This is a genomic window from Bacteroides sp. 1_1_14 (genome assembly GCF_000162515.1).
In the GTDB taxonomy this organism is placed as follows: domain Bacteria; phylum Bacteroidota; class Bacteroidia; order Bacteroidales; family Bacteroidaceae; genus Bacteroides; species Bacteroides thetaiotaomicron.
This window is the reverse complement of record NZ_GG774705.1, coordinates 579,325-636,995: the sequence shown is the minus strand read 5'-3', so window position 1 is coordinate 636,995 and position 57,671 is coordinate 579,325. Positions and strand designations below refer to the sequence as shown.

At 42.4% G+C, this 57,671-nt stretch carries 27 protein-coding genes and 6 pseudogenes (1 of these 33 running past the window's edge); 27 read left to right on the top strand and 6 right to left on the bottom strand.

Going from position 1 to position 57,671, the window contains the following annotated elements:
* From HMPREF9007_RS12510 to HMPREF9007_RS12570, 13 genes and pseudogenes are all read left to right on the top strand, one after another.
* Nucleotides 1-869: the final stretch of a TonB-dependent receptor gene (locus HMPREF9007_RS12510; protein ID WP_008761668.1), read on the top strand. 2,440 nt of this gene lie to the left of the window's left edge; only the last 869 of its 3,309 coding nucleotides appear in the window; its start codon lies beyond the left edge, outside the window; its stop codon occupies nt 867-869.
* A 14-nt stretch (nt 870-883) separates the two neighbouring features.
* Complete coding sequence (locus HMPREF9007_RS12515; protein WP_008765815.1) at nt 884-3,097, top strand: RagB/SusD family nutrient uptake outer membrane protein; 2,214 nt, start codon at nt 884-886, stop codon at nt 3,095-3,097.
* Nucleotides 3,098-3,600: 503 nt separating this feature from the next.
* Complete coding sequence (locus HMPREF9007_RS12520) at nt 3,601-5,046, top strand: DUF4992 family lipoprotein (protein ID WP_008761666.1); 1,446 nt, start codon at nt 3,601-3,603, stop codon at nt 5,044-5,046.
* A gap of 32 nt (nt 5,047-5,078) precedes the next feature.
* The gene (locus tag HMPREF9007_RS12525; RefSeq protein ID WP_008761665.1) at nt 5,079-8,387 is read left to right on the top strand and encodes a TonB-dependent receptor; all 3,309 of its coding nucleotides are present in this window, start codon (nt 5,079-5,081) and stop codon (nt 8,385-8,387) included.
* A 16-nt stretch (nt 8,388-8,403) separates the two neighbouring features.
* On the top strand, nt 8,404-10,671 hold the full coding sequence (locus tag HMPREF9007_RS12530) for a RagB/SusD family nutrient uptake outer membrane protein (RefSeq protein WP_008761664.1): 2,268 nt from the start codon (nt 8,404-8,406) through the stop codon (nt 10,669-10,671).
* Between the two features lie 225 nt (nt 10,672-10,896).
* Nucleotides 10,897-12,636, top strand: a complete 1,740-nt coding sequence (locus tag HMPREF9007_RS12535; protein WP_008761663.1) for a thrombospondin type 3 repeat-containing protein — start codon at nt 10,897-10,899, stop codon at nt 12,634-12,636.
* Nucleotides 12,637-12,709: 73 nt separating this feature from the next.
* Complete coding sequence (locus HMPREF9007_RS12540) at nt 12,710-13,378, top strand: DUF3826 domain-containing protein (RefSeq protein WP_008761662.1); 669 nt, start codon at nt 12,710-12,712, stop codon at nt 13,376-13,378.
* A gap of 245 nt (nt 13,379-13,623) precedes the next feature.
* A complete protein-coding gene (locus HMPREF9007_RS12545; protein ID WP_008761661.1) occupies nt 13,624-14,553 on the top strand; it encodes a glycoside hydrolase family 43 protein in 930 nt (309 codons plus the stop codon).
* 51 nt (nt 14,554-14,604) lie between these two features.
* On the top strand, nt 14,605-17,934 hold the full coding sequence (locus HMPREF9007_RS12550) for a glycosyl hydrolase family 65 protein (RefSeq protein WP_008761660.1): 3,330 nt from the start codon (nt 14,605-14,607) through the stop codon (nt 17,932-17,934).
* Between the two features lie 32 nt (nt 17,935-17,966).
* A pseudogene (locus HMPREF9007_RS12555) lies at nt 17,967-20,829 on the top strand (glycoside hydrolase family 78 protein).
* Between the two features lie 36 nt (nt 20,830-20,865).
* Nucleotides 20,866-22,203, top strand: coding sequence for a glycoside hydrolase family 28 protein (locus HMPREF9007_RS12560; RefSeq protein WP_008761659.1), 1,338 nt, complete (start codon nt 20,866-20,868; stop codon nt 22,201-22,203).
* Between the two features lie 37 nt (nt 22,204-22,240).
* Nucleotides 22,241-24,202 (top strand): DUF3826 domain-containing protein, encoded by a 1,962-nt coding sequence (locus HMPREF9007_RS12565; RefSeq protein WP_008761658.1) that lies wholly within the window; start codon nt 22,241-22,243, stop codon nt 24,200-24,202.
* Between the two features lie 170 nt (nt 24,203-24,372).
* Nucleotides 24,373-25,155, top strand: coding sequence for a patatin-like phospholipase family protein (locus tag HMPREF9007_RS12570; protein WP_008761657.1), 783 nt, complete (start codon nt 24,373-24,375; stop codon nt 25,153-25,155).
* On the opposite strand, the gene HMPREF9007_RS12575 is transcribed toward HMPREF9007_RS12570, so the two are convergent.
* The 5 genes and pseudogenes from HMPREF9007_RS12575 to HMPREF9007_RS12595 all read right to left on the bottom strand — a co-directional run bounded on the left by HMPREF9007_RS12575 (nt 25,143) and on the right by HMPREF9007_RS12595 (nt 35,290).
* Complete coding sequence (locus tag HMPREF9007_RS12575) at nt 25,143-26,030, bottom strand: SDR family oxidoreductase (RefSeq protein ID WP_008761656.1); 888 nt, start codon at nt 26,028-26,030, stop codon at nt 25,143-25,145. The genes HMPREF9007_RS12570 and HMPREF9007_RS12575 overlap by 13 nt on opposite strands.
* Nucleotides 26,031-26,205: 175 nt before the next feature.
* Nucleotides 26,206-30,077 (bottom strand): annotated as a pseudogene (locus tag HMPREF9007_RS12580) (family 78 glycoside hydrolase catalytic domain).
* 29 nt (nt 30,078-30,106) lie between these two features.
* Nucleotides 30,107-31,569, bottom strand: a pseudogene (locus HMPREF9007_RS12585) (glycoside hydrolase family 140 protein).
* 36 nt (nt 31,570-31,605) lie between these two features.
* Nucleotides 31,606-32,808 (bottom strand): glycoside hydrolase family 88 protein, encoded by a 1,203-nt coding sequence (locus HMPREF9007_RS12590; RefSeq protein ID WP_008761655.1) that lies wholly within the window; start codon nt 32,806-32,808, stop codon nt 31,606-31,608.
* Between the two features lie 13 nt (nt 32,809-32,821).
* Nucleotides 32,822-35,290 carry a glycoside hydrolase family 95 protein gene (locus tag HMPREF9007_RS12595; protein ID WP_165000523.1) on the bottom strand — a complete coding sequence of 823 codons (2,469 nt, stop codon included), beginning with the start codon at nt 35,288-35,290 and terminating at the stop codon, nt 32,822-32,824.
* A gap of 227 nt (nt 35,291-35,517) precedes the next feature.
* Between HMPREF9007_RS12595 and HMPREF9007_RS12600 the strand changes: the two genes are divergently transcribed.
* From HMPREF9007_RS12600 to HMPREF9007_RS27700, 11 genes and pseudogenes are all read left to right on the top strand, one after another.
* Complete coding sequence (locus HMPREF9007_RS12600; RefSeq protein ID WP_008761653.1) at nt 35,518-36,516, top strand: quinone-dependent dihydroorotate dehydrogenase; 999 nt, start codon at nt 35,518-35,520, stop codon at nt 36,514-36,516.
* Nucleotides 36,517-36,521: 5 nt separating this feature from the next.
* Nucleotides 36,522-37,310 carry an alpha/beta hydrolase gene (locus HMPREF9007_RS12605; RefSeq protein WP_032850377.1) on the top strand — a complete coding sequence of 263 codons (789 nt, stop codon included), beginning with the start codon at nt 36,522-36,524 and terminating at the stop codon, nt 37,308-37,310.
* Nucleotides 37,311-37,376: 66 nt separating this feature from the next.
* A complete protein-coding gene (locus HMPREF9007_RS12610; RefSeq protein ID WP_008761651.1) occupies nt 37,377-38,168 on the top strand; it encodes a head GIN domain-containing protein in 792 nt (263 codons plus the stop codon).
* Between the two features lie 234 nt (nt 38,169-38,402).
* Nucleotides 38,403-39,131 (top strand): nitroreductase family protein, encoded by a 729-nt coding sequence (locus HMPREF9007_RS12615; protein WP_008761650.1) that lies wholly within the window; start codon nt 38,403-38,405, stop codon nt 39,129-39,131.
* 7 nt (nt 39,132-39,138) lie between these two features.
* Nucleotides 39,139-39,310, top strand: a pseudogene (locus tag HMPREF9007_RS27150) (PD-(D/E)XK nuclease domain-containing protein); the annotation flags it as partial.
* 539 nt (nt 39,311-39,849) lie between these two features.
* Nucleotides 39,850-40,584 (top strand): DUF5131 family protein, encoded by a 735-nt coding sequence (locus HMPREF9007_RS12620; RefSeq protein ID WP_022470302.1) that lies wholly within the window; start codon nt 39,850-39,852, stop codon nt 40,582-40,584.
* Between the two features lie 135 nt (nt 40,585-40,719).
* Nucleotides 40,720-42,816 (top strand): glycoside hydrolase family 127 protein, encoded by a 2,097-nt coding sequence (locus tag HMPREF9007_RS12625; protein WP_008761648.1) that lies wholly within the window; start codon nt 40,720-40,722, stop codon nt 42,814-42,816.
* 19 nt (nt 42,817-42,835) lie between these two features.
* Nucleotides 42,836-44,694 (top strand): annotated as a pseudogene (locus HMPREF9007_RS12630) (right-handed parallel beta-helix repeat-containing protein).
* A gap of 6 nt (nt 44,695-44,700) precedes the next feature.
* Complete coding sequence (locus HMPREF9007_RS12635) at nt 44,701-46,905, top strand: alpha-L-rhamnosidase C-terminal domain-containing protein (RefSeq protein WP_008761647.1); 2,205 nt, start codon at nt 44,701-44,703, stop codon at nt 46,903-46,905.
* A gap of 205 nt (nt 46,906-47,110) precedes the next feature.
* The gene (locus tag HMPREF9007_RS27705; RefSeq protein ID WP_277754664.1) at nt 47,111-47,998 is read left to right on the top strand and encodes an ABC transporter permease; all 888 of its coding nucleotides are present in this window, start codon (nt 47,111-47,113) and stop codon (nt 47,996-47,998) included.
* Complete coding sequence (locus tag HMPREF9007_RS27700; protein WP_277754663.1) at nt 47,992-49,518, top strand: FtsX-like permease family protein; 1,527 nt, start codon at nt 47,992-47,994, stop codon at nt 49,516-49,518. The genes HMPREF9007_RS27705 and HMPREF9007_RS27700 overlap by 7 nt, the downstream gene beginning before the upstream one ends.
* Nucleotides 49,519-49,999: 481 nt before the next feature.
* On the opposite strand, the gene HMPREF9007_RS12645 is transcribed toward HMPREF9007_RS27700, so the two are convergent.
* The gene (locus HMPREF9007_RS12645) at nt 50,000-50,545 is read right to left on the bottom strand and encodes a GNAT family N-acetyltransferase (RefSeq protein WP_008761646.1); all 546 of its coding nucleotides are present in this window, start codon (nt 50,543-50,545) and stop codon (nt 50,000-50,002) included.
* Nucleotides 50,546-50,692: 147 nt separating this feature from the next.
* On the opposite strand from HMPREF9007_RS12645, the gene HMPREF9007_RS12650 reads away from it, so the two are divergent.
* The 3 genes and pseudogenes from HMPREF9007_RS12650 to HMPREF9007_RS12660 all read left to right on the top strand — a co-directional run.
* Complete coding sequence (locus HMPREF9007_RS12650) at nt 50,693-51,475, top strand: CDGSH iron-sulfur domain-containing protein (protein ID WP_032850398.1); 783 nt, start codon at nt 50,693-50,695, stop codon at nt 51,473-51,475.
* A gap of 136 nt (nt 51,476-51,611) precedes the next feature.
* Nucleotides 51,612-54,311 (top strand): hypothetical protein, encoded by a 2,700-nt coding sequence (locus tag HMPREF9007_RS12655; RefSeq protein WP_032850376.1) that lies wholly within the window; start codon nt 51,612-51,614, stop codon nt 54,309-54,311.
* Between the two features lie 152 nt (nt 54,312-54,463).
* A pseudogene (locus HMPREF9007_RS12660) lies at nt 54,464-57,671 on the top strand (glycoside hydrolase family 2 TIM barrel-domain containing protein); the annotation flags it as partial.

Genomic DNA, 57,671 nt, shown 5'->3' with positions numbered 1-57,671 from the left:
GTAAAGATTTTTCTTATTGGGTAAAAATGACTACCGGTTACAGTGATAACAAGATTAAAGAAGCCGGATTCCAGGCTACTCCCGGTTTTGATGACATTGTTCGGGGTGAACGTTCCGACCGTGGTGTGTGGGGATACGAATGTATTGGCATGTTCCGCACCTATCAGGATATCGAAGAGTATTTCGCAGTGAATAAGATCACTTCTTATCTTGGGAATACGAAAGATAACATTCATCCGGGTATGTTGATCTATCGTGATGTACGTGGTCAGCGTAATGCCGATGGTACTTATGGTGAAGCAGATGGCGTGATTGATCAGAATGACTATGTGAAGATTTCCAATCGTGCCAATAATCCTTATGGATTGACTTTTAATTTTGGTGCTTCGTATAAGAACTTCTCATTCAGTGCTCAATTTGGTGCAAGCTGGGGTACTTATGCTCTTGTACAGACAGACTTACGTCAGGAAAAATACGATGATCTGGAATATAAAAATGTATCTGCCATGTGGAAAGATATGTATGTGTATGAAGATGTATTGGATGCCGGTGGTAATGTAGTGGCGCCAATGAACCGGAGTGCTAAATATCCAAACTTAAGATATAGTGCCATAAACGGTCAGGCTTCTACATTTTGGAAAGTTAGCGCAGCCAGCGTTCGATTACGTAATTTGACAGTTGCTTATAGCCTTCCGAAGGAATGGACAAATCGGATCGGCATCAGCAGTTGCCGTCTGAATTTGACTGCTCAGAACCTTTTAAACTTTTACAATCCTTATCCTGATGGTGTTTGGAGTACATGGGGAGGCACTTATGGAAGATATCCTAATTTGCGTAAAGTAACTTTAGGTGTTAATGTCTCATTCTAATATCAAAGAAGATTATGAAAGAAAAGATAAATAAAATATGTTTGACAGCATCGATGGTGACAGGACTAATCTGTTTTACTGGATGCAGCGATGATTTTCTGAAAGACAAGAAAGTATATGGAAGCTATGACGCTTCGGTTGTGTACGAAAATTATGAAACAGCCAAAAGTCGTGTGGACTTTTTATATCAGTCTTTATTGCCTAGTTCTACCGGAGGTTCCAATGCTTTGACCGATATAACCAGTGCGGGTATTGATGACGATTTTTCCAAATGTACGGAGGAATATGGAGACTACTCTATTTTCAATGATCCTACGGCATCTCTTACTATTCAGACTGTTCCCGATTATTTTTATGTAATCAACAGTGAAAGAAGTCCTTGGGGACGTATCCGCGAATGTAATAATGTGATTGAAGGTGTGACGGGAAGTGCGACTCTTTCGCAGACAGAGAAAGAACAATTACTCGGACAAGCTTACTTTTTTCGTGCATGGCGTTATTATCTGTTGGTGAAAATGTATGGTGGTGTTCCCATTGTAGACCACGTCCAGAATCCGGTGATAGGTGATGGTAATGGTGAGAATCTGGTCATTCCTCGTTCCTCGACTAAGGCTTGTATAGACTTTATATGCGATGACTTGGAACTGGCAGCCAGCTATCTTCCTGCACGTTGGCAGAATGAAGGGCAGGATTACGGACGCATAACCGCCGGTGCAGCACTTGCTCTAAAAGGTCGTACATTGTTGCTTTATGCTAGTCCACTTTTTAACCGTGCCGATGACGCATCTCGTTGGAAAGATGCTTACGACGCCAATTTTGCTGCCATCACTAAACTGAATGAAGGTAACTTCGGACTTGCTTATGAAGGCAATGGCGGAGAAGACAATGCCAAGAATTGGGCCAGAATGTTCGCCACTTATACAGGTGGAAGCGAAGCCGTATTTGTTACTTTATATAATAATGTGTCTCCTATTGCTTCACAAAACATCAACCGATACAACTTGTGGGAGCAGGGAATCCGACCAGGAAATATAAACGGAGGCGGAGGAAAGACTCCTACAGCGGAAATAATAGACATCTTCCCGATGATTGACGGTAAGAAACCGATGGAATCAGGAGTTCATTATGACCCTAAAAAGTTCTTTCTAAATCGTGACCCGCGTTTCTACCGTACATTTGCATTTCCGGGGGTAGAGTGGAAATTCAATAGTGGCAATGTCGATTTTTCAGGAGCAACGATGTCTGGTTTATGCCCAACCCGTTATACCAGTGGTGCGAACTATGAACTTTGGAATTATTGTTGGTATACTACGGCTGATGAGCGTAATAATCCGAGTAGAAGCGGTTTTGCAGCCGATATGCTGGGCACTAAGAATAGAGGAGTCTATGTTCGTAAACGTTCGGATGATTTTGATTTGGGCACTAGTCTTTATGTGTTTACTGATAACAGCAGTGGTGATCAGCAGGGATTCAGACGATCGGCAGCTCCTTACATGGAGATACGGTATGCGGAAGTATTGCTGAATCTGGCAGAATCAGCTTGTGGTGCGGGCGGCACTTATCATGCGGAAGGGGTCAAGGCGCTGAAAGCCGTACGTGGCAGAGTAGGCTATACGAGTGCAAATAATTATGGCCTGGATGCGGCGATTGAAACTGACCGTGCTAAATTGTTTGAAGCTATATTGTATGAACGTCAGGTAGAGTTGGCTTTTGAAGGTAAACGTGCGTATGATATGCGTCGTTGGATGCTATTTGACGGAGGTGTAGGACAAGGTGCTTTGAATGCAAGTTGGGCATTGAGTGGCTTTGGAGGTAATACTTGTACTTATTTGGGTGTGACTCCGATGAATGAACGTGGTAAGAGATATCGCATAGAAATCAATGTTGAAGGTACCGGGTCTGCAAATAATGACAGTGATCCGATTAAAAACGTAGAGCGACCAGCAGCACTGACATTGAATGAGAAGATTGCTACGGAAGCAGACGGAGAAACGATTCTTGATCCGGCTGTGTCAAGTATATGTACATTCTATGATACCTATTTCTCACGTAAAGATATCAGTCTTGATGGTAATGTGCTGGACATTAATCCTTATTTCCAACCCAGATATTATTTCTTTGGATTGCGTCAAAGTGCACAGCAAACTAATGCGACATTGTATCAGACCATTGGTTGGGAAGATTATGCTCACGGTGGTATGGGTACTTTCGACCCATTGGCAGAATAAAAGATTTTTCTGATTCCCGGAAAAAAGTAATTTAATATAAAAAGGTGGCCTCAAGGCACTTTCCTTTTAATAGGAAAAGTGTCTTGAGGCCTTTTTTTGCATATAATTTCCAATTAACTTCATTTTTGTTCTTTTTATGTGATTACATATCTTTAAATCATACGTCCTTTTTATGTATGAAGAAAAAGAAGAGTGGTATATGTATTTTATGATTATTTAAGTAGTTTACTAACATGTCTTCATTCAAGAGTTCATGGGAAGCTTCTTATAATTTTTATTGAGATGGAAAGCAATTCACAAGATTAACTGACTGTCAAAGTAGGGAACTGAATAATAGGAATCAAACCGAACAAAGAAATAAATCGAAGACTGTAGAAAGAAGCCATTAGTTTTGCAGCCATTACTGCATAAATGTGAATGAAATGTTTAACGGACTATTGTATATAATATTCAACTTAAATATTGATAACATAAGAACGTATTGTTTAATTTAAATTTAATGTATGAAAAGTAATCGTTTATTTTTACGAAGAAGAACACGTGGACTGTTATTCGCTACGTTATTATTTCTTTTAAGTAGCTGTACCATAGGGTATCACGAAGACGAATCTTTTGAGTCGGATGTGAAAAATGCTACACTGGAATCTCCCCAATTGGAGAATGTAAAAGTGGAACTTGATGCCACAGGAGAAAATGCAACTATTGAATGGCCTGTAGTGCATGGAGCAGAAGGTTATGAGTTTTCTTGGTATGTAGTTGATGATCCTGAAAATCCGATAGCTGTAGTTGAAGGAGAGTTTATCGATGGTTGTAGCGTTGAATTGGAAGTAGAAGAAGATACAAAATATAAATTCTTAATTAAAACCATTGGAAATAAACAGTTTAATAACAAAGATGCAGAAAAAGCCTGTGAAATAAGTTTTTCAACTTTACTTGAAACATATGCATCCATTCCTAGTGGAGTAGATTTGACTCAATGGTTTATTGATAATCCGCTTCCAGAGACTGATATGGAACCTAATGAAGATGGCACTTTAAAAGAGTTGGCATATGAATTAGAGGCTAACGGTGAATATACTATATCAGGTCCAATAGATTTTGGAGCACGTAAAGTTACAATTCGTGGAAATAAAATTAATCATTCGAAAATTACATTTGGTCAAAGTGGTAGAATATTAACACAGAATGGTTTGAAGATAAAGTTTATGGATTTCTATTGTAATGCAATGGAGAAAGGTTCTTCTGATGCTTCATTAATTGGATTAAGTAAGACTCCAAATGAACAATTAAAAGTATCTTCTGGAGAATACGTTATTAAAGATCCCATCGTTATTCAGTCTTGTAATGTATATGACCTTAATAGGCATTTATTATATGATTCAGGGAAAAAATATTGTGTAGAAAACTTTACAGTAAAAGCTTCTTTTATTAGATGTAATCAGTCTAATACGATTGTGTATTTTAATAAAGGTAGTTTTATTAATATAACATTTAAAGAGAGTACTCTTTGTAGTACTGTACAGAATGGAAGTTATTTTGCACAGGTAAATGGTAACAGACCTAACAAGATTACTGGATATTCAAATGGAACTTTTAATTTTTATAATTGTACAGTATACAATCTTGCTTATAGCAAAGACTTTACTAATTGGAATAGCTATAGAGGACAAGCATGCTTAACACTAAATTTCTCCAGAACTATTTTTGTAGATTGTGGTAAAGGAGATATGACGAATAAAATAATGGGTAATGCAAATATGTCTAGAAATTTTGAATATAATACTTATTGGTATAATGGTAGTCAAAGTAATGACAAATATGATACAAATACTCTTGATACAGATCCTGGCTTCATTAATGCTGTAAATGGTGATTTTACTGTAACTGGAGCAAGCCAGCTTGAAAAGAGAACCGGTGATCCACGATGGCTTCCACTTGTTGAAGAGTAAGTAAAGTAGTATGATAATAAAAATTAAATACAATGAATAAGAAAAATATTATTCTCAGTTTATTCATCGGTACACTGTTGACTTTTGTTATGCCATTGTGTGCCCAGAATCAGACAGTAACTGGACTTGTTGTAGATGTAAGTGGTGAACCGATAATAGGTGCTACTGTCATGGTGGTAAATGGGACAGTAGGTACAGTGACAGATATTGATGGGAAATTTAATATTAAGGTTGCTCCAAAAAGCAAATTGAAAGTTTCCTTTGTTGGATATACTTCACAAATTATATCTGATTTAAAAAATCCTAGGATTGTACTTTTAGAAGATCAACTGAAATTAGATGAAGTTGTAGTACTTGGTGATTATGGTTCTCAGAAATTACGTAATGCAACAGGTGCCATTGAAACGATTTCCACAGAAGAATTGAAAGATTTGTCAGTGGGTAGTTTGGGTGACGCGTTAGCTGGTAAAATAAATGGTTTACATGTATCACTTAGTGGTGGGCGTCCAGGTAGTACACCAAGCTTACAGATTCGTCAAAGTTCAGTGAATACTACCATTACTCCAAGTTCTGATTTAGGAGGTAATGCAAGCCCTACTCCACTATATGTTATTGATGGCTTTATTGCAGATGAAGGTGCTTTCAATAATTTAGATATAAATGAAGTAGAAAATGTGACTGTTTTAAAGGATGCTGCAGCGGCTGTATATGGAGCACGTGCTGCGTATGGTGTTGTGCTGGTTAAGACTAAACAAGGAAAAGTAGGTGCTCCCAAAATTTCTTATTCAGGACAGTTTGGTTATACAGATGCATTGATGTTACCGAAGATGCTAAATGCCTATGATTACGGTCGTATATACAATGCTGCTCGTGCTGCTAATACTGCTACTAAGGATCAAGAATCCGATGACTTGAGGGTACAACTTTTTCAATCTGATGAGTTGGAGGCAATGAAGGGTATGAATTATAATTTATTAGATAAAGAATGGAGTGCGGCTTTGACGCAGCGTCATAGTGTCAACATTAGCGGGGGAACAGAAAAAGCAACTTATTTCGGTGGTGTTTCGTATTATCAGCAAGAAGGTAATATAGGGCGCTTGGACTATAATCGTTGGAACTATCGTGCTGGTGTAAATGCTAATATTTCAAAATGGATGAAAGCTTCTTTGCAGGTATCTGGTAATTATGGAGAGACAAATAAACCTAAAAATGTAAAAGGTGGTGGCTCTGATGGTGATTTTGAATCTTTAATGTTACATGTACCTTATGTGCCTGATCAAGTAAATGGATATTATATTTTTCATTCAGGTATGGAAAATATAACTAATCCAAGTGATCAGCAGAAGTATAATTTTGCAGCAGTACAGAATGCGTCAGATAATGTTGAGAATCAGAATCAGAATTTTTCTCTTAACGGTTCATTAGAGTATGATTTTGGTTGGAGTAAATACTTACGTGGTTTAAAGGTAAAAGCTTCTTATTCAAAAAATATAAGTACAGGAAAAACAAATACTATCGGTACAAAAATCGATGTATATCGCCTTATATCCCGTGGTGGCAGCGGTGGTCACCTTTATGTTGGTGACGAGATTGAATACAATGCTAATACATTGGGATTGTATGAGTTGAATAATGGCAACTCTTTGGGGCGTAGTATGAATCGCTCAGATAGTTATCAAATGAACTTAACAGTAAGCTATGCACGTCAGTTTGGTAAGCATTATGTCAGTGGTTTGTTCTCTATTGAAAAAGCAGAATCAGAATGGGAAGATTTGAATGGTAGTCTTACAGATCCATTACCTTTTACAGATGGCCAATCTAGTTCTGTGGATTCCAATGCAGAAGGTTTTGCTCAAACTGTAACGTTTAACCGCAGTGAGTCTGGTATGCTTTCTTATGTTGGTCGTGTGAATTATTCATATGATGATAAATATTTGTTTGAGTTTATGCTCCGTTCTGATGCCTCTGCCAAATTTGCTCCTCAGAATTATTGGGGAATGTTCCCTTCATGGTCTGCCGGCTGGGTTATTTCAGATGAAAAATGGTTTGATAAAGACAAGACAAAAATCGACTTTTTGAAGATACGTGGTTCGTTTGGTATTCTTGGTAAAGATAATGTGAATGCTTGGCTTTGGACTCAGCTTTACACCCGTAATCCAGACAAAGGACCGATCTTTGGAACTAATTCTAGTACAAATACAAGTGCTACGATTCGTATGCCGAAACAAGGAGTAAATCCTGATGTACATTGGGATAAGACTTATAAAACTAATTTTGGTATTGATATGGCCTTTTTGAAGAATCGAATGAGCGCTAATTTGGACTTCTATTATGATATGGGCCGTGAAATGTTTGCTTCACATCAAGGAACTTCTTATTATCCGAATACGGTAGGAATACAGCCTGCTCCAGAAAACTTTGGTGAGGTAGATACATATGGTGTTGAATTGTCATTAGGATGGAAGGATAAAATTGGAAAAGACATGTCATATTGGGTAAAGCTTACAACAGGATACAATGATAATAAAATCAGAGAGACAGGTTGGAAGGCTGCATATGATTTTGATAAATTAGTGAGAAATGAACGTTCTGATAGAGGACTATGGGGTTATGAATGTATAGGTATGTTCCGTAGTTATCAGGAAATTAATGAGTACTTTGATAAATATAGTATTACTAAATATTTAGGAAATACAAAAGAAAATGTACATCCTGGTATGCTGATTTATAAGGATGTACGTGGACAATATGATGAATCAACTGGAACTTTTGGTCCGGCAGATGGTATTGTTGATGAACAAGATTATATAAAAATTTCTCACCGTGCTAGTAATCCTTACGGTGGAACTTTAAATTTCGGTTTCTCTTATAAAGATTTTTCTATTAGTGCGCAGTTTGGTGCAAGTTGGGGAGCATATTCCTTAGTTCCTACAACTATGCGTAAAGAAAGTTACTCTGAATATAGTAATGTGTCGGCAATGTGGAAAGATATGTTTGTATATGAGGATATTTATGACGCTAATAATATAGTAACTGTAGCACAAAACAGAAATGCAAAATACCCGAATATTCGCTATAGTAGCGTAAATGGTGCACCCTCTACTTTTTGGAAAGTAAGTGCAGCAACAGTGCAACTTCGTAATATGACAGTAGCTTATGCATTGCCTAAAGAATGGCTAAAAATAATTGGCATTAGTAGTTGCCGTTTCAATCTTACTTGCCAAAATGTATTTAACTTCCTAAACCCTTATCCAGAAGGAGCATGGGCTTCTTGGGCGGGAAGCTATGGATATTATCCGAACTTACGTAAATTCACGTTAGGTGTTAATGTTTCATTTTAATAATTTGAATACAATGATGAAGAAAATAAATAAGTATGGTTCAATTGCATTACTGACCATAACAGTTGCCGTCTTTACAGGTTGTAGTGATCAATTTTTGGAAGACAAAAAATTATATGGAAGTTTTAACGGTACGACTATTTATGAAAATTATGAGTCAGCTGATAACCGTATAGCTTACTTGTATTATATCATGCTGCCGAGTGCGACGGGTGGATCTGATCTGACTGGTTCTATGGGTGATATGCCAAGCACGGGAACAAGTGATCAATATTCGAAATGTACAGAAGAATATGGAGGGATATCAGGTTTGATGAATCCTAATTCTCCTCTAGATTATGAAACTGTTACTGATTATTTTAATCTAGATAACAATTATTCTCCTTGGGTGCGTATTCGTGAGTGTAATGATATGATCGAAGGAGTGATTGGCAGTGAAAGTTTAACTGAACACCAAAAGCAGTTATTGTTGGGACAAGCATTTTTCTTCCGTGCATGGCGTTATTATTTAATGGTAATGATGTATGGTGGTGTACCTATTATTGATAATGTACAAAATCCTATAATTGGAGATAGTGAAGGTATTCATTTGGTAGTTCCACGCTCGTCTACAAAAGAATGTATTGATTTTATTTGCAAAGATTTGCAAACTGCTGCTGATTATCTGCCAGCACGTTGGGAGTCTGAAAATAAGAATTTTGGACGCATAACATCGGGGGCAGCATTGGCTTTAAAAGGTCGTGTGGAATTGTTATATGCCAGTCCGCTTTTTAATAGGGCGGATGATGTTACACGATGGGAAACTGCATATCAAACAAACTTAGCTGCTGTAAAAAAACTGGAAGAAGGTAATTTTGGATTGGCTTATGAAAACAATTCAGGAAAGAATGCAGCAGGTTGGGGAAAGATATTCTCCGATTATATTGGCTCAGAAGGTGGTGGAGGAACTGTTTCTGAGGCAGTATTAGTAACTTTATATAATAATGTATCACCAGCCGAGCACTTACAGCTTGAAAAATGGAATGGATGGGAACATTCTCTTCGCCCAGCTAATGCTGGAGGTGGGGGTGGTATGACTCCCACTGCAGAAATGGTTGATCTTTTTCCAATGGCGGATGGGAAGAAACCAAATGACATGAATGGATCTTATGATTATAATCAAGAACTTTTCTTTTTAAACCGCGATCCAAGATTTTATCGCACTTTTGCGTTCCCTGGTGTAGAATGGAAGTTTGATAGTGATGACTTGAAATCTTTTGGTGAAAAAGGTCAATTACCTTATGGCATTAATGGGTATACTACAGGGAATAATTACAAGTTGTGGAATTATTGTTGGTATGATAATGTAGATGATCGTAATAGTAACTCTAAGTCAGGCTATGCAGCTGATTGTCTAGGTACCAAAAATACGGGGATTTATTTGCGTAAGCGTACAGATGATTTAGCACTCAATTCTAATCCTTTATATATCTTTGAAAAGACTTCAGGTAATGGATTCAGACAGTCTGCTGCTCCATATATGGAAATACGTTTTGCCGAAGTATTATTGAATTATGCGGAGGCTGCTTGTGGGGCAAATCATTTTGACGAGGCAGTGAATGCTCTTAAACGAATTCGTAAGCGTGTAGGATATACAGATAATTGTGGATTAGATCCAGCTATTTTTAATGATCGTGCTAAACTATTTGAGGCTATACTTTATGAACGTCAAATAGAACTTGCTTATGAAGGTAAACGTTTCCACGATGTGCGACGTTGGATGTTATTTGATGGTGGAGTGGGCCAAGAAGCACTGAAATCGACTTGGAAACTTACAGGTTTTAATGGCAATACATGTAACTATTTAGGAGTTGAACCATTGAATGGTCAGAGAAGACATCGGATTGAGGTTTATGCAAAAAATTTTATTGCTGCTAAAAGTAATAATGTCTACAATGAAGATAAAACAATAAAAGAAACCTATGATGAATTATGGAATAAACGTCCGACAGCATTAAGTTTGACTGAAGATATAACTTGTACAGAATCAGCCGATGATGAAATAACATATGCAGATGCAAAGGTAAAGGCATTGGCTCAGTTTTATCAAGAACATTTTAAACGTAAAAATCTTAGTACTGACGGTAATGATGAAACTATTCTTCCAACATTTAAACCTTATTATTATATCTTAGGTTTTAAGAAGAATGCGATGCAAAACAATGTGTCATTAGAACAAAATATAGGATGGGGCGACTATTGGAGAGGTGGAGCTGATGGTACCTTTGATCCTTTGGCAGAGTAAATTCGTTTATCAAAATAATTACTTGATCTGAAGAATGTTCATTCTGAAATAAACCTAAGGACCATTTATCACTTTGATCTTTTGAAAAGAATATTAAGGAATAAGTGGTCCTTTTGTATTTAAAGTTAGAATAGAAAATATATTATATTTTCTGATTACATATTTCCTTGTTTTACGTCTTATTATTGTATTTTAGAATGATCAATCTCACAAAACCCAATAAAAATGAAGAAGAAACATGTACTTTTAGTAGCTTTTGCAGCTGCAATGTTGACTCCGACCGTTGTATGGGCACAATACCCGCAGATAACTGACGAAGCCAAAGCGAATTATACAAAGATGATGACCGAGGAACGGAAACGTTCTGATGAAGCATGGGAGAAAGCGTTACCTATAGTACTGAAAGAAGCAAAAGAAGGACGTCCTTATATCTCATGGGCTGGTCGTCCCTATGATTTGCCACAAGCTAGAATTCCCTCGTTTCCGGGTGCTGAAGGAGGTGGAATGTATAGTTTTGGTGGTCGTGGAGGTAAAGTAATTACGGTTACTAATCTGAATGATCGTGGTCCGGGTTCATTCCGCGAAGCTTGTGAGACAGGTGGTGCACGTATTATTGTATTCAATGTGGCTGGTATCATTCGTCTGGAATCTCCGATTATTGTTCGAGCACCTTACGTTACTATTGCCGGACAGACAGCACCGGGTGATGGTGTCTGCATTGCCGGAGAATCATTTTGGGTGGATACACACGACGTAGTTGTACGTCATATGAGATTCCGTCGTGGAGAAACAAAAGTATGGCATCGTGACGACTCTTTCGGTGGTAATCCGATTGGTAATATCATGATAGACCACTGTTCATGTACATGGGGACTGGACGAAAATATTTCTTTCTATCGTCATATGTACGATCCGAGTGAAGGCCAATATGAAAGCAAGGACTTGAAACTTCCGACAGTCAATGTGACTATTCAGAATACAATTTCTGCAAAAGCTCTGGATACCTATAATCATGCATTCGGTAGCACACTGGGAGGTGAGAACTGTGCATTTATGCGTAACCTTTGGGCCAGCAACTCTGGTCGCAATCCGTCTGTAGGCTGGAATGGAGTATTCAACTTCGTTAATAATGTAGTATTTAATTGGGTGCATCGTTCTTCTGATGGTGGCGATTATACTGCCATGTTCAATATGATCAATAACTATTATAAACCCGGTCCTGCTACTCCAAAGAATAATACGGTAGGCTGCCGTATTCTGAAACCGGAAGCCGGACGCAGTAAACTGAATTATAAGGTATACGGTCGCGTGTATGCTGATGGTAACGTTATGGAAGGCTATCCGGAAATCACGAAAGATAACTGGAATGGTGGTATCCAAATCGAGAGTCAGCCAAATACAGAGGGATATACTGAGAATATGCGGAGCTATGAGCCGTTTGCAATGCCTTATATCAAAATTACATCAGCTAATGATGCTTATGATTATGTGACAAAACATGTCGGTGCCAATATACCCTGCCGTGATATCGTGGACGAACGCATCATAGAAGAAGTAAAAACAGGTATTCCTTATTATGACAAGAAACTTGCGAAGGATGCTAATGGTGATCTTACAGGCTTGTCTCCTAAGTCAATGGGAGAAGACGGTCAGTTTAAATATCGTCGTTTACCTAAAGATTCTTATAAGATAGGTATCATTACTGATATTCGTCAGATGGGTGGTTTCCCCGAATACAAAGGAACTCCGTATGTGGATACGGATGGTGACGGTATGCCGGATGAATGGGAAATTGCTAATGGATTGAATCCGAATGATCCAAGTGATGCTAATAAAGATTGTACAGGTGATGGATATACGAATATTGAAAAGTATATCAATGGAATCAGTACAAAACACAAAGTAGACTGGAGAGATTTAAAAAATAACTACGATACATTGGCTGAGAAAGGAAAATTAATGTAATCTGCAACCGGTATCGGTATAAGATGCCGGGACTGGGTTTCCTTTTGGCATATGGTATAAAAAATAAGATGAAATGAAAAAGATAGTTTTAATGTCTCTGTTGTTTCTTTGCGGTTGGATATCTGCTGGAGCAGTCGATTTGAACAAAGAGAATCGTGATCCGAAATATGTAGAGTCTATAGTCAATCGTTCGCAGAAAATTGTAGATAAACTAGGACTTACGGATGTGAAAGTAGCCGAAGACGTTTGTAATATTATTGCTAATCGCTATTTCGAACTGAATGATATTTATGAAATACGTGATGCAAAAGTAAAAAACGTTAAGGAATCAGGTTTGACCGGTGATGCGAAAAATGCAGCATTAAAGGCTGCTGAAAACGAAAAAGATGCGGCTTTGTACCGTTCTCATTTTGCCTTTCCTGCCAGCTTGTCTCTCTTCTTGAATGAAGAACAGATAGAAGCGGTGAAAGATGGAATGACTTATGGTGTGGTGAAAGTGACTTATGAAGCTACGCTTGATATGATTCCTTCTTTGAAAGAAGAAGAAAAGGTACAAATCTATGCCTGGTTGGTGGAAGCGCGTGAGTTTGCCATGGATGCGGAAAATTCAAATAAGAAACATGCGGCTTTCGGCAAGTACAAAGGACGTATCAACAATTATCTGGCCAAGAGGGGATATAATTTGACGAAAGAGCGTGAAGAGTGGGCCAAACGTGTAAAAGCACGGGGAGGAACGCTGTAAAAGTATAGAATCCGGTAAAAAAGGATTGGTAACCAATGAGATACTATAAAAAGAAGTGGAATTCTTTCCCATTATTAAATGGTTAGTTTGTTTGATGGAGGAAAGGGTGGCTCGGAGAGTCGCCCTTTTTATCGTCTCTAAATTTTGATTCTGACGAATCTTCCAATCTATTTGAGTACAAATCCGGCTTTTCATCGTCTCTGTATAAAGGATATTAGTATAGTGTAAAAGAATCAATCATAGAAATGGGAAAGTTAAGAAATACATTAGCTGCAATAAGCATCCTGCTTTTAGCTTCTTGTGGAGGGAATAAAGATTATTATATGTTCACTTCATTTCATGAACCGGCTGATGAAGGTTTGAGATATCTGTATAGTGAAGACGGAATGCACTGGGACAGTATTCCCGGTGTCTGGCTGAAGCCGGAATTGGGACAACATCGCCTGATGCGTGACCCTTCCATGGTGCGTACACCGGATGGTACTTATCATTTGGTATGGACCACCAGCTGGAAAGGGGATTTAGGCTTTGGTTATGCAAATTCCAAAGACTTGATTCACTGGTCGGAGCAACAAATGATTCCTGTAATGGCAGACGAACCGACCACTGTCAATGTATGGGCTCCGGAGATTTTTTATGATGACGAGAGCGAACAGTTTATGGTAGTATGGGCTTCATGTGTACCAGGTCGTTTTGAAAAGGGAATCGAAGAAGAAGAGAATAATCATCGTTTATACTACATCACTACAAAGGATTTTAAGACAATATCCAAGACGAAAGTATTATATGATCCTGGTTTCAGCTCAATCGACGCTGTCATTGTGAAGCGTGCAAAAAATGATTATGTAATGGTACTCAAAGATAATACACGTCCCGAACGTAATCTGAAAATTGCTTTTTCAGACTCTCTGACAGGACCTTATTCGCCGTCATCACAACCATTTACCGAATCGTTTGTAGAGGGACCGTCTGTCGAGAAATTAGGTGATGATTATCTGATCTATTTTGATGTTTATAAAAAGAAAATATACGGTGCCATGTGTACCCGTGATTTTAAGAACTTCACGGATATCACAGAAAGTGTGAGTGTGCCTGTCGGGCATAAACACGGAACCATCTTTAAAGCTTCAGAATCAGATGTTAAAACATTGCTGGAAGAAAGCAAGAAGAAATAAACTTAAACCGGATAAGTTGAATCCGGAATAAACTAAAACCTGAAATAAATCATGAACAACTCAACGAAGATTCTTCTTGTATTGGCTGTCGGATGGATGGCGACTACCATTCAGGCGCAGACTCCGCAGGACAGAATCCATTACACAGGAAAAGAATTATCGAATCCCACTTATCACGACGGACAATTATCTCCGGTAGTGGGAGTGCATAATATTCAACTGGTGCGTGCCAATCGCGAGCATCCGGAAGCGTCGAACGGCAATGGATGGACTTACAATCATCAGCCTATGCTGGCTTACTGGAACGGTCAGTTTTATTATCAGTATCTGGCAGATCCGTCAGATGAACATGTACCACCTTCCCAAACGTTCCTTATGACCTCGAAAGACGGTTATCAATGGACAAATCCGGAAATAGTGTTTCCTCCTTACAAAGTGCCGGACGGATATACCAAAGAATCCCGTCCGGGTATGCAGGCAAAAGACTTGATTGCTATCATGCACCAGCGTGTAGGCTTTTATGTATCTAAGTCGGGCAGATTGATTACGATGGGAAATTATGGAGTAGCTTTGGATAAGAAAGATGATCCGAACGACGGAAACGGTATCGGTCGGGTAGTACGTGAGATAAAGAAGGACGGTTCGTTCGGACCGATTTATTTCATTTATTACAATCATGGATTCAACGAAAAGAATACCGATTATCCCTATTTTAAAAAGAGCAAAGACTGGGAATTCGTAAAGGCTTGCCAGGAAATACTGGATAATCCGCTTTATATGATGCAATGGGTAGAAGAAGCTGACCGTGAAGATCCGATCATTCCACTGAAAAAAGGATATAAAGCATTCAATTGCTATACATTGCCCGATGGACGCATTGCGAGTCTTTGGAAACACGCTTTGACTTCGATCAGTGAAGATGGGGGACATACCTGGGCAGAACCTGTGCTTCGTGCAAAAGGATTTGTCAACAGTAATGCGAAAATCTGGGGACAACGTCTGAGCGATGGAACCTATGCTACGGTTTATAATCCGTCGGAATTCCGCTGGCCGTTGGCTATCTCATTGAGTAAGGACGGATTGGAGTATACTACATTAAACTTGGTACATGGTGAAATTACTCCGATGCGCTATGGAGGAAATTACAAATCATATGGTCCTCAATATCCCCGTGGCATTCAGGAAGGAAACGGAGTGCCTGCAGATGGTGATTTATGGGTTTCATATAGCGTAAATAAAGAAGATATGTGGATTTCCCGCATTCCTGTTCCGGTAGAGATTAATGCTTCTGCACACGCAGATGATGATTTTACGAAGTTTGGATCGATAGCTGAGTTGACCAACTGGAATATTTATTCTCCGGTTTGGGCACCGGTTTCTTTAGAAGGAGCTTGGTTGAAGCTACAGGATAAAGATCCCTTCGACTATGCGAAGGTAGAACGTAAGATTCCGGCTTCGAAAGAATTGAAAGTCTCATTTGATTTGTTGGCAGGACAGAATGATAAAGGTATACTTCAGATTGATTTCCTGGATGAGAACAGCATTGCCTGTTCGCGATTGGAACTCACTCCGGACGGCATTTTCCGTATGAAAGGTGGTTCACGTTTTGCGAATATGATGAAATATGAAGCGGGAAAGACTTATCATGTAAAAGCAGTTCTTTCGACTACCGATCGTAATATTCAAGTGTATGTGGATGGTAAGAGGGTAGGGCTGCGTATGTTTTATGCTCCGGTAGCAACGATTGAACGGATTGCTTTCCGTACCGGAGAAATGCGTACATTCCCGACTGTGGATACTCCTGCCGACCAAACGTATGATTTGCCCGATGCAGGCGGACAGGAACCATTGGCAGAATATCGTATAGCCAATGTAAAGACTTCGTCCACTGATAAGGACGCTTCTTCCGCTTTTTTGAAATATGCAGACTTTAGTCATTATGCCGAATCTTTCAATGGCATGGAAGATGAAAATATTGTTCAGGCAATTCCCAATGCCAAAGCTTCGGAATGGATGGAAGAAAATATCCCTTTGTTTGAATGCCCGCAGCGTAATTTTGAAGAAATGTATTATTATCGTTGGTGGTCATTGCGCAAGCATATCAAGGAGACTCCCGTCGGATATGGTATGACCGAGTTTTTGGTTCAGCGTTCTTATTCGGATAAGTATAACCTGATTGCCTGTGCTATCGGACATCATATTTATGAAAGTCGTTGGCTGCGTGATCCGAAATATCTGGATCAGATTATCCATACATGGTATCGTGGCAATGATGGAGGACCGATGAAGAAGATGGATAAGTTTAGTTCATGGAATGCAGATGCTGTACTGGCACGCTATATGGTGGATGGCGATAAGGATTTCATGCTGGATATGACGAAGGATCTGGAAACGGAATATCAGCGTTGGGAACGTACCAACCGTTTGAAGAACGGACTGTATTGGCAGGGTGATGTACAGGATGGCATGGAGGAATCCATCAGTGGCGGTCGAAAAAAAGAATATGCCCGTCCGACGATTAACAGCTATATGTATGGTAATGCAAAAGCCCTTTCGATAATGGGAATCCTTTCCGGTGATGAAGGAATGGCTATGAGGTATGGTATGAGAGCGGATACATTAAAGAGTCTCGTAGAAAACGATTTATGGAGTACACGCCATCAGTTCTTTGAAACGATGCGTACTGACTCTTCCGCCAATGTGCGCGAGGCAATCGGGTATATCCCGTGGTATTTCAATTTACCGGACACAACAAAGAAATATGAAGTTGCCTGGAAAGAAATTATGGATGAGAAAGGATTTTCTGCTCCTTATGGATTGACTACGGCAGAACGCCGTCATCCTGAGTTCCGCACGCGCGGAGTCGGTAAATGTGAATGGGACGGGGCTATCTGGCCGTTTGCTTCTGCACAGACGTTAACTGCCATGGCTAATTTCATGAATAATTATCCTCAGACAGTTTTGTCTGACAGCGTATATTTCCGTCAGATGGAATTGTATGTAGAGTCGCAGTATCATCGTGGACGTCCATATATTGGCGAGTATCTGGACGAAGTAACCGGATATTGGCTGAAAGGCGATCAGGAACGGAGCCGTTACTATAACCATTCTACTTTCAATGATTTGATGATTACCGGACTGGTCGGACTTCGTCCGCGTCTGGATGATACGATAGAGGTGAATCCGCTGATTCCGACAGATAAATGGGATTGGTTCTGTCTGGATAATGTTTTATATCATGGTTATAATCTAACGATTCTTTGGGATAAAAATGGTGATCGCTATCATTGTGGAAAAGGATTGCGTATTTTTGTGAATGGAAAAGAAGCAGGACATGCAGATACGTTGACAAGACTTGTTTGCGAGAATGCATTAAAGTGATATATTTATAACAGATAAGAGACAGAGCAATAATGACTTTTAAGAAATATCTTCTTCTTTTACTTTGTCTGCCATGCTTCGTACAGGCAAAGAATATAACGATTAGCCGCCTTACCTGCGAAATGCAGGAAGGGCTGGTGGTCGTTGAAAGTTGTCCCCGTTTGGGATGGACAATGGAATCACCGGAGAATGGCACGAGACAGACTGCTTATGAAATAGAGATTAGAGAGGCTTTTACCGGACGTTCCGTCTGGAATAGTGGAAAGGTAACTTCTTCACAGAGTCAGCTGGTTCCGACTGAAGGAGCGGATATATGTTTGAATAATCCATTTAATTATAGTTGGCGTGTGCGTGTCTGGGATGAGACGGATACTCCTTCCGAATGGAGTCAGGAAGCAAAATTCCGTTTGGCATCCGATGGCTTTTCTTCAGGGAAATGGATCGGAGCCATCACTCGTAAGGATTCGCACCTTCCCGAAGGGCGAAAGTTTCATGGCGGTGAATTGAAGAAACCGGAGGTGAAAGCTGCTTGGGAAGCGGTAGATACTTTGGCAAAGAAAAGTATTTGCTTGCGAAGAACGTTTCAGACAGGAGAGTTAAAAGGGAAGAATGCGAATCAGAAATCCGGAAAGAAAATCGTGGAAGCTACTGCGTACGTTTGTGGCCTGGGATTTTATGAGTTTTCTCTGAATGGCAAAAAAAATAGGAGATAGTGAATTTGCTCCGCTTTGGAGCGATTATGATAAGAGTGTTTATTATAATACATACGATGTAACGGAGCAGTTACGGGATGGTGAGAATGTTGTAGGAATCTTATTGGGGAATGGATTCTATAATGTACAGGGAGGGCGCTATCGTAAATTGCAGATTAGTTTTGGTCCTCCCACACTTTTATTTGAATTAGTAATCAATTATGAGGATGGGACACGCGAGACGATCCGTTCGGATCAGGAGTGGAAATATGATCTGACTCCGATAACCTTTAATTGTATTTATGGAGGGGAAGATTATGACGCCCGTCGCGAACAGAAAGGATGGAATCAAGTTGGTTTCAATGATAGCCATTGGCGTCCGGTAGTGGTTCAGGAAGCGCCGAAAGGAGTGCTCCGTCCGCAGATGGCACCTCCGGTGAAGATTATGGAACGGTATGATATTCAGAAAGTAACCAAGTTGAATTCAGAACAGGTGATGGCTGCTTCCAAATCTACCAAACGAACAGTGGACCCTTCTGCTGTTGTGTTGGATATGGGACAGAATCTGGCCGGTTTTCCGGAGATAACCGTACGTGGTAAACGAGGACAGAAAGTCACCTTGATAGTAGCGGAAGCATTGACGGATGAAGGAGCTTGTAATCAGCGTCAGACAGGGCGTCAGCATTATTATGAATATACACTGAAAGGTGAAGGTGATGAAATCTGGCATCCTCGTTTTTCATATTATGGTTTTCGGTACATTCAGGTAGAAGGTGCTGTCTTGAAAGGACAGAAAAATCCTCAGAAACTGCCTGTCCTTAAAAACATTCAATCCTGTTTTGTCTATAATTCGGCAAAGAAAGTCTCTACATTCGAATCTTCCAACCGAATATTCAATGCAGCTCATCGATTGATTGAGAAGGCGGTTCGCAGTAATATGCAATCCGTATTTACCGATTGTCCGCATCGGGAGAAACTCGGATGGCTGGAACAGGTGCACCTCAATGGACCAGGACTACTCTATAATTATGATCTGACGGCCTATGCTCCACAGATTATGCAGAATATGGCAGACGCCCAGCATCCGAATGGAGCAATGCCCACAACGGCTCCGGAGTATGTAGTCTTTGAAGGCCCCGGAATGGATGCTTTTGCCGAATCCCCGGAGTGGGGAGGTTCACTGGTTATTTTCCCGTTTATGTACTATGAAACTTACGGAGATGATTCTTTGATAAAGAAATATTATCAGCATATGCGTCGTTACACTGACTATCTTAAGACTCGGGCAGATAACGGTATTCTTTCTTTCGGATTGGGTGACTGGTATGATTATGGAGATTTCCGCGCCGGATTCTCCCGTAATACACCTGTTCCGTTGGTGGCTACGGCACATTATTATATGACTGTCATGTATCTGATAAAGGCTGCCCGAATGGTAGGCAATGAATTTGACGTTCGTTATTACAGTTCATTAGCACATGATATAATGCTAGCGTTTAACAAACGGTTTCTGGATAGTAATACAGCACAATATGGTACAGGGAGTCAAGCTAGTAATGCGCTTCCCATCTTCCTTCAGATGACTCAAAGTACAGGAGATAAAGGAGATTACACACCGGATGCAAGTCTGACTGCCAAAGTGTTGACGAATCTGATTAAAGATGTGGAATCACACGGCAATCGTTTGACTACCGGAGATGTGGGAAACCGCTATCTGATTCAGACATTGGCACGTAATGGACAGCATGAGCTTATTTATAAGATGTTCAATCATGAAGAAGCTCCCGGATACGGCTTCCAGCTGAAGTTTGGTGCAACTACATTGACGGAGCAGTGGGACCCGCGTCAGGGTTCTTCATGGAATCATTTTATGATGGGACAGATTGATGAATGGTTCTTTAATTCATTGATTGGTATTCGTCCGTCTACAACATTATCAGCTTCTGTAAATGAAAAGGATGAGCCAATGCAAGGTTATCAGAAATTTGTCATTGCTCCGAAGCCGGTAGGAGACTTGAAATACGTTAAATCAACTTATGAGACTCTTTACGGTACGATTCTGGTAGACTGGACTCGTCAGAGCGGTACTTTTACTCTGAATGTATCTGTACCGGTGAATACCACTGCTATCGTATATCTTCCGGGTGAAAAAGAACCGAAAGAAGTACAAAGCGGGACATATAAGTTTGTTGCTGCCGAATAAGATATAAAAAAGAAGAACTATTTAATAATATAGAATATGAATTTACGAATCACTCTTTTGGCTTTTCTTTGCCTTTGCGCAACAGCGATCCTTCGTGCCGAACGCGTTGATATGTTGAAAGCGGGTGCAAAAGCAAATGGGAAAGCTCTCAATACAAAGCTGATAAATTCAACGATTGACCGTTTGAATCGTGGAGGCGGAGGTACGCTCTTTTTTCCTGCCGGAACGTATCTGACGGGAAGTATCCATCTGAAAAGTAACATTACACTGGAACTGGAAGCCGGAGCTACCCTGCTTTTTTCAGACAACTTTGATGATTATCTTCCTTTTGTAGAAGTACGTCACGAAGGAGTCATGATGAAAAGTTTCCAGCCGTTAATCTATGCGGTTGATGCGGAAAATATTACTATTAAGGGAGAAGGTACACTGGATGGTCAAGGTAAGAAGTGGTGGATGGAGTTCTTTCGTGTAATGATTGACCTAAAAGATAATGGTATGCGTGATGTTAATAAATATCAGCCGATGTGGGATGCTCAGAATGATACGACTGCCATCTATGCAGAGACGAATAAAGATTATGTCAGCACTTTGCAGCGTCGTTTTTTCCGCCCTCCGTTCATTCAGCCTGTTCGTTGCAAGAAGGTGAAGATTGAAGGAGTGAAAATTGTCAATTCTCCTTTCTGGACTGTTAATCCGGAGTTTTGTGATAATGTGACCATCAAAGGGATCACAATAAATAATGTCCCTTCTCCCAACACGGATGGAATCAATCCTGAATCCTGCCGGAATGTACATATCAGTGATTGCCATATTTCTGTAGGCGATGACTGCATTACGATTAAATCCGGAAGAGACGCACAAGCCCGCCGCTTGGGAGTGCCGTGTGAGAATATTACTATTACCAATTGTACGATGCTTGCCGGTCATGGTGGTGTAGTGATCGGCAGTGAAATGAGTGGCAGTGTACGTAAGGTCACGATCTCTAACTGTGTATTTGACGGAACCGACCGTGGTATCCGCATCAAGTCAACCCGTGGAAGGGGAGGAGTCGTAGAGGATATCCGTGTCAGCAATATCGTAATGAGTAACATCAAGCAGGAGGCTGTCGTCTTGAATCTGAAATACAGCCAAATGCCTGCAGAAGCAAAGAGTGAGCGTACTCCGATATTTCGTAATGTTCATATCAGCGGTATGACTGTGACGGATGCAAAGACTCCGATTAAAATAGTAGGACTGGAAGAAGCTCCGATTTCTGACATTGTATTGCGTGACATCCATATTCAGGGAGCCAGACAGAAGTGTATCTTTGAAGATTGTGAACGTATCACTATGGATAACGTAATCATTAACGGTGAAGAAATAAAACTGAAATAAACCTCTTGGGAGGTTACATATTTATAAATATAAGAAAATGAAACGAATCCTTTTCTCATTGCTTCTCGCTGCATCTCTTTCGGCAGAAGCACAGACGCAGACATACGAGACGGAATTTGCCCGTCCCTTGAATGAAGTATTGGCAGATATTCAAAATCGTTTCGGAATCCGTCTGAAATATGATATCGATACGGTAGGAAAGATTTTACCTTATGCTGATTTCCGTATCCGCCCTTATTCTGTAGAAGAATCTTTGACGAATGTGTTGTCACCATTCGATTACAAATTTGTCAGACAGAGCGGTAATCTATATAAGTTGAAGGCTTATGAATATCCTCGTCGTACAGATGCTGACGGAGAAAAAATGCTGGCTTATCTCAATACGCTTTATGCGGATAAGCAGGCTTTTGAACTTCGTGCCGATTCACTGAGAAAAGAGGTCCGTCAACGTTTGGGGATCGATACTTTATTGGCCCAATGTGTAAACTCAACCCCCATTCTATCGAAAATACGGAAGTTTGATGGCTATACTGTGCAGAATTTCGCACTTGAAACTCTACCGGGACTGTATGTTTGCGGGGCTGTTTATACGCCTCAATCGAAAGGGAAACACGCTCTGATTATTTGTCCGAACGGACATTTTGGTGGCGGTCGTTATCGGGAAGATCAGCAGCAGCGTATGGGCACATTAGCTCGTATGGGAGCTGTTTGTGTCGATTATGATTTGTTTGGCTGGGGAGAATCAATTCTCCAGGTGGGAAGTGCGGCGCATCGTAGTAGTGCGGCACATACTATTCAGGCAATGAATGGATTGTTGATTCTCGATTATATGCTTGCTTCCCGTAAAGATATCGATACCAAGCGTATTGGTGCCAACGGTGGTTCCGGTGGTGGAACGCATACTGTACTACTGACAACGTTGGATGACCGTTTTACTGCTTCTGCCCCGGTGGTTAGTCTGGCTTCTCATTTCGATGGTGGTTGTCCTTGTGAAAGCGGTATGCCTATTCAGCTATCGGCAGGAGGTACTTGTAATGCCGAACTGGCTGCAACATTCGCTCCCCGTCCGCAATTAGTGGTTTCTGATGGCGGGGACTGGACAGCAAGTGTTCCTGCACTTGAATTTCCGTATTTGCAGCGTATCTATGGATTCTATGATGCGAAAGACAACGTGACGAACGTTCATCTTCCCAAAGAAAAACATGATTTCGGTCCGAATAAAAGAAATGCAGTCTATGATTTCTTTGCCGAAGTCTTCGATTTAGATAAAAAGATGTTGGATGAGAGTAAAGTAACTATCGAACCGGAGTCTGCCATGTACAGTTTTGGAGAGAAAGGGGAGTTACTACCGGAAAATGCAATTCGTTCGTTCGACAAGGTGGCTGCTTATTTTGATAAGAAGGCTTTTGCCAAATTGAAATCGGATGCTTCTCTTGAAAAGAAAGCAATGGAATGGGTAGCTTCACTCAATCTGGATGATGAAAAGAAATCAGGTTTTGCGGTGACGACTATTTATAATCATCTTCGCCAGGTTCGAGACTGGCATAATGATCATCCATATACGACAATACCTGCGGGTATCAATCCTACAACGGGCAAACCGTTAACTCAGCTCGAACGTGAGATAATAGCAGACTCAGCTATGCCCAAGGAGGTTCATGAAAGACTGATGAAAGGGTTGTGCAGAGTACTGACGGAAGAACAAGTTGAGCAGATTTTAGATAAATATACAGTTGGCAAGGTAGCATTTACCATGAAAGGGTATCAGGAGATTGTTCCTGATATGACGGAGGAAGAAACAGCCTTTATACTTGAACAGCTGAAACTGGCTCGCGAACAAGCTGTTGATTACAAAAGCATGAAACAGATATCTGCTATCTTTAAAGCTTATAAAACGAAGATCGAACTGTATTTCTATGAGCATGGCCGTAACTGGCGCCAAATGTATAAAGACTATGCAGAAAAGCGAAAGGCGGAAAAAGCAAAGGAAGGGAAATAGAGCCTCAAAGATACTTTTTTATTAATGCATACTATAAGCAGCAATATCTCTGACATAGAGAGGATTGCTGCTTTTTGCTTCATTTGCTTCTAGAATAATAGAGCTGGTCGGACATCTTTTATTGCGGAAAATGTGTTATATTGTGGACAGCTAATAAAAACGTATATTATATGGATAAGCAAAAAGTAGCATTAGTCCTTTCTATGGGTGGCGCACGTGGTATTGCGCATATTGGAGTCATTGAAGAATTGTTACGTCATAATTTCGAGATAACTTCTATTGCCGGAAGCTCGATGGGAGCGATGGTAGGCGCAATGTATGCTTCGGGAAAGCTGGAGGAATGTAAAGAATGGCTCTATAGCTGGGATAAACGTAAGATGTGGGAACTGGCGGATCTGACATTAAGTCGGGACGGCTTGGTGAAGGGGGATCGTTTTATCAAAGAACTGAAGCAGATTATTCCCGTTATGAATATTGAAGAATTGCCTATACCGTACGTAGCAATGGCTACTGATATTGTTTGCGATCAGGAAGTGAGGTTCGATAGTGGTAATTTGTATGATGCTATCCGTGCTACTATTTCTATACCGATGCTCTTCCGGCCTTTACGGAAAGATGGTATGGTTCTGATTGACGGAGGAATACTGAATCCCCTTCCGCTGAATCAGGTGCATCGTACGGAAGAGGATATTCTGATAGCAGTCGATGTCAATGCTCCGATTGATTGCGGTAAGAAAAAGAAAATGAGTCCTTATAACTTGTTGACAGAATCTTCAAGAATGATGATGCAGCAAATTACCCGTTATCAAATAGAACGTTGTCAGCCGGATATCTTAATTCAGATGTCCGGCAATGCTTATGATATGCTGGAGTTCCATCATGCAGCTTCTATTGTGGAGACGGGAATAGAGATTACACGGGATGCGTTGAATACAGAACTTTATTCTGTATAAATCATCTTTTTCGTCATACCTCCGTCAATGGTTATATTCTCACCATTGATAAAATCATTCTCATCCCGGCAGAGAAATAAACACATACGGGCAATATCTTCCGGTTTGCCCACTCGTTGGGAAGGGTGCTGAGAATGGTCTTCTGGTTGGAGTTGATCATAATTTTGTGTTTGTATCCACCCCGGAGCAATGGAGTTTACTGTGATATTCCATTCGGATAATGATAAAGCTAATGCATGAGTCAGAGAATAGATACCACCTTTGGAAGCTGCATAACCTTCACTTCCCGGTTCACTCATCAAATAACGTGTTGAGCAGATATTAATGATTCTTCCATAAGGATTAGAATCAGACTGTCCCTTACGATGAATGGCAAATAACCGTGAAGTAATAAATACAGGACGAAGATTGACAGAAAGAATCTTGTCGAAATCTTCGACACTTGTTTCTGTAATGGAAGAAAATTTGCTGATACCGACATTATTGATGAGGATGTCAATGTCCTTCCATTCATCCAATATCTGTTGCATACAGCTTTCGAGTGCTTCTTTATCACTAACGTCAACAGAATGAAATATGGCTCCGGTATCTCTTGCTGTTTGTTGACCGGACACAGCATTAATGTCACAGAAGGCTACTTGATGTCCGTCTTTACAGAATGCTTCTACTATTGCTCTCCCTATGCCTTCCGCTCCGCCTGTCACGAATACTCTTTTTTTCAGGCTGTCCGGTTTTGAAACAATTTCACCTGCTACCTCCGTTTTGACTTGACTGCTGGTAGCCGTTTTCTTTTTCCCATATTTCTGTGCCTGTTTCCAAGCTGCTTTTCTGGCCTCGTATTGCTCTTGTTGTCTTTCTATATAATTATCTGCCATGATTGTTTTACATTTAAATCTGAGGAACAAAAATAATATATTTATGTGGTCTATGCAATTTATACAGCAATAAGGAGTATTGATAAACCTGTAAACAATAAAATACCGCACTGATACGATAATTGTCAGTGCGGTATAATGATAACAGAGAATCTGTTTTTCTTTTATTCAGCTACTACTTAAGCTTTGAGAGATCTATCTCTGTATACTTGATTCGTTGGCGACGCCAGGTATAGATTGCATGTAACTTTCCATCTTTCCCTTGGATAATGCTTGGATAAGAATATTGGCTGATAGGGCTGTCCTCTAATGTCAGAATCGGTTTCCAGTTGATTCCATCTTCTGATATGGCTACGCAGAGAGGAGTACGGGGACCTTTCGGTGTACCTGGCAATGTGGAGAAATGATTGTAAATGAGAATGTGACGTCTGTCACTCATTGTCACGGCATCTGTTCCGGAATTGTTGTTCGGAACATTGCTTAATGTCACTTTACTCCAAGTTTCACCATTGTCGCTGCTCCAGGATGTTGCAATCTTTGCATTGCGTGTACGGCAAAGTACCTGCAGTCTTCCATCCTTATGCTTTAGGATACTAGGTTGGATGGCAAGAATCGGTTGTGCCCCTTCTCCCTGAATAGCTTCTCCCGCTTCCTGATCATCTACGTTAATACCATCTTTCTTACGGTTCTGAGTCGGGACAGACAGTTTGGCAGGTACCGACTCTGTCGTTTTCCAGGTTTTGCCTTTATCATCCGAATATTCAAAATGAATGCGCCATCCCCCTTTGCCCTCTCTGCTTGACGGGCAGATGATGCGACCGTTGATGTATTCCGGTTTGTTCTTGATAGGACCTAGAAATCCTTCCGGCAAGGCTTCACGTTTGCTCCAAGTTTTCCCACCGTCTTTTGAACGAACCAGCCAGCCGGTCCAGTCGCCTACATTTAGTCCTATTTTGTAGAACAGAATTAAATCTCCTCCCGGTATCTGAAAAAGTACAGGATTCCAGCAAGCTTTCCGGCGGGCAGTCAGTTTTCCTTTGGCATCCACTACAGGAGTGCAGGTCGAATCTATGCCGGCTAAAGCAGCCTGCGAATCTTTGAGTGAAAAAACTCCGTCGGCAGCCAGCTTGGGAGCCGTCCATTCTTTGGCACCTTTGGGCTTGCGGCAAACCCAGATGCAGCAATCCGGATTACGTTCTTTGGTTCCACCGAAGAAAGAAGCAACGAGGTCACCGTTTTTCAGTTCTACAATGGTTGCCCCGTGGCATTCCGGGAAAGAAGCTTTCTCATATAGAAATTCATCGCTGATGATGGCAGCATTCCGTGTCGGTATATCTACGCTGAAATGATATTTTCCGGAACCTATTTTTTCTTTTCGTCCATCCGGCAGATGCACTTCTCCTGTAGTATTGGCAGGAAGTTCGATATCCCATTCCAGATGCATAGGAGTCTTTTTCCATCGACTGGTAATCTTTCCGTAGATACTCATATAAGAAGCATCCACGTTACTCAATTCCTGAATTTCGAAAGCAGGTTGGAAAACAATATGTTTGTAACCGGATTTCCAACGGTCGGCACGGATACCTGCCAGATTGTTGAAACACCAGGGAAGTAAGTCTCCTAATAACATAACATGGTTTCCGCTGTTCATTCCGGGATTTGCCGTGTCACCGTTCCAAAGTTCCCAAATAGTGGTGGCACCTTGTGCCGCCATATACCCCCACGAAGGATATGTATCATTGGTAGCCAACAGATAAGCTATATCTGCATGGCCCCGACGACTCAATTCACGCATCAGCCATTGCGTACCGATTACTCCGGTACTGATATGCCCTTTGTTCGTTGTAATAATGGTGGTTACTGCATTTTTTGCTACTTCTTTGATATGTGCTTTGGGCACGAGACCGAAGGCAAGTGGCAGAATATTAGCTGTTACAGTATTATTCCCGTAGAAAACACTATCCGGATATAAAGTATGACCGGGTACAAGTGAAGTACCTTCCTTTATATGCAAGAAATGTGCATTGAATGCATCCTTCATTATATGTTCCAGGTCTTCCCAATCTTTTGCATCTGCAGTCAATCCCTGAAGACTGGCGAAGCGATGCATCAGTTGCAACACTTTCAGGTAATAGGCGGTAGCGATCAAGGCACCATCTGTTTTGCGGGCAGGATCTTGACTGTGAATCATTTCCAACGATTCGGGTGGAACGCACCAGTCTCCATATTTATCTTTGGTGATGATGTAGTCCTTTGTCATATAATACTCACGGATGTGCGATACCCATTTCTTGATAGCCGGATAATTATCTTCTATCGGACGCATGTCTCCATAATTGGTGAAGAGCATATCACAGATTAGGGGCAGGGTAGCAGGCCATGTGACATTATCCGAATAATAGTTCCAGTAAGCCGGAGCTACATCAGGAATACAGCCGTCTTCGCGCTGTGCTTCGCGGATATCACGTGCCCATTTGTTGTACATGGCATGATTGTCGAAAAACATACTTTCCCCCAACAGCCCATTGCATGATCTCCCAGCCAGGGCTGACGTTCGTTACGTTGGGGACAGTCTACCGGCATACCTTTATAGTTACTCCGAATCCCCCAGAATGCATTACGTATAACTTGGTTCAATGTTTCGTCCGAACAGGAAAAAGAGCCTGTATGATCCATCTCATCTTCTACGACTTCCACTACGAAATCCTCGGTCTTGGCATCCGGATATCCGCTGATTTCCACATAACGGAAACCATGATATACAAAACGGGGAGCCCAGGTGGCACCTTGCGGTTCACGTCCGCTAACTACATATATATCCGTGCAATGTGCGTCGCGCAGGTTTTTCGTGAAGATTTCTCCATCTGATTCCAGACGTTCTGCAAAATGAAGACGAATGCTGTCGCCTGCCTGACCTTTGATACGGAAACGTACCCATCCTGCCAGATTCTGACCGGTATCCATAATGTATTTGTCACCCATTTTTTGGATAGAAACAGGTTTCAGTGTTTCCGTTACTTTCATCCCCGGCATCATTTGGGCACGAAGTGTACCCGAAGGAATACTGACGCGTTCTGCCGGCATCCATTTTGTATCGTCATAACCTGTCTGCGTCCAGTTTCCCAGTTCTTTGCGGGCGTCATATTCTTCGCCGTCATATTCGTTATTGCTGCGGACAGGACCTTCGGTTGTCAGTTTCCATGAAGTATTCGTCGCGATTGTCTCCTTACTGCCATCAGCATATTCAACGATCAGATTCAGGCGTAGTTTGGGATATCCGAAGGTCGGAATCTTGTATGGTTTGTAATTCTGACGCATGGTATAAAAACGACCATTGCCTAAAGTAACACCGATGGCGTTCTCTTGCTGAAGTTGGGAAGTGACATCGTATGTGTTATACAAGATTGTCTTCCGGTAATCGGTAGGAGCGGGGGCCAGTACCTGATCACCTATGCGTTGTCCGTTGATGAACAGTTCGTACAATCCCATTCCGGCGATGTGCACTGTGGCACGCTTTATTTCTTTCTTCAAGGCAAATTCCTTGCGAAGATAACGGGCTGCCAGGCGACTCCATTGAGTTTCACTGTCCCCCGGAGCTGCACGGTCCAGACCGATCCACTGACCTTGCCAGTCTGCTTCATTGAATAGTCCCATGCTCCAGAAAGCCGGACTACTCCAATCACTTTCACCTTTATTGGTGTAAACCTTCACCTTCCAGAAGTAGGGAGCATTGCGTTTCAAATTTTCTCCCTGGTAGGTTATCCATTGGGAAGCATCTGTTTCTACTTTTCCGGAATCCCACATATCTCCTTTCCCTTGTGCCAATAGATCGGGGGAAGATGCAACAAGAATGTGATACGCGGTTTGCATCACATTCTGTTCGTTCGACTCGATACGCCAACTCAGACGGGGTTGGTGCGTATCGATACCCGACGGATTCTTTAGCTGCTCTGTCCGCAGATTGGTTACACCTATGGCTGCACGTATCGGACCTGCTGCAAGAAACAGAACAGATAAGAATGATAATATAAGTATCTTTTTATTCATGAGTGTCAATTTGATAGAGTGAATGGAAACTAGGCTCCGGCACCTTGCTGGTCCGGCAGTTCTGTCCAGTCTTTCTTCACATAGTCCTTACTACTGTCTACTACAATCAGGATATGATCGTTTCCGCTGCTGTAGCCGCTATCGTGCTGGAACTTGTGCACACCGTTGTCAAATTCACCGATATATTCCAGTTTACCATCCTTGGTTGTGTACCACCATGCGTTCTTCTTGGCACCGCTGATTTTGCTGAAATCAACTTCCATCGGACGTCCGGTATAGTTATATACCATCAGATAGTCATTGCCGCGTGTTGCGATGGCACGGTCATAACGTTCGCCATTCTGTCCGGTGATGACAGACTGATCCGGTACTCGTTCGAAGAATGGGAAAGTCAGCATCAGATTCTTCAGATATTTCATTTGATTGTATCCGGGATCATTCAGAGCATCATACCAGGGCTTTTTAGCACCATAAGCACCGCCTACGCCCGGTTTGATAAATTGCATGATGGAGTTATGACCATACGTATGTCCGAAAGAACCGGCAAATACAGACCAGTAAGCGTACCGGCGTACATCATAATCTTTCCAAAGTAATTCGTTCTCATCGTGCAGACCGTGCGGTATTTCTTCGTAGATGGGTTCACCGTCTATAACGGGCTTCATCGGTTTCATAGCCATACTGCGTTCTACAAAACGCCAGTTGTCTTCTTCCGTATTTTCTTCGATGGGATAATCTCCGTCACCGAAACGTTGTCCATAACGGCGGTGTCCGCTCTGGAACATATTGAAATCCAGCCATGGTGCATTGTTGAACCAAGTGGCAGAAGTCGTTCTGCCACGCGGGTGGAATGTCATCAGATGGTTCTTGTCGATTGCTTGATGGAGGTTGCCAATGCTTCCCATTCGGCAGTCTTCACATCACCACGGATATCCCCACCGATAAACCAGATAATGTTAGGTTCGTCTTTATAGCGTTCTGCCAGGAACTTGCCGTATGCTTTTGCCTGATCTACATTCATTTCGCCATGACTTACCGGACTTCCCCAGATGCAGACCATGCCGATATAAAGACCTTTCTTTGCTGCGGTACGGATAATGTAATTCATATGATCCCAATAACCATATACACCTTTCTGATTGATATTCTTGAAGTTGTAGCCGTCAGTCATTGAATACTGTCCGTAGATATTCATAGACGGGACATTATTCAATGTCTGAACCTGAATCACGTTATATCCGCGGCGTTTGCATTGTTCCAGATAATATTCGGCTTCGTCACGATTCAGACGTTCAGGCAGCAGCCAGCCGGTTTCTCCCAGCCAGAAGAAAGGAGTGCCGTTTTCGTGTTTCAGATAACGTCCTTCTTCAGAAACGACGAGTTTGCCGTTGCTCCATGGGATATACGTCTTTTGTGTTTTCTTTTGTGCTGCGGCAGAGGTTGCCAATGTCAACAGCAGCAATAAGAGAGGAAGAATCTTAAATTTTCTCATTGTACTTTATCGTTTTTGGAGTTCATATCTTTACATTTATTTGTCTGTCATTTTCTCATATTCGATGGCTGCCAGAATAAACGATCCTACTGATTTCGGGTCATTCTCTATAACCGGTTCGCTGATATAATATTCGAATGAACCGTCACGGTATCTTTTGGAGTCTCCGCCCAGTCCGGCTACCGCACAACAATTCGTAATGGTATAGCTGCCGTCTTCTTCAAGATGGGTAAATGTCTTGACCATTCCATCAAAAGCTTTGCGGGTAGGTTGGATGTAGTCCTTGCCGATATATCCCTTATTGACAGCTTTGGCAAGTGTATAGATAAATAAGGCGGTTGCCGAAGATTCCAGGTAATTTCCTTCACGCGCTCCCTGATCAGTTACCTGATACCAGGTGCCGGACTGAGGATCCTGATATTTCACTAAAGTCTTTGCCAATCCCTGAAGAATCTGCATTACGCTGTCTCGTCCGGTCGTTTCCTGGGGGAGATAATCCAGTACGTCTACCAAGGCTGCTCCATACCATCCGATACTGCGGCTCCAGAAATTAGGAGAACAACCGGTTTCGGGATTTGCCCATTTCTGTTCGCGGCTTTCATCCCACCCGTGATAGTAAAGTCCTGTGGTGGGGTCGTAAGTTTTGCGTGCTATCAGAAGAATCTGTTTCACAGCTTCATCGTATAGTGCCGGTTCCTGGAAAGTACTGCCATACTGTACCAAGTAAGGAGAAGCCATGAAGATGCCATCCAGCCACATCTGATGAGGATATCTTAGCTTATGCCAGAATCCTCCTTCACTTGTGCGGGGTTGTTCTGCCATCTGTTTACGTAGGGTATCCATAGCTATTTTATAGCGTTCATCTCCTGATTGTGCATAAAGATCAAAAAGAATCTTGCCGCCATTGACGTTATCAATGTTGAATGAAAGATATTTCATCGTTTTAATATGGCCGTCCGTATCGATCAGACTGTCTGCATAGATTTTGGCATATTCATAGTAAGTGCTGTCTCCGGTATGTTTCCATTCTTCCAGCATAGACTTTACAACAAGTCCGTGGGTATATCCCCAACGGGGTACTTTTGCTTTTTCAATCATCCAGGGTTCGGGAAAACGTTTCATCTCAGAGCGTGCCATACGTTCGCTCCATTTTTCTGTTTCTGCTTTCTGAGGTGCTGTGCAGGCGATGAAGCAGACAGCTCCGCAAGCAACAATCAGTTTTAACAAGTTTCTGTTCATATAGGTAGAGTTATTATTTTCCAATCAATATATATTCTTGCCCTGCTTTGGTAGGCAGGTCATACAAGTAAGTCCTTGCAATTTCCACTTTATTCAGGCTGGCTTTTTCATTCACCAATGGCTGGGGAATCGTGGGGACTGCATAGAGAGGGTTCGGGTTCTCTCCTTTGGCACGTTTCAAGCCCTTTCCGGTCAGCGGGTTGAGTGAACGTAGACGGCAGTTACCACCTTTATGAGATTTCACGACCAGGCGATTTACTTTTCCATTCTTCCAGCTTAAATCAAGTTCGAAACCTCCACGGGCAATGATACCTGTGACAGAACCGTCCTTCCAGAGAGTCGGAAGTGCCGGAAGCAGGTAAATAAAGCCATCGTAACTTTGCATCAGCATTTCGGCTATACCTGCAGCACAACCGAAGTTTCCGTCGATTTGGAAAGGTGGGTGAGCATCGAATAGGTTAGGGTAGGTGCCTCCTTTTTTCTTTTCGTTACGTACCAAAGTCAATTGGTCGGTTATCAGTTTGTAGGCATGGTCACCATCAAGGAGGCGTGCCCACAGGCAAACCTTCCATCCCATGCTCCATCCGGTGGACGGATCTCCACGGTGAATCAGAGAAGTGCGTGCAGCGTCAAATAGTTCCGGAGTACGGTAAGGAGAAATCTGGTTGCTGGGGAATAATCCATATAGATGGGATACATGGCGGTGTACATCGTTCGGATCATCCCAGTCGAACATCCATTCCTGCAATTGTCCCCAATGTCCTACCTGCATAGGAGCCATTTCCTTGAGGCGTTGTTCCAGATGAGCGGCAAATTCTTTGTCCGTATCCAAAATTCGGGAGGCTGAAATAATAGCTGTCCAAAGGTCGAATATCAATTGATTGTCCATCGTGCATCCGGCGGCTGTAGTTGCCTTGCCGTCGCTGCCGGAATGTACATTTTCGGGGGAGTTGCTCGGGCAGACTACCAGCCAGTTGTGTACAGGTTCTTTCACCATAATCTCGTCAAAGAACAGTCCGGATTCTTTTAATATAGGATAAACGGAACGGAGGAACTCTGTGTCTCCGGTGTACAGATATCGTTCCCATAGATGACGGCATAACCATGCACCGCCGCTCGGCCACATACCCGAAGGGGCTTTGTCCAGTGCTCCTGTGATACGCCATATATCCGTGTTATGATGCAATACCCATCCGTTGGCTCCATACATGATTTTTGCCGTTTCCTTTCCGCTTTCGCTCACCTCTTTTATCAGCCGGAAAAGTGGCTCGTTCAGGTCACTTAAATTAGTCACTTCCGATGGCCAGTAATTCATTTCCAGATTGATATTACAGGTATATTTGCTATCCCAGGAAGGGAAAAGTTTATCATTCCAGATACCCTGTAAGTTAGCGGGTTGTCCACCCGGTTGTGACGAGCAGATTAACAGATAACGGCCGAACTGGAAGTAAGTGGCAACCAGATGCGCGTCATGTGTGTCCTTAAAATTCTCTACACGTTTGTCGGTTGTCACATTTTTATATTGGTCTTCCCCTAAATCCAGAGATACTCTGGTCAGATATCGACGATAAAATTCTACATGATTCTTTTTGGCTTCTGCGAATGGACGAACCAGCGCTTCGGACAAATAGCTCTTTGCACGTTCTGTCTGATTGCCTGTGATGTCCAGGTAATTATTGAAGTTGGTGGCTATAGACACATAGATTGTGGCTTCGTCAGCTCCTTCTACAGAGAGGACGCCATCGGTACAAGCTATTTTTCCTCCTTGGTTGCGGGCGGTCAGTCTTCCCTGAAATTCTACTTTTCCCTTCAGTCCTTCATGCAAGGAAGACACCCCTGAAAGGGTCACACAGTTCCCTTCTTCAGAGTTAATCATTACATCCTGATGAGGGGAGGTGAGTTGCGCGTTGAAGGTAATTTGTCCCGGACGGTTGGCGGTCAGTCGTACCATGACTACCTGATCGGTAAATGAGGTGATCGTTTCACGTTGATATTGCACTCCGTCTACTTCATAACGGACGATGGCACGTGCCGAGTCCAGGCTCAGTTCCCGATAATAATCGGAATAGCGGGTATGTCCGGGGAAAGCAATTCGCAGGTCGCCGAAACTCTGATAAGGCATTCCCGAATTTGTTTTTGCCATCACTTTCTCCGTAGCGAGCGTTTGTGCTTCCAGATATTTTCCGGCAAAAACAAGTTCACGTACCTTCGGAATATACTCCAGTGCGTTCGGGTTTGCGTTGTTGTTGGGGCGTCCTGCCCAAATGGTTTCTTCGTTTAGTTGTATTTGTTCTGTTCCCGGCGTTCCATATACCATTGCCCCCAGACGCCCGTTTCCCAAGGGTAAAGCCTCGGTCCATACCTGTGCGGGACGGTCATACCATAGTTTATATTCCTGCACAGATACTTTTTTTTCCTGTGCATGAATACATCCTGCAGAGACCATTACAAACAGATATCCGATTAATCTCTTTTTATTCATTTTCATCTAATCGCTTTTATACTTTTATAGGAGGACGATTAAAAAGGAATTTTGTACCCAATATACAGGCAATAAGAAGCAGGGATAATCAAAAGTTATCGGGTATAAAAAAACGAACTTCAATATCTGCTCAAAAAGGTCTTACTTTGCATACGTAAAAGCACTAGGAAGAAGTTATTTCCTGAGTGTGGATTTATATCTTTAATCTAAAAAACAGATAATTGAAAATGTATAATTTAATTATTAGACCGCTATTATTTCTCATTGATCCTGAAAAAGTACATCGGATGCTCTTGAACTGGTTAAAAATCTATCGCTATCTGCTTCCGGTTCGTGCCTGCGTAAGAGGACACTATCAAGTGGACGAACCTTTTTCATACGGAAGCCTGCGATTCAAAAACCGGATAGGTTTGTCTGCCGGATTCGATAAAAATGCGGAAACATTTGATGAGTTGGCAGATTTTGGTTTCGGATTTCTGGAAGTGGGGACTGTAACTCCTGATTATCAACCGGGAAATCCTTCTCCCCGTATCTTCAGGCTGGTAGAAGACGAATCACTGATCTCACGTACTGGTTTCAATAATTGCGGTGTCGATATAGCTCTGGAGCATATCAGAAGATACAGAAAACATTCTTACATACTCGGAGTAAATATCAATAAGAATCCGCTTTCTGCCGGTGAGCAGATCATCAAAGATTTTGAGCTGGTTTTCACTCGTTTATATGAAAGTGTAGATTATTTTACGTTGAACTGGGGTAGTATAGATAAAGAATCATTTGCTAAAGTTTTAGAAAACTTCACAACATTTCGTCAGGCAGTGAACAAACGGTGCAGTATTTTCATTAAACTCCCGGCGGATATTGATGAGAAGGAATTGGATCTGGTCATTTCCCTTGCATATAAATATTCTATAGAAGGCTTTATAGCCACAGGTCCGACGATGGACCGCTCAGAATTGCATCAGACAAAAACAAAACAGTTGGAAAAGATCGGTAACGGTGGCGTCAGTGGTCGGGGTATCGGAAAGAAATCGCAGAAGGTAGTGCGTTATCTGTCCGGGCACACCGACCGCCACTTTCTGATTATCGGGGCAGGAGGAATAATGACAGCAGAGGATGCAGCCAATATGATTTCCCAAGGGGCCGATATGATACAGATTTATTCGGCATTTATCTATTCCGGTCCTTCTGTTGTTCATAAAATAGGGAAGAAACTTAAATATTAATCGATATGAAGAAATTAATTTGTATTAGCTTGTATGAGGACTTATCCATGGCGACCTATGATTTGGCGGAAGTGGACAATGCCGAACTGATTGGAATCGTAGAAAATGCTTCCGAAGGAACTTTATTTGTTTTTACTTGTGACAGGCCCAATGGAAGCAGTGTTATTATGTGTCCCGGAGGTGGATTTCTGAAGACTAATCTGGAGAATGAAGGTATTGATTTTGCCGAATGGTTTACGAAGCTGGGAATTACATATATCGTCTTTAAATATAGAATGCCTCATGGTAATCCTGATGTTCCCGAACAAGATATCCGGTTGGCATTGAAGGTTGTGCGAGAAAAAATTCCGGAGTTTTGTGATAAACTGGGAGTGATGGGGGCTTCTATCGGAGGATATCTGGCAACTTTTTCAGCTACGCTTTTGCCTGATGATGAGAAGCCGGATTTTCAGATATTGATGTATCCGGTAGTCAGTGTCGATGATCGTTTGACACATTTTCCTTGCCGTGAACGAATGTTTGGTCATTCCTATTCACCGGATAAGATGGAGCAGTATTCACCGATTGAGCATATTACTTCCGGCACACCTGCCGCTTTCATTGTAGCAGCTGCAGATGATGCTGTGGTAAGCCCTCTGAATGGTATTATGTATGCTGCCAGACTACAGAAAGCAGATATCCCCATTTCTCTGCACATCTATCCTGCGGGAGGACATGGATTCGGTTATAATGATAGTTTTGTGTATAAGCAGGAGTGGCTTCAGGAACTTGGAGAATGGTTGGCAAAATTGTAATTCTTTTCTTGTAATTCGAAATATACTTCCTATATTTGTCATTAAAATATTTAATGAAAAGAAATTATGAGAAATTCAAAGGTTACATCTATGTTGGTAGTGCTGATGTTTCTGTTGGTCACAGGAATACAGGCGCAGACCGTTACTCCCAGTAAGAAATATATCACAAAAGAACTGAATAACGTAAGCAACTTCAGCTCAATCAGCGTATTAGGCAGTCCTGATGTCGAGTATCGTCAGAGTAATGGTTCTAAAACGACAGTTTCTATATACGGTTCGGATAATTTGGTAGACTTGCTGGAAGTTTCTACAGTAAATGGAGTATTGCAGGTGAATATCAAAAAGGGTGTCAAGATTCTTAGTGGAGAGCGTCGTTTGAAAGTGATAGCTTCTTCCCCTTCATTGAATCAGGTAGATATTAAAGGTTCGGCAGATGTATATCTGAAAGGTACAATCAAAGGGAATGACCTGAATTTGAATATAGCCGGTTCCGGAGATATCGAAGCGGAGAATCTGCAATATACTAATATATTTGCTTTGGTGAAAGGAAGCGGGGACATTGATTTGAAAAATGTGAAAGCGACTACTGTGGTGTCAGAAGTTAATGGTTCCGGTGATATCAATATGAAAGGTTCTGCACAGAAGGCGACACTGACAGTAAATGGTTCCGGAGATATTAGTGCTGAAAAACTGGCTGCAACTAATGTCGTTGCTACAGTTGCAGGTTCGGGTGATATAGTATGCTACGCTTCCGGACAGTTGGATGCGAGAGTTAGTGGTAGTGGTGATATTGAATATAAAGGAAGCCCTTCAGTTGTAAATAAGCAGGGGAAGAAAAATTCGATTACCGGTAAGTAAGATACGAATCTTATTTTTTATAGAAAGCGGGCAAATATGTTATTTATCACATATTTGCCCGCTTTTATTTAGACATTCATAGATCTCTTATCGAAGTATATATAATGACCATATGTTAAAAATATAGTTAGCCAAGATACAATTAACTTGCAGATCTGTTTTATTTATATGGGCTTATCTGTATTTTCTGATATTGCACATTATGAAATATTATTCAATTAAGTCAAGTAGTATATGAATTTAGATGAAGTTTTAAATTATCGTCGCTCTGTACGGGTATATGATAAAGAAAAGGAAATAGATACAGAGAAAGTAAAGCATTGCCTGGAATTGGCAACTTTGGCTCCCAATAGTTCTGATATGCAACTATGGGAGTTTTATCACATCACACAGCCTGAATTGATGGCAAAGGTATCAAGAGCTTGTCTTGATCAAAAAGCAACTTCCACGGCTTCGCAGATTGTTGTTTTCGTCACACGTCGTGACTTGTATCGGAAGCGGGCGAAATTCGTTCTTGATTTTGAGACAGGAAATATACGGCGGAATAGTCCTATAGACAGGCAGGAGAAACGTATTAAAGACAGAAAACTGTACTATGGGATATTGATGCCGTTTGTTTATGCCCGTTTCTGCGGTATCTTAGGACTTTTCAGAGTACTACTTGCTAATATTATCAGCATTTTCCGCCCTATGATGCTCGAAGTATCTGAAGGTGATGTGCGTGTGGTGGTACATAAATCCTGTGCACTTGCTGCTCAGACATTTATGATTGCTATGGCGAACGAAGGATATGATACCTGCCCCTTGGAAGGCTTGGATAGCCGACGACTCAAAAGGTTGCTTAAGTTGCCTCATGGTGCTGAAATAAATATGGTAGTTTCTTGTGGAATCCGGAATGGAAATAAAGGAATTTGGGGAGAACGGTGCAGGGTACCGTTTGAGGAAGTTTATCGTAAGATTTGATGGCACGGACGCAGTAGTAAAAACGCCTAAATATATATACTGAATGGGACTGCCGAGCAGGCTTTGCAGCAGATTGATGAAAAAGGCTATCTGATTCCTTATCAGACAGACGTGAAGTCGTGAAAGTAGGAGTGGAGTTCAGTGCGGAGAAAAGGAATATTGGACGATGGTTGCTTTAACCAGATAACAATTAATATTAAAGTGAATCCTATTAGATGATCAGATGTGCGGAGATATGCCAAGCATATCTCCGTTTTAATTGACATAATCCGCCGGAGTAAAGGGATGAATGATGCTTACCGACGTGATTTAATCGTTTTTTAATAAATGAAATTTATTTTTTCCTGATTATACAAATAGTACAAAAGAATCTTCTTGTTTGGTCTTGTTTTTTATATTCCGCAACATTTCATCCTTTGTGTCATAGTATTAGTCACCTTCGAAACATTTATTGTTTGTATCCGACATGGATGGAGTTTGGCTAGTCCCCAAATATACGGATATTTGTGAAGTGAGATTTCACTATCAAAAGTATTGGTCCTTTCGGACCGGCCGCCTGTGAAGGTAGCTCTATTGTTTGTTTTGTTTGTGTTTGGTGCATCTTTTTTCAAGCGAGAAAGAAGATGCACTATTTATATCTATCTACCCTGACTAGCGGATATTGAATGAAAATTTGCCTATGAAACAGATAAAGCATACATTTGAAGAAAAAAAGAAGATGGGCGGGAAAGCATCAATGTGGAACTTATGGCACGGCTGTCACAAATGGAGTGAAGGCTGCCGCCACTGCTATGTATATCGTACGGATGGCAAATATGGAAAAGACAGTTCGGTGGTGACAAAGACGGAAAAGTTCGGTTTGCCTTTGCAGAAGAAAAAGAATGGAGAATATAAGATACCCTCGGGAAACCTGGTATATACCTGTTTTACCTCTGATTTTCTGATTGAAGATGCGGATGAATGGCGTGCCGAAGCATGGGAAATGATGCGGATACGGCAGGACCTTCATTTTATGTTTATTACGAAGCGGATAGACAGACTGCAACAGTGCCTGCCACCGGATTGGGGAGATGGATACGACAATGTGACGATTTGTTGTACAATGGAGAATCAGGACAGAGTCGATTATCGCTTACCTATTTATAAAGAAAGTCCTATTAAACATAAAATTATTATCTGTGAACCCCTTCTTAGTCAGATTGATTTCAGGGGAGAACTGGAAGGATGGGTAGAGCAGGTAGTGGCAGGAGGAGAGTCCGGTAAGGAAGCCCGCGTTTGCAATTATGACTGGGTGTTGGACATCCGCCGTCAATGTGTGGAAGCTCATGTCGGTTTCTGGTTCAAGCAGACAGGAAGTTATCTGTTGAAAGATGGGCATGAGTATAAAGTCGCCCGACAGTTCCAGCACTCACAGGCAAGGAAAGCGGAACTGAATTATACTCCCGAAAAATAACGAAAGAACAAATAGGAATAAAGGAATGCGAAGGCTGTCGGACAGCTTTCACATCCCTTTATTGAGTACAAAATATGGATAATCACGTCTCTCCTTAAAGAGATAGTGTGTAAATTTTAAAATTATCCATATTAAATGAAACAGATAAAGCTGTTATTTCTTTTAGCTTCCGCCTCCGTCACGGGAGCATTTGCGCAAAGCAATGGGCTGACGGATATGAGTCAGAGCCGTTATGCAAAAATGGCAAATACCGGAATAGATGCCGTACACTGGACGAATGGATTCTGGGGAGAGCGTTTTAATGTATTTAGCGGAACTTCCTTGCAGAGTATGTGGAATACATGGAACACGCCGGAAGTTTCTCATGGTTTCCGTAATTTTGAGATTGCTGCCGGTATATGCAAGGGAGAACATTGGGGACCTCCGTTCCACGATGGAGATATGTACAAGTGGATGGAAGGAGTCGCTTCTGTGTATGCTGTCAATAAAGATCCGGAATTGGACAAGTTAATGGACAACTTTATTGCTTGTGTCGTAAAAGCCCAACGTGCAGATGGTTATATACATACACCGGTTATTATAGAAGAGCTGAATAAAGGAATAGACAGCCATACGCAGGCTGACTCCCAACAACAGACAGTGATTGGTACGAAAGTAGGCTCTGAGGACGAAAAAGGTGCATTTGCCAATCGGTTGAATTTTGAAACGTATAACTTGGGACACCTGATGATGGCAGGTATCGTTCACCACCGTGCTACCGGAAAAACAACTCTTTTTGATGCTGCCGTGAAAGCTACGGATTTCCTTTGTCACTTCTATGAGACGGCTTCCGCCGAGTTGGCACGCAATGCAATTTGCCCTTCACACTATATGGGAGTGGTGGAGATGTATCGTGCTACAGGAAATCCCCGTTATCTGGAACTTTCAAAAAACCTGATTGACATTCGCGGTATGGTAGAAAGCGGCACGGACGATAATCAGGACCGTATCCCTTTCCGTGACCAATATCGTGCAATGGGACATGCCGTACGTGCCAATTACCTGTATGCAGGCGTGGCAGATGTGTATGCGGAGACAGGGGAACAACAACTGATGAAGAACCTGACTAGTATCTGGAACGATATTGTCACCCGAAAGATGTACGTGACCGGAGCTTGCGGTGCTTTGTATGACGGCACCTCACCGGATGGAACGTGCTATGAACCGGATAGCATTCAGAAAGTGCATCAGAGCTACGGTCGTCCGTATCAGTTGCCGAACAGTACGGCACATAACGAAACTTGTGCCAACATTGGTAATATGCTGTTCAACTGGCGCATGCTGGAAGTGACGGGAGATGCCAAGTATGCGGATCTTGTGGAAACTTGTCTTTATAATAGTGTATTGAGTGGCATAAGCCTGGATGGAAAGAAGTATTTCTATACGAATCCTCTTCGTATCAGTGCCGATCTGCCTTATACACTCCGTTGGCCGAAAGAACGGACGGAATATATCAGTTGTTTCTGTTGTCCGCCCAATACATTGCGTACGCTTTGTCAGGCGCAGAATTATGCTTATACATTGAGTCCGGAAGGGATTTATTGCAACCTGTACGGTGCAAATACATTGACTACAAACTGGAAGGACAAGGGGGAACTTGCTTTGGTGCAGGAAACGGACTATCCTTGGGAAGGTAATGTACGTGTAACGTTGAACAAAGTGCCCCGTAAAGCAGGTGCTTTCTCCCTCTTCTTCCGTATTCCGGAATGGTGCGGGAAAGCTGCGTTGACAGTGAACGGTCAACCGGTATCCATGAATGCCAAGGCAAATACCTATGCGGAAGTGAACCGTACATGGAAGAAAGGAGATGTGGTAGAACTGGTCATGGATATGCCTGTTTGTCTGCTCGAAGCTCATCCGTTGGCAGAAGAAATCCGTAATCAGGTGGTAGTGAAACGTGGCCCGTTGGTTTACTGCCTGGAGAGTATGGACATTGCAAATGGAGAAAAGATCGATAACATCTTGATTCCTGCCGACATAAAGCTGACTCCGAAGAAAACGACGATTGAAGGTAGTTCGATAGTAGCTCTAGAAGGGAAAGCGCGTCTGGCATCGTCTGAGTCTTGGGAAGGCGTGCTTTATCGTCCGGTTGTCCAAGCAGAGAAAACAGTGGATATTCGTCTGATTCCTTATTATGCATGGGGAAACAGAGGTAAAGGAGAGATGACAGTCTGGATGCCGCTTGCAAGATAACCCATTGTACAAAAGAAAAATGAAAAAGTTATTGGTAACAACTATATGCCTGCTGGGTGCACATCTGCTGTCAGCAGGCGAAATTTGGATTTCGCCGCAGGGGAATGATCTCAATGACGGCACACGTCCATCTCCGAAAGCGACGTTGACTTCTGCTTTGCGTCAGGCACGCGAATGGCGCCGGACAGATGATGAACGGGGGCGGGGAGGAATTACGATCTGCATGGAAGGCGGTACATATGCACTCTATGAACCGGTGTTTATTCGTCCGGAAGACAGCGGGACGGAGGATTCTCCCACGGTGATCCGTCCGGTAGCTGATGAAAAAGTGGTATTGAGTGGCGGCATCCGGATCGGTGGATGGAAGAAGCAGGGAAAACTTTGGGTAGCGGATGTGCCCATGTTCAACGGGCGGCCATTGGATTTCCGTCAGTTATGGGTGAATGGGAAGAAAGCTGTCCGTGCCCGTGATGTAGAGGATTTTGAGAAGATGAACCGCATTTGCAGTGTGGACGAAAAGAATGAGATTCTTTATGTTCCTGCGGTTGCCATACGCAGGCTGGTAGACGGAAAAGGGGCTTTGAAGGCTAAATATGCAGAGATGGTATTGCATCAAATGTGGTGTGTGACCAATCTTCGTATTCGTTCTGTCGAACTGGCTGGAGACAGTGCCGCAATACGTTTTCATCAGCCGGAGAGTCGGATTCAGTTTGAGCATCCCTGGCCGCGTCCGATGGTAACGACAGATGGGCATAATTCTGCTTTTTATCTGACGAATGCCCGTGAACTATTGGATGTAGCGGGAGAATGGTATCACGACATAGATGCCCGTAAGGTCTATTATTATCCTCGGGAAGGAGAGAAGATGCAGGATGCCGGCACGGAAGTGATAGTGCCGGCCATAGAGACATTGATACAAGTAAAGGGACGTTCGACCGTCCTGTTTCACATATCCGTTTTGAGAAAATTACGTTCTCTTATACAACTTGGATGCGTCCGTCTGAGAAAGGCCATGTTCCTCTTCAGGCAGGAATGTATCTGACAGACGGTTATCGTATTGACCCGAAAATGGAACGGGACTATCTGAATCATGCTTTGGATAATCAAGGATGGCTGGGGCGTCCTGCCACGGCTGTAAGCGTGGCTGCTGCCAATCAGATCGACTTTGAGCGCTGCCGGTTCGAGCATTTAGGCTCAACCGGACTGGATTATGAAGAAGCCGTGCAGGGCGGTGTCGTTCGTGGCTGTCTTTTCCGTGATATTGCAGGGAACGGACTGGTGGTCGGCAGTTTCTCTCCGACTGCCCATGAAACACATTTGCCTTATGACCCTGCTGACCTTCGGGAAGTATGCGCGCATCAACAAATCAGTAATTGCTACTTTACCGAAGTGGGTAATGAAGATTGGGGATGTCTTGCCATTACTGCGGGGTATGTGAAAGATATTAATATAGAACACAATGAAATCTGCGAAGTTCCTTATAGCGGCATCAGCCTTGGCTGGGGCTGGACGCAGACAGTGAACTGTATGCGTAACAACAGAGTGCACGCGAATCTGATTCATCACTATGCAAAGCATATGTACGACGTAGCCGGAATTTATACACTGGGCTCGCAGCCGAAAAGTTATGTAACTGAGAATTGCGTACATAGTATTTATAAGCCAGGTTATGTACACGATCCCAATCATTGGTTTTATCTCTATACGGATGAAGGTTCTTCTTTTATCACTGTACGCGATAATTGGACGGAAGGGGAGAAGTATCTGCAAAATGCGAACGGTCCCGGAAATGTATGGGAGAACAATGGTCCGCAGGTAGATACAGTCATTCGTGAACGTGCAGGGTTGGAAGCCGAATATAGGGACTTGAAGAAATAAGAAAAAATGAAAAAGAAATGCATGATACTTCTGGGTGCCTTGTCATTGGCAAGCAGCACCTTTGCCCAAACTTGGATATGGTATCCGGGGGACTATGAAATCTGGCTGGGCAACCAGATGAACAACCGACGTACGGAACGTGGTGCTTTTTTTCCTCCTTTTTGGAAAACGGACAGTCATTATGTAGTCGTAGAGTTCAGCAAAGTATTGAATCTTTCCGAACCGGAAGAAGTGTTTATTGCTGCCGAGGGAACATATAATGTGAAGCTGGACGGGAAACTTCAGTTCGGAATGCCTGAAACCTTGCTGCTTCCGGCAGGAAAACATAGTCTGAATATTAAAGTATGGAATCAGGCAACGCCTCCCACTATCTATGTGAAAGGAAAGACGGTAAACTCTGATTCGTCCTGGCGGGTAACTTATGAAGATAAGGAATGGATCGATGAAAGCGGTAAGGCTAGTGACACATCTGCCACCATCTATATGGATGCCGGATGCTGGAACTTTGACGGTGCCACTCAACGTCCTTCCCAATTCAGCCTGATGCGTGAACCTCAGCAACCTGTCGCTAAAACAGAACAATCGGAAGGAGGCATACTGTATGATTTTGGAAAAGAAACGTTCGGATTTATCACATTAAAGAATCTTTCGGGCAAGGGAAAGATTGACCTCTATTATGGTGAAAGTCCGGAAGAAGCGAAAGACAAAGCATATTGCGAAACATTGGATAAACTCCTGCTGGAGCCGGGACAGATCACTGATCTCGCTATCCGCAGCACATCTCCTTTGCATCATTCTGATAATGAATATACGCTGGAGAACAGCAAAGCATTCCGCTATGTATACATCACTCACGAACCGGAAGTACAAATTGGTGAAGTATCCATGCAATATGAATATCTTCCCGAAGAATATCGTGGTAACTTCCGTTGTAACGACGAAGAACTGAATCGTATCTGGGAAGTGGGAGCATACACGATGCATCTTACTACACGTGAGTTTTTTATAGACGGTATCAAGCGCGACCGTTGGGTATGGAGTGGCGATGCCATCCAGAGTTATCTGATGAATTACTATCTGTTCTTTGACAGTGAGTCCGTGAAGCGTACCATCTGGCTACTTCGTGGAAAAGATCCGGTGACCAGCCATAGCAACACCATTATGGATTACACTTTCTACTGGTTCTTAAGCGTATATGACTATTATATGTATAGCGGTGACCGGCATTTCGTCAACCAGCTATATCCACGTATGCAAACAATGATGGATTATGTATTGGGACGTACGAATAAGAATGGTATGGTGGAAGGAATGTCCGGCGACTGGGTATTTGTGGACTGGGCGGATGGCTATTTAGACAAAAAGGGAGAACTTTCTTTCGAACAGGTTTTGTTTTGCCGGAGTCTGGAGACGATGGCACTTTGCGCAGATTTAGTCGGAGATAAGGACGGACAACAAAAATATGAGAAGTTAGCTTCTGCATTGAAAGCAAAATTAGAGCCGGCTTTCTGGAATAATCAGAAACAGGCATTTGTGCACAACTGTGTGGATGGACGTCAGAGTGATGCCGTAACCCGATACGCTAATATGTTCTCTATTTTCTTTGATTATCTGAATGCGGATAAGCAGCAGGCCATTAAACAGTCCGTTCTCCTGAATGATGAGATTCTGAAAATAACGACGCCTTATATGCGTTTTTACGAACTGGAGGCCCTTTGTGCTCTTGGTGAGCAGGAGACTGTAATGAAAGAAATGAAAGCTTACTGGGGTGGAATGCTGAAAGAAGGAGCAACCTCTTTTTGGGAGAAATATAATCCGGAGGAAAGCGGAACACAGCATCTTGCCATGTATGGTCGCCCATACGGGAAGAGCTTGTGCCACGCTTGGGGAGCAAGCCCTATTTATCTGCTGGGTAAATACTATCTGGGAGTCAAACCAACGAAAGAGGGCTATAAAGAGTTTGCTGTCAGTCCGGTATTGGGAGGCTTGAAATGGATGGAAGGCACCGTACCTACCCCGAACGGAGACATTCATGTCTACATGGATAATAAAACCATTAAAGTGAAAGCCACGGAAGGAAAAGGTTATCTGACCATCCAGAGTCGCTGTCAGCCAAAAGCCAATATGGGAACAGTGGAGAAGGTTTCGGAAGGTATATGGCGCCTTTGGATTGATTCTCCGGAAGAAAGGATTGTTACCTATCGTATGTAGTCAGAGATTCAGATTGAAATAGGGCCTCCGGTTGTATTGCTATAGCGGCAATAGGCCGGAGGTCTTTCTATCTGTGCATTATCGCACTCTTTTTGTGCGTATATGCACAAAAAGAATATATGCTGATAAATATAAATTGCTAATATATAACGCTTTGTGTTTTGGCACAGGATTTGAAGTATTCTTCTGCAAACAACAGAATATAATGAAAACACTAAAGTATGCATGGCGTTTCCTTGTGCGCTCCAAATCATATACAGTCATTAATATTGTCGGCTTGTCATTAAGTCTGGCGTGTACAATCATACTGGTACGTTATATTCATCAGGAGACACGAGTAAATACTCATTGCATAGATGCTGAAAATGTATATATACCGCTTCGGGATATTGATGGGAATGTATATGCAGGTAGTGTATCAGATGGATATAGTGGAGCAGATACAGTTTTCTATTCTCCGGAAGCTGTGAAGGAAAAGGCCCGTTTTGTAACTTTCAGCAATGATAATGTTGCCATAAATGGAAAGCCGTATACCGTACAATTATTAGCGGCAGATACCGCTTTCTTTCATTTCTTCACGTATCCCCTCAGTGGTACACCAATGAAAGCTCCCAATGATGTACTTGTTACCCGCCAGTTTGCCGAGCGTGTATTTGGAAAGGAAAATCCAATTGGAGAAAAACTAAGTTATTCCGGTGGTCATCTTCTCACTGTCTGTGGTGTATTGGATGAACCGGCATGTAAATCCTCGTTAACATTTGACATCGTTTTAAACCTCGAACTCAAGAATGGAGAAAGAGGATGGGGAAAGATGCTGGTTGAACTTATCCGTTTTATGCCGGGAGTGGATGTAGATGCCATTAACGCTATTAGTAATATCTACCGTCAAGCTGATGGCGGTTACCGTATACGTTATGATTTTATTCCTGTCAGTGAGCTTTATTGGAATAAGATATTAGCAGCAAAAGCCGATGCATCGGAAATGTGGCATTACAGCAGTCGATTTCATTTATGGGTACTGTCCTGTGTATGCCTGTTGCTTCTTTTGGCCGGCATTCTCAATTTCGTCAATATCTATTTGGTTTTATGCTAAAGCGTTCCAAGGAGTATGGCATCAGGAAAGTATTTGGCATGAGAGGTCGTACACTTTTTCTTCAGTTATGGACAGAGAATGTCTTGATGGTACTCATCGCTTTATTTTTCGCATGGTTCTTTATAGAGATGTTTTCAGGATATGCCAATCGTTTGCTGGAAAGCAACGTTATGTATACAGCTTTCGATTGGCAGCTCTCTTTGGCAATATTTATATTGTTGCCACTGCTGACAACGATTTATCCTTATCTTAAATATAATTATTTGCCTCCGGTCGTGTCTATAAGTACGATTGGTACTTCACGTCAATCAGTGAAAACACGCACCCTTTTCTTATTTGTGCAATATAGTATCACTCTTTTACTGATCATCTTATCGTTGTATTTTAGTAATCATCTTCATTTCCTGCTGAATACGCCTCCGGGTTTCAGAACCGAAGGAATCTTATATGCTGATCTGATGCCAAAGCTTCCTAACCAATGGTGGGAGGATAGTCAGGAAATACAAAATAAGCGGTGGCATGACAGAGAAGTTATGGAACAGAAGCTGAATGAATGCCCATATATTGAACACTGGTTTGCCGGAGATACTGGTCGCGAAGGCATTTTATCGGCTGGTAGCATGTCAAGTATGATAAATGATAAGGGAGGAAAGTTAAATATGGCAATGATGTGGGTAACAGTGGATTTCTTTAAGTTATATGGATTACATATAGTTGATGGTTCATTGCCCGATGAAGTAAATGGACATGCCGATTATCTGGTAGCTATGAACAAAGCGGCATTAAAAGCTTTTGGTTATACCCGTCGGGAAGATGCATTCGTCAAAGGTGAAAGTTCACTTTGGAGTTCTATATCTAATGGTAAAATAGTAGAAGGTGGATTGTCATTGATGCCTGTACAGGCTATTATTGAAGATTATTACTCTGGACATTTGACTGCTGGTAAAAAGCCGATTATATATATGATATCCAGCGCAGGAATCAATGCCCAGTGTCAAATATCCTGTGTGCCGGGAAAAGAAAAACAATTAGTTGATTATCTTAAGAAATGCAGGGAAGACATATATAACTCTAATGAATTCGATTATCGTTGGCTAAAAGATGATATTAGGGCACTGTATCAGGACGACCGCCGTATTGCAACCGTCTTCACCCTTTTTGCCACTATCTCTATATTTGTTTCCGCTTTGGGATTATTTGGTCTTTCGTTATTTGATATCCGTCAGCGGTATCGGGAAGTAGCCATCCGGAAAGTGAATGGTGCCCAGCTCAGGAATCTTTATTCCATCCTGTTCCGCAAATATATATGGATTATAGGTGGTGCAACATTACTCACGATGCCATTATCATACTATCTGATATACATATATACATCAGATTTTGTGGTCAAAACTCCGGTAAGCATTTCTATCTTTGTGATAGCTTTGTTGGTTGTCGTAGCTATTTCCGCAGGTACATTGTTCTGGCAAGTGAATAAGGCGGCACGAATTAATCCTGCGGAGATTATAAAGACGGAATAAATCTGAATGGATGTATGAAAGAAGCATGGAGGACTTGACAAACCGCTTTTAATGTTGTATCTTTGTAAGTGAAAACCGGAAGTAAATTCGATAACATTGATAATATAGACGAAAAATGAGCAATAATAAGTATAATATAATAACAGTTTGCAGGCATTCCCACTCCGGGTAATGCTTGTTGGATAGTCTGACACAAGCTAAGGGCTGCGATTCTTTATGGGAATTGCAGCCCTTTTTGTTGCTTAAAATTGATATTCCTTGCGGGAATAACGAAATCCTAGTTTATAATAAACTTGGGGGACGTTTATAATAAACGATGAAAGAGTTTATTAATAAATGACTGGAAGTTACTGTATCATTAGTCAATGTATTTCGTATAGATGTTGGTGCTGATTTTGAAAAGTTCTGTATCTTCTAAGTGAATCGATAAATTATCGCTACAATATATCCTTTCTCTTTTTATGTCATTGAACTGAATACCTTACGATGAATGCTTTCTTAAATCTATGTGATACAACACGTGACTATGTAACGGATGCTCAGCAGGAACAAGCGGATGACCAAATACTCTAACCTGTTCCATCCCTATTTTCTGCATCACTCGTTCCGAGCGTTGGTTGGGAAAAGAAGTAAACGAGAATAATTCTTTGATATCTAAACTCTTACGAGCATACTCCAAACAAGCGGTTGCTGCTTCCGGAGCATAACCACGTCCCCAATATTCGTGCGCCAATCGCCAGCCGATTTCTATACCCGGAGCAAAATCAACGTCAAATGTGATCTGATGCAGTCCGGTATATCCCATAAAAGCATGATCTTCTTTACGTTCTACAGCATACAAGCCAAAGCCACAGGTCTGAAACTCATTTTGGATACGGTGATAAAAAGCAAGTGATTCTTCCGGAGTCAGCGGATGGAGAAAAAACTCCATAACATGAGGATCGGCATTCATGCGGGCAAAAGCCGGAATATCTTCTTCTTTCCAATCGCGGAGAATTAAACGGGATGTTTCTATGTAAGTCTGCATAATAATAATGATAAATGAGGTACAAAGATATATTTTTTAGTTCGAAAAGTTGAGATATTGTATTGCAGAACCGGAACTTTTTGCAATCGCCATCTGTTTTATAAATATGGCTGACATAAATAAATGAACACTTTAATACGTATCATTATGACTAAAAAAGAAAATTTCCCAATCGAGGAGGGTAGTAGAGAAGCACCCGAACAATTTTACATCAAAATTACAGCTGACGGTCCATATTTTGTGTATGGCAATCCGCCCATTGACCAAGAGATTATATTACCGAATGCAGAAGGTTCTTCTTGGGTGTATCAGAAAGGGAAACATTTTGAAACTTCAGAGAATCCGGTTCATCTGTGTAGATGTGGGCATTCCAAACATAAACCATTCTGCGACGGATCGCATAAGCACGCTGACTGGGACCCGAGAGAAACAGCTCCTCATCGTCCTTTGTTGCAAGATGCTGAGGAAATAGATGGTCCTACCATGATGCTGGCCGATAATGAGAGATATTGCGCTTTCGCACGTTTCTGCGATGCTCGTGGACGGATATGGAATCTGGTGGAGAAAGCAGAGAGCGAAGAAGAACGGGAACTGGTTCGTCGGGAAGCGGGACATTGTCCATCGGGAAGATTAGTTGTGTGGGATAAAGATACGGAGAAAGTCTTCGAACCGCCATTTAAGCCATCTATCGGAATTATAGAAGATCCCGGCATCAAAGTCAGCGGACCTATCTGGGTAAAAGGCGGCATTCGGATTGAAGGAGCAGATGGCAAAAGCTATGAAGTGAGAAACAGGGTGACATTGTGCCGTTGCGGACAGTCATCGAATAAACCTTTCTGTGACGGAACTCATGCCAGTATGCATTTTTGTGATGGCATTCCATTGGAAAAAAGGAAAAGGAGAATGGTAAAAGAACGAAGCCAGTTATAGAAATATAGCTGGCTTCGTTCTTTTATGACGGTTTTAAGAAGTGGAAACATGGGCAAATTGAGTACAAACAGGGAGTTATTTCGTCTTCTTTTTATAAAAGAATGAAACTATACATTTTATAATATACATCAGAAGAATGAAAAATACCAAATTGTTCATGTTTGCGGCATGCACCCTTTTCTTAGCTGCGTGTGGTAAGCAAACCGTGAAAATAATGACTCCGCCGGATGCGTCAAACCGCGTTCTGTTCAGTGCGGAACAGTTACAGACTACCTTGGATAAAGCCGGTTATCAGGTAATGATGCAACAAGGGGATACCACATTCTCCGATCCTGAAATAAAGACGATTCTGCTGACGGAAGTGAATGATACGACACTTAAGAAAGAAGGCTTTCATATTACGACTACCGGCAATCTGACAAGAGTAAGCGGCAGAGACGGAAGCGGAGTTATCTACGGAAGTCGCGAACTGATAGACCGTGTGAACGACTCAGAGGGCAAACTAAACTTTCCGGAAGAGTTGAAAGACGGTCCGGAAATGGTGCTCCGCGGCGCTTGTGTCGGTTTGCAGAAGATGACTTACCTGCCGGGACACGGTGTGTATGAGTATCCGTATACTCCGGAAAGTTTCCCTTGGTTTTATGATAAGGAACAATGGATTAAATACCTTGATATGCTGGTAGCCAACCGTATGAATTCCCTGTATCTGTGGAATGGTCATCCGTTTGCATCGTTAGTCAAACTGGAAGATTATCCGTTTGCGTTGGAAGTAGATGAAGAGACGTTCAAGAAGAATGAAGAGATGTTTTCTTTCCTTACGGAAGAAGCGGACAAACGTGGTATCTTCGTGATACAGATGTTCTACAATATCATCCTTTCCAAACCATTTGCAGAGCATTATGGACTGAAAACGCAGGACCGTAACCGTCCCATTACTCCTCTGATTGCAGACTATACCCGTAAAAGCATTGCCGCATTTATAGAGAAATATCCGAATGTGGGACTGCTGGTTTGCCTGGGAGAAGCCATGTGTACGGTAGAAGATGATGTGGAATGGTTCACAAAGACCATCATTCCGGGTGTAAAAGACGGATTACAGGCATTGGGACGTACCGACGAACCGCCTCTTTTGCTGCGCGCACACGACACGGACTGCAAACTGGTAATGGATGCGGCATTGCCGATATATAAGAATCTTTATACGATGCATAAGTATAATGGTGAATCACTGACAACTTACGAGCCTCGTGGTCCCTGGTCGAAGATTCATACGGATTTGAGCTCTTTAGGATCTATTCATATCAGTAATGTACATATCCTGGCAAATCTGGAACCATTCCGTTGGGGCTCTCCAGACTTCGTACAGAAAGCGGTACAAGCGATGCACAACGTGCACGGTGCCAATGCACTGCACCTTTATCCGCAGGCTTCGTACTGGGATTGGCCGTATACAGCCGACAAACTGCCAAATGGCGAACGGGAATTTCAACTGGACCGCGACTGGATCTGGTATCAGACCTGGGGACGTTATGCATGGAACAGCCATCGGGATCGTGCCGATGAGATCGGTTACTGGAATCATCAACTGGGACAGTTCTACGGAACATCCGACGAGAATGCAGGCAATATTCGCATTGCTTATGAAGAAAGTGGAGAAATTGCTCCGAAGTTATTACGCCGTTTTGGTATCACGGAAGGAAACCGTCAGACGTTATTGTTGGGGATGTTTATGAGCCAGCTTGTCAATCCGTACAAATATACCATCTATCCGGGATTCTATGAAAGCTGCGGACCGGAAGGCGAGAAACTGATCGAATTTGTAGAGAAAGAATGGAAGAATCAGCCTCATGTAGGTGAGATGCCGCTGGATATTGTCGCTCAGGTGATTGAACACGGTGATAAGGCAATAGCAGCGATTGACAAGGCAGCCGGTTCCATCTCCTCCAACAAAGAAGAATTCGCACGTTTGCAGAATGATATGCATTGTTACCGTGAGTTTGCCTATGCGTTTAATCTGAAAGTGAAAGCTGCGAAACTGGTATTGGACTATCAGTGGGGAAAAGACATGAAGAATCTGGAAGAAGCCATCCCTCTGATGGAACAAAGTCTGGAACATTACCGCAAACTGGTGGAACTGACAGACGAGCATTATTTATATGCCAACAGTATGCAGACTGCCCAACGCCGTATTCCTATCGGCGGAGACGATGGTCATAATAAGACATGGAAAGAACTGCTGGTACACTACGAAAAAGAATTGGAGAACTTCAAGGCGAACCTTGCCATGCTGAAAGAAAAGCAAAATGGCAATGCCGTGACTGAAACGGTAGAGATCGCTGCCTGGGCTCCTGCGGATGTGAACTTAATATCGAATTATCCGACAGTAAAACTGAATGAAGGAACTTCCTTGTTCACAGATCTTCCGGGCAAAATAGAAGCAATAGCTCCTGAACTGAAGGGAATGAAGGCATTCCGCTTTAATGGAAATGAACAACGGGAAAAAGGAACAAGCATTACTTTTGAAACAAATGCTCCGGTCAAACTATTAGTAGCCTACTTTAAAGACGACCAGAAGAAGTATGCCAAAGCTCCGAAACTGGAGATTGATGCATCTGCCAACGATTACGGTCAGGCGGAACCTGTACTGACCAATGCAATCCATATCAATGGAATGCCATTAGCAAATGTACACGCATATAGCTTTCCGGCAGGAAAACATACGTTGATGTTGCCCAAAGGCTACCTTCAGGTTCTTGGATTTACGGCTGCGGATATGAAAACTCGTAATGCCGGACTTGCCGGAGACGAAGAAACGATGGACTGGTTGTTTTACTAATGAACGATTGCTGTAAGCCGCTATTTAGTTTCAAGGCTTGAAACTATTGGTTTCTCTCTTTGAAACTATTAGTTTCATGCCTTGAAACCATTTGTTCCAAAGCTTGAAACAAATAGCGGCAACTCAACAAAAAGATGATAGACAGAAGTATAATGAAGAAGTTATTACTGACATTTTTAAGTATAGCTGCCGTATGCTGCTCACTGTATGCCCAACGTGAAGTCACGCAGGAACGGATGGAGCAGATTTATGAAGAGGTAAAGACGCCTTATAAGTACGGACTTGCTGTTGCCCCGACCGACAATTATCATAAGATTGATTGTCCTACTGTCTTTCGTCAGGGAGACAAGTGGCTGATGACTTATGTCGTTTATAATGGTAAAACCGGAACGGATGGTCGTGGATACGAAACCTGGATTGCAGAAAGTGATAATCTGCTTGATTGGCGTACCTTAGGACGTGTACTTTCTTATCGGGACGGTAAATGGGATTGTAATCAGCGTGGAGGATTCCCCGCGCTGCCGGATATGGAGTGGGGGGGAAGCTACGAACTTCAGACCTACAAAGGCCGCCACTGGATGACTTATATCGGTGGAGAAGGTACAGGTTATGAAGCTGTAAAAGCACCACTCTTTGTCGGGCTGGCATCTACCAAAGGAGATATTTCCACCGCTCATGAATGGGAATCTCTGGACAAGCCAATTCTGAGCATCCATGATAAAGATGCGCAGTGGTGGGAAAAATTGACTCAATATAAAAGTACCGTTTATTGGGATAAAGACAAAACACTGGGTGCCCCGTTTGTGATGTTTTACAATGCGGGAGGACGTCATCCGGAAACTGATTTAAAGGGTGAACGGGTAGGAATCGCACTTTCCAAGGATATGAAAACCTGGAAACGTTATCCCGGTAATCCGGTCTTTGCACACGAAGCGGACGGAACAATCACCGGTGATGCTCATATTCAAAAGATGGGTGACGTGTACGTGATGTTTTATTTCTCAGCTTTTGAACCGTCACGCAAGTATAAAGCCTTTAATACGTTTGCTGCTAGTTATGATCTCGTCAACTGGACAGACTGGCATGGAACTGATTTGATTATTCCTTCTAAGAATTACGATGAATTATTTGCACATAAAAGCTATGTGATCAAACACGACGGAGTGGTTTATCATTTCTATTGTGCGGTGAACAATGCCGAACAGCGTGGTATCGCTGTTGCTACAAGTAAGCCGATGGGACGCTCTGCCGTTCGCTTCCCGAAGCCGGAAACGAAGAATCGCCGGATGATTACCGAACTGAATGAAGGCTGGAAAACTTGGTTAATTGACAATTCACAATTGACAATTGACAATTCAAAAAGCAATCATCAATCCCCGATTATTAATTGTCAAATACCTCATAATTGGGATGACTATTACGGTTATCGCCAACTGACTCATGGCAACCTGCACGGAACAGCCATGTATGTGAAAGACTTCTCCCTCGATAATTGTCCATTGTCAACTGTCAATTCTCAATTAAAAAACGTTATTTCCTCCGTTTTGAGGGGGTAGGTACGTATGCTACTATTAAAGTGAACGGACATGATTTCGGACGTTATCCGGTAGGACGTACCACGTTGACACTGGATGTGACCGATGCATTGAAACAAGGAGCGAACCGTCTGGAAGTAAAAGCGGAGCATCCGGAAATGATAGCCGATATGCCGTGGGTATGTGGTGGCTGTTCGTCGGAGTGGGGATTCAGTGAGGGATCTCAGCCGTTAGGTATATTCCGTCCGGTGGTGCTGGAGGCCACAGATGAGATCCGTATTGAACCTTTCGGAGTACACATCTGGAATGACGAAAAGGCGGCTAATGTCTTTGTCGAAACAGAAGTAAAGAACTATGGCAAGACCACGGAGACAATAGAAGTAGTCAATAAGTTGAGTAATGCGGATGGTAAACAAGTGTTCCGTCTCGTAGAAAAGGTAACATTGGCTCCGGGAGAAAGGAAGGTGATTCGCCAACAGTCTCCTGTAGAGAATCCTGTTTTATGGGATACGGAGAATCCCTATCTTTATAAATTGGCAAGTATGATTAAGCGTGATACCAAAACAACGGATGAGATCTCTACGCCTTTCGGTATCCGTACAATCAGTTGGCCGGTAAAGAGAAATGATGGAGATGGTCGTTTCTATCTGAATGGAAAGCCTGTCTTTATCAATGGTGTATGCGAGTATGAACATCAGTTCGGGCAAAGTCATGCCTTCAGTCGGGAACAGGTAGCTGCGAGAGTGAAACAAATACGTGCGGCAGGCTTCAACGCCTTCCGTGATGCTCATCAGCCCCATCATCTCGATTATCAGAAATATTGGGATGAAGAAGGCGTCTTGTTTTGGACACAACTTTCTGCTCACGTATGGTACGATACACCGGAGTTTCGTGAGAACTTTAAAAAGCTCCTTCGTCAGTGGGTGAAGGAACGCCGTAATTCTCCGTCAGTAGTGATATGGGGATTGCAGAATGAAAGTACATTGCCTCGTGAATTTGCACAGGAATGCAGTGAAATCATTCGCGAAATGGACCCGACTGCACGTACGATGCGTATCATCACCACCTGTAACGGCGGTGAAGGAACCGACTGGAATGTAATTCAGAATTGGAGCGGCACGTATGGAGGAGACGTTACGAAATACGGAAAGGAACTTTCGCAAAAGAACCAGTTGCTGAATGGAGAATACGGTGCATGGAGAAGTATTGATCTGCATACGGAACCCGGCGAATTTGAAGTGAATGGAGTATGGAGCGAAAGTCGTATGTGCCAGTTGATGGAAACAAAGATTCGTTTGGCGGAACAGGCCAAAGACAGTGTTTGCGGACAGTTCCAATGGATTTTCAGCAGCCACGACAATCCCGGACGCCGCCAGCCGGATGAAGCATTCCGGAAAATAGATAAAGTAGGTCCGTTCAATTATAAAGGACTGGTGACTCCGTGGGAAGAACCTTTGGATGTATATTATATGTATCGTGCCAACTATGTGCCGGCAGCAAAGGACCCGATGGTATACCTGGTATCACATACCTGGGCTGACCGTTTCGAGAAAGGACGTCGTCGGGCTACTATCGAGGCTTACAGCAATTGTGATTCCGTGTTGCTTTATAACGACATGGTCAATGACAAAGTGGCTTATCTGGGACGCAAAAAGAATAATGGAACAGGCACCCACTTCATGTGGGAGAATCGGGATATTCGTTATAATGTACTTCGTGCTGTAGGATATTATAAAGGGAAACCGGTCGCCGAGGACATAATTGTACTCAACGGACTGGAGCAAGCTCCCCACTTTGACGTACTATATCAGAATACGAAACCTGT

Bases quoted from the DNA above. Each gene is read 5' to 3' on its own strand.
- HMPREF9007_RS12645 (WP_008761646.1), bottom strand. From the start codon at position 50,545: ATGCAGACTTACATAGAAACATCCCGTTTAATTCTCCGCGATTGGAAA.
- HMPREF9007_RS12530 (WP_008761664.1), top strand. From the start codon at position 8,404: ATGAAGAAAATAAATAAGTATGGTTCAATTGCATTACTGACCATAACA.
- HMPREF9007_RS12655 (WP_032850376.1), top strand. From the start codon at position 51,612: ATGAAAAATACCAAATTGTTCATGTTTGCGGCATGCACCCTTTTCTTA.
- HMPREF9007_RS12650 (WP_032850398.1), top strand. From the start codon at position 50,693: ATGACTAAAAAAGAAAATTTCCCAATCGAGGAGGGTAGTAGAGAAGCA.
- HMPREF9007_RS12595 (WP_165000523.1), bottom strand. From the start codon at position 35,290: ATGAATAAAAAGAGATTAATCGGATATCTGTTTGTAATGGTCTCTGCA.
- HMPREF9007_RS12635 (WP_008761647.1), top strand. From the start codon at position 44,701: ATGAAAAAGAAATGCATGATACTTCTGGGTGCCTTGTCATTGGCAAGC.
- HMPREF9007_RS12600 (WP_008761653.1), top strand. From the start codon at position 35,518: ATGTATAATTTAATTATTAGACCGCTATTATTTCTCATTGATCCTGAA.
- HMPREF9007_RS27705 (WP_277754664.1), top strand. From the start codon at position 47,111: ATGAAAACACTAAAGTATGCATGGCGTTTCCTTGTGCGCTCCAAATCA.
- HMPREF9007_RS27700 (WP_277754663.1), top strand. From the start codon at position 47,992: ATGCTAAAGCGTTCCAAGGAGTATGGCATCAGGAAAGTATTTGGCATG.
- HMPREF9007_RS12515 (WP_008765815.1), top strand. From the start codon at position 884: ATGAAAGAAAAGATAAATAAAATATGTTTGACAGCATCGATGGTGACA.
- HMPREF9007_RS12610 (WP_008761651.1), top strand. From the start codon at position 37,377: ATGAGAAATTCAAAGGTTACATCTATGTTGGTAGTGCTGATGTTTCTG.
- HMPREF9007_RS12570 (WP_008761657.1), top strand. From the start codon at position 24,373: ATGGATAAGCAAAAAGTAGCATTAGTCCTTTCTATGGGTGGCGCACGT.
- HMPREF9007_RS12615 (WP_008761650.1), top strand. From the start codon at position 38,403: ATGAATTTAGATGAAGTTTTAAATTATCGTCGCTCTGTACGGGTATAT.
- HMPREF9007_RS12620 (WP_022470302.1), top strand. From the start codon at position 39,850: ATGGGCGGGAAAGCATCAATGTGGAACTTATGGCACGGCTGTCACAAA.
- HMPREF9007_RS12565 (WP_008761658.1), top strand. From the start codon at position 22,241: ATGAAACGAATCCTTTTCTCATTGCTTCTCGCTGCATCTCTTTCGGCA.
- HMPREF9007_RS12545 (WP_008761661.1), top strand. From the start codon at position 13,624: ATGGGAAAGTTAAGAAATACATTAGCTGCAATAAGCATCCTGCTTTTA.
- HMPREF9007_RS12550 (WP_008761660.1), top strand. From the start codon at position 14,605: ATGAACAACTCAACGAAGATTCTTCTTGTATTGGCTGTCGGATGGATG.
- HMPREF9007_RS12535 (WP_008761663.1), top strand. From the start codon at position 10,897: ATGAAGAAGAAACATGTACTTTTAGTAGCTTTTGCAGCTGCAATGTTG.
- HMPREF9007_RS12575 (WP_008761656.1), bottom strand. From the start codon at position 26,030: ATGGCAGATAATTATATAGAAAGACAACAAGAGCAATACGAGGCCAGA.
- HMPREF9007_RS12605 (WP_032850377.1), top strand. From the start codon at position 36,522: ATGAAGAAATTAATTTGTATTAGCTTGTATGAGGACTTATCCATGGCG.
- HMPREF9007_RS12520 (WP_008761666.1), top strand. From the start codon at position 3,601: ATGAAAAGTAATCGTTTATTTTTACGAAGAAGAACACGTGGACTGTTA.
- HMPREF9007_RS12525 (WP_008761665.1), top strand. From the start codon at position 5,079: ATGAATAAGAAAAATATTATTCTCAGTTTATTCATCGGTACACTGTTG.
- HMPREF9007_RS12625 (WP_008761648.1), top strand. From the start codon at position 40,720: ATGAAACAGATAAAGCTGTTATTTCTTTTAGCTTCCGCCTCCGTCACG.
- HMPREF9007_RS12560 (WP_008761659.1), top strand. From the start codon at position 20,866: ATGAATTTACGAATCACTCTTTTGGCTTTTCTTTGCCTTTGCGCAACA.
- HMPREF9007_RS12590 (WP_008761655.1), bottom strand. From the start codon at position 32,808: ATGAACAGAAACTTGTTAAAACTGATTGTTGCTTGCGGAGCTGTCTGC.
- HMPREF9007_RS12540 (WP_008761662.1), top strand. From the start codon at position 12,710: ATGAAAAAGATAGTTTTAATGTCTCTGTTGTTTCTTTGCGGTTGGATA.